Below are 57,671 nucleotides of genomic sequence, written 5' to 3' on the forward strand. Positions count from 1 at the left end.
ACACGAAAAGCTCGCCGAGACCATCGATGCGCGCCTGGATCCTGTCCTTGACGTCGGCCGGCAACGCTTCGTAGCCATTCCCGTCAACCTTATGCTGCCCGTAGTGGATGAATGTCATTTTCAAGCCTGCTTTATCCATGGCCTTGCTGACGTCCAGATGCATGGTGACGACGCCGATCGAGCCAACCCCTCCTGTCCTGGCGACAGTCAGGGTCTTGCACGCCGAGGCGATGGAATAGGCAGCGGAATAGGCGTTCTCAGCCGCAAACGCGTGGATTGGCTTTTGACCGCGAGCCGCGAAGATCTTGTCCGCTAGGTCGAAGTTGCCGGCGACATGACCGCCCGGCGAGTCGACGATCAGCGCGATGCCCTTGACGTTCGGGTCGGCCAGGCCCCGCTCGAGCGCTTTGTCGAGATAGATATAGCCGGTTGCATACTGGCCGATCGCGTAACCCACGCCGAAAAGCAGCACGCCTTTCACCGGAATCATGAGTATCCCGTTCTTGACCGTGTAAGGGCGGTAGGCTGCCAGCCAGCTGTCCGGCGCCGGCCAGAAGTCGTCCTGCATTGTGCTCTTGGTCGTCGCCGCTTCAATCCGCGTGAGATTGACATGCGCCGCATGCAGAAAGGCCTCGAACATGGCTTGCATGCCAGGGTTCACCATGGCCGGCGTGTCTTGAAAGCTCGCAAGGAGAGCGTTGGTTTCCGTCATCATGCTGCTTTCTTCTGCTGGTTCGTGGAGTCGGTCGGGTTTTGAAGGATCTTGTAGAATTCCTTCCACTCCATCTCACGCTTCATCTGACGCATGCGCTTGCGCCAGTCGGCGCCGAGGCGGGCGTTCTCGGTCTCGAGATCGGACAGACCGTTGTTGATGCGCAGGATAGCAGCCTGAGTTTCCTTCAGTTCGTCGACCTGGCCGCGGCTGGCGCCAACCCAATCGCAGGCGGTGTAGGCATCCTTGAACTGCTTCTCGTAAAAGCTCGGCATGTTGCGCCGGACGGACGTGATCTCACCCTTGTTGATCGCCTCTTCCAGCCACAGGGCGTAGACGTGCGATGCAAAGCGGTCGGCGACCATGCGCTTGATCGAGAGCATGGCCTTGTAGGTCTCGGTCATCGCGGCGCGAGCAGACGAATAGTTCGTCTTGCTGTAATCCTTCGACAGCTGCTCGTAGGAAACACCGAGCGCAGCAGCGATGTGACGAAGAAGCGACTGCTCGAACTCACTGCCGAGAGGGCCACCCTGCCCCGGTGCCTGCATCTTGAACTTGGTGCCGGGCGGCAGGTGCGGGATCTTCAGACCGTTGACGTGCAGGTTCTTGGCGCCGGTCATGAACTGGTCGAGCGTGGCGTAGTGGCCGCCCATGTAACCGTTCAATGCGGCCTGGACAGTCTCTGGCGTCATGTTGTCGCCGCCGATCTGCGCGAAGATGGCCTCCGTCGGAAGCTCGGACTCGATCGTCGCGGCATAGCTGGCGTACATGACCGCCTGCTGAAGCACCATCTGACGAAAGTTCTTCGTCATCTTCATTTCCGAGAGCGCGGCAACCATGGCTGAAATACCGCGGCTCTGGTCCGGTCGAAGCTGCTCGAAGATGTGGATCATCTGCAGGCGACCCCACGGCTTGCGAATGTCGATCGCCTTCCACTTGTAGGAGTCGATCGACATCCAGTCGCTCGGATGAGCCATGCGCACATAATAAGTCTGCGGCGCACCATACTGATTACGACGGATACCCCCGCGAACCATCGGATCACCCGCGAACTCGGGAGGTGTGGACAGACGATCGGTGTCGATCATCTGGATCGCCGTATTGAACATGCGTGGCTGGTCGCGCAGCCATTCGACCGAGGCCAATGCCTCTCCGTAGACGGTGTGAGTGTCGACGGCCATGCGGACCAGGCCAGTCAGTGTGTTGGTGCGCGCGGCATCCGGCCAGTTATCAAGCGACTCGGCCCACAGGCCGAATTTTTCCTCGACCTCCTCCTGGTAATCGCTCTCCCACTTGTCGTCTTCCTTGCCGAACAGGATCTTCGACGACGCTTTCGCGTTCAGCATGAAATAGCTGCCGACGATATTATCCTTGCGCAGTGTGGCGCCGCCAGCGACATAGGCGTCATTGCGCGTCGTGTCGCGCGTACGGGCGTCGGCCAGTTGCTTCGCCGGAAGCATGTCGGCATCGGCCGAGCGGATAGCCGGGCTGTAGGAGGCAAGTTCTTTGGAGAAGCGGGACGCGCCGTCGTAGGCATCCGAGGCCATAGCTTTTATGCTAAGACCAAGAAGTTCGGCGCTTTCGGAATCGATGATTGCTGACATAGGGGCTCGATCGATAGAGAGCGCCTATTATGTCAGCTCAGACACCAATGACAATACTAGGTTGAATAGTCAATAGTTTATTCAACTTTTTGTTGAATGTCGGTGATTGCGGCGCCGCGTGAATTAACCTTCAATAAACAATGATGAGTATCATTAGGCGAAGAGACCGATACGCTTTTGAGTAGGTAGGAATCTGTTGCCTACCGCGCTATATCAGCCGTGTTGCAACGCATCATAATGAGTACAGGAGAATGCAATGGTCGATGGTCGCGAGCTCTCGTTCCGCTATACCAACTGGCGGGGGGAGACTGCGCATCGCACTGTTGTTCCAGTGGAAATCTGGTTCGGGAAAACCGAATGGCACCCAAAAGAGCAGTGGTTCTTGAAGGCGCGTGACGTGGAAAAAGGCGAAATTCGTGATTTCGCCTTCCTAGATATTGTTTTCGACCAGGCGTCTTCAGGAGGAGATTAGTGCAACCAGGGGAGCTAACAAGCTGCCAATTTTTACCGCTTTTTCCGTCGCGCCAGCCACTGCTCCGAGGCCATCTTGAACTTTCTTCAGGGCGCCTACGGCGGCGCCCAGCGTGTCCTTGTTGGGATTTTCCTGCGCTTTAGCAACCGCTTTCTTTGCATCATCATTCACCGGCGTCACGTCGATGATGTCTAGTTCGTTCCGGGCCTGGCCTAAAAGAGTTCTCGCCTGCTCAATTTGCCCGAAAGAAAGGGTATTTTGGCTGTTGTTAATGTCGCCTGACTGCGTTGCCTGATTAACCGTGCCGTGGTTGATAAATGTGTTGTTGTTCGTCACCTGCATTCCTCCATTTCCAAAAAGCCCTTCTTCTTCTTGATGGGCCATACGTCTAAAAACTTTGTACATGTCGGTTTGGGCAGCGGCTGCTTCCATTCGCCTTCGCTTCCTCAAGTCGACGGTTGATGCTGCGTATACATCGGTCGCGGAATTTTGATAGCTGCCCGAGTGAGCAGCTTGGGCAACGATATGATCAAGAACGAAATCTCGAACTTCGTCGTCCGGCTCTTCGAAGTGCCAATCCAGTGTGATTGTGTCTAAACCGTCGTACCATGTGTCGCGCAGACCAATTGCCAATCCCAAGCGTGCCTCTACGCTCTCGTCCTTGCTCCCGATTGCGATAATATCGTGCTGTGTGATTGAGTAAGTTTTCTCCGCACCGTACAATCGATAGACGTAAGATCGAACATTGTCAGGCTGCGAATCCAATGTCTTCAGGTTAATGCCCAGATCGCTCGCCGATAAAACCGGGCTCTCAGCTGTCGCCCATGCCGAATATTGTGACACCAACGGTTCATGATGACCCCCCAACACTTTCACGATCTGTGGATTTGTGTACCTCGGGTGAAAAATATGCTCCGGCGATTTGTCCAACCCCACCAAGACAAGAGCTAGTTTAAGTGTCGTCGGGTCCGCGTTCTCTATATCGATACGCAAAGATTTTGTATCCACGTCAGTCGGAGCGCACGTCTGAAGTGCGGACAATGTCACAAGCTCGGGAGGAAGGACAGTTTGGGTCGCTATTAGCGATTGGGCGTTGCCAAGGTCCAATTTGAAAAGCGCGGCAATCGCCGCCGAGACGACTTGCGGCTCTTCCGGATGTCGCGAGATTATGTCAACAATCGCAGTCCAACAGGTCTTCAAGCGGCCCAGATTTGAGAGCGCGCTTAGCGACCACCTGCGAACCTTCTCGTCGGAAGCTCCTGAGTTCAATGCACCGAGTATCGAATTTTCGAAGGCGTTTAGCTCTGAAGGCAGTATAGTGCCGCCGTTTCGATAGATTTTGCATACCATCTGAAGTGCGCGTTTCGCGCGCGAAGGAATTCCACACTCAATTTCGGTTTTTAGAAAATTCGCTTCAGTGGTCGAAATATGCCATCGCCGCCGGATACTTTTATTGAGCATGCGATGTTTCGAATCCAAAATATGCGTTCAAAAGTGTCTTCGACCAAGGGTCAAAATCGTCGATGTTGTTAGGCGGACTAGCAAGATCTAACCAGCTGGCGTCATGAAACGAGAGTTTGTTCACGGGCGGCTCGAACCAATCCGGTGCCGATATTTCCACGAACGCAAGAACCTCAGGCTTCGGCGATTCATTGCACCAAGCCAAGAACCGCACCGAGTGCTGAAACGCCCTACTAGTTGGGGCGTGTTCCGCCAAGGGGATATCTAGGTCAGTGGCGACGGCGAGAAGTCCACTGTCTGCAATGCCAAGGTGAGCAGTGTCGAACAACGTCTGGTCAGTTTCCAAAACCAACGTCGAAAATCCGATCGTTCGCTTGTGCGCAAAGCTATCTCGGTCATCACGATATCGACCCATGCGATAGCACAGGATTTTTCCATTTCTGGTGAGAGCCGAAACGGCCCACAGCAGTGCATGTTGCCCGTCGACCTTCTTGGGGTCGATATAATTGTACCACCCCTCGGAGCGCATTTGCCTAAGAACACCTTCAGCGTCGGCATACGGTGCCGATTCCATGGCGCGTGAAAGCGCGCCGATGTCCACGGATAGTGCTGGCCCACGGAACAGCTCTCGAGTTCGTCGACGAGCGGTCATTTCCCGGCGATATTTTGCCGGCACTGATGCGTCAGTAAGAAACTCTCGTAGGAAAAATTGGCCAGGCATCGTGCGATAGAATGCACTGTGATCTCGCCTGTGAAGGATGTCTTCGCTCAGCCGCGCTTGAAGTGTTTTGTGCTGCGCCTGCCCATACAGATGATCCGGAACAATGCCAGCCAAGAAGGCTTTTCGCATGATCGACCGAGCCGAGAGCGGGCGACGTGCCGTCCTCAAAATCGTTTCTGCAATTTGCAGATACGCGCTCAAGTCTGTCCTCCCGTGTCTTCAGATACCGTTATTTAAAATTACATTGCGAAAATCAAAGTGCGGGTCAACGCACCAAATGGCCGCGATCCGCGATGAAAACTTCCTGTCCACGGTTTAACCGTAAAACGAGTTGCTGTTCAACTCATTAATAAAGCAATGGTTGCGTAGCTATTTTTGATGTTCGGTGATGCCAGCTTAAGGTGTGTCTGATTTCATCAGTCGGCTAGATCATCCGAATGCGGCCGGTAGTCTTCCCCACCTTCCATGTTTTCCGGGCTACAGGCGACTCCTATGAAGACGAACGAGATCGAAAATTGCGCCAGGAAAACGAACGTCTTTGTCACCTCGTCGCCATACCAGTTATAGAAAAACTGGCTACCGATATCCGTGTTCTGGCGCTTCGTCAGGATCCCGTTCGGCAGCATAGGCGCCGCTGTGCGAATTAAGTCATCTGCGCTCTTCTGAATCGCCTGCAACCGGAAAGTCCTGATCATATGGGTCGGCGGCAGTATCTCCCCCATATGCTTGTAGTAGAGCGCGCACGTTAGCCGCCGTTCGAAGGCCTCGAAAGCCTTGCGATTAACGTCAGGAAGTTCGACGATGGGGGCTTTAGCTATCGGCTCGTTTGCAGGATGCGGGAAATTATAAAGCGGTAATGCACGCTTCTTTGCGTTCGCTGACATATCGGTCTTAGGTAGAAACTGTGACGAGTTGTTGCGAACACCCGCTATCAGCTTCTCGAATTGCGAAGTCGGCTTCTCCCCGTCGTGATTACCCATGATCAGGTAGAGCGCAACGACCTGTTCAAGAGGCCCCGCGGCATTGTTGCAGGCTTGGCAGGCGGGAAACTCGTATCCCTCTGGCCAGACGCGATTCCTGAAGCATTCCCTTGATGGAATGTGGTCGATGGTCTCTGAAGCTTTACCGCAAAAGAAACACAGCGGATGGGAATCGAGGAATCGTTGCCTGCGTTTCTTGCTGGCGCCCATATTCTGCACCCACTGCGCTGCACGTCGTCTGAACTAGCCCCTGATTGCATGATGGGCGTCGGAGTCCGCAGATGCTGCGTGATCTTCCCGCGCCCATCTCTTCGCCAGAGCGATAGTCGAGTCGTCGAGGGCCTTTTCTGCCCTTGCGACTGTTTCTTCTCTGGTCAGGCCAGCCCTGACAATAAAGCTGTAAACGATCGAATTGGTTGGCGGCTCTTTAGATGGCACGTCTCGCATTGCAGATCCTCATCAGGCTCGCTTCTGCACAACGGACACTATGCCCGAGTCTACGCACAATGGGACTCGTAAAGTGAAGGATTGCACAAGGGACATTGCACAACGGACACAAATGGTTCCGGGTCTGCACAACGGACAGCGCTAACCGGTCATCTGCACATGCGACACAACTAGGTCGCTTCGGGTCCCATTTTGCGTTACAGTGGACGGGGAGGGGCGCTGAGCCCCGGTCCATAAAAATTTTTTGCCAGAAATTTTCTGGAATATGTCCTTTGTGCATTCAACCTATTTCAGAAATCTATGGCAAGTATGTCAATTTCAAATCTATCTGTGTCACTCTTTTCTCTTTATTTTCAATAAATTGACATAGATACCATAGTTGCCACAGAGAAAATCAATTGCGTATAGGACCGGTCTTTAGCTGCACAATGGACATGGCGATCGTTCAACCGTAAGGCCTCATCTCTTTTTCTATATTATAGTAATTTGCCGTTTCCACGGTGCCATCTGTGGCACGGTCGTCAACCGATTGAAAATGCTTAGTAATTTTCAATTTTTTAGCCGCGGCCATCTGTGGCACCACTCTGCCAACTGTGGCAATGAGATATGAAAGCCCCGAGTGGCTGTAGAGACCTCTCAGCCGCGCAGACGAACCCCTCGCCCACCTGCAGCAGTCTCACCCTCGGACAGGAAGACAATCCCCGCTTCTTCCAAGGCGCCCTGGATGGCACGCAGCGTGGACGCTTTCGGATCGGCCGTTCCACGTTCGATGTTATTCAGACCAGTCGTCGATAAGCCAGCGGCTTTCGCTAGATCGGCTTGAGTTAGCCCGAGCATCGAGCGGGCGGCACGGATTTGATCAGGTTCTATCATACGAACCTTTTACCTTGTGATTGATATTTTATCAAGCGCAGTTGACATATCTTCTGATTGTGGTTAATTCAACTTCACTTGAATAAATATCAATCGCCCCGAAGGAGCAACGCCTCATGAAAACTCTTCCGATTGCAAACCAGACCGAAACTGCAAACACTTGGGCAGAACAGACCCGCCAGGGTCGCCAACTGGCTGATGCCCTCACGCAGCAGATGGCTCGCGATGAGAACCCGCTACTGCTGAGCCGCGTGCTGAGTTCCCTTTTTGCAGCGGCCGAGCCGACCGGCATCAGAACCGGATTCGCTCAGCGGCTTGCCGAGCGTTTGATCGAGGCGCCCATGTCGCCAATCGACACGGGCGATGGCAATGATATTCTCAATCGACTTTTAGCCAAAAAAGCACCTAATGCGAACATCTGACCGCGAGCCATGACATCCCAAAACGACGATCTATCGATAGAGATTGAAGCGGCGCCGGTTGTGCCGCTTCATCACCTCGCCAGCCTTGAGGTACTGTCACACGATGCCAGCGCAGCAGTAAGACAGCTTCAGGCTGAGGAGCGGCAACATCTCCTCGGCGATCATCCATCTAGCGCTTCCGCATTGCTCGATATTGCGAGTAGCCTTATCGAGCACGGGGTGTTCGAGCAGCATGGCACGTTCATCAACGGTTTGATTGCCAAATCCGCTCAGGATTTCTTGCAGACAATCAGAGAGACCTCACGAAGAAAGAAGAAGCGAGATCCATGGGCCTTCTGGACTGTGGCTCGTGATAGGCATCTACTTGAGCTTCATGACAAAGCGGCGAAGGAAGCCGATCCGAAGGATCTTGATAGTCGATCCTTTTATCCTCGGCTCCGCGATCCGTTGGAGATCATCCGAGACTTTCTTAAAACGGAAGATTACCGAAATAAGAAAGGCAAAACGATCAATGATTATATTTCTGACGATCCTCAGAAGCATGCCAAACTCGAAAAGGAGCGCACAGCTTTCAAAGATCTGGCACACAGGGCGGTTGATAGACGCCTACGAGCGCTGCTGTTCACTCGACAATCTCTTGCGCTGACCGACCATTTATTCGGTGACCTCCTCGGAGATTCCCTTGGGCACCTACGACCCGACGTCTGACTTGCGCCGTCAGAAATAACCGGCCTTCTATTTAGGATACGTATTTCTTTGCTTCTGCGTCGTCGATCGGTTCTCATGCTGTCATATTCAGCTTGAGGTTATCCCGATGCCCATCAGTGAGCGCTTTATAGATCCAAGTGATCCGGAATATTTGGCAGGCCAGTTGCGCCCGACGCCGCCTTCCCCCTTGAGGGGGAATTTCAAACCTAACGAGATGCCAACGGCCTACACGCCGGGCGCACCCAAGCACGACTTGCTACCGCTCCGCGCTCGTCGCGAGCAAGATTTGCGTATGTTGGCAAACGTCGATTCTGAGATCGCACAAAACAACGCGAGGATCGACCGCGCATCGTCGACGCTGCAGCGTTCAGCTAACTGGTCTGCCGAAGCTGACGCCTTGGAAGCGAAGATTGAAAAGGTCAATATTCGCGCCTTCCTTGCGGAAACTCAGGCAGCAATGACAGAGGAGCAGGAGCGGCTTTCTCTGCTGCGCAAGGTGATCGCGGACTCTGAGAAAGAATGCCAAACGGCGGTGCGCGTGATCGAGATCCTTGAAGCGAAAAGCGAAGAATTGCAGGCACGGCGTCAAAAGCTGCAGCGAAATCTCGCAAGATCAACAGAAAACTGGTTGCGAGCGAAGCACGCAAATCTAGTTGAGGATTTTCGGCACCGCCTGCACGATCTTCATGATGGACTTGCGGCAATAATTGCCGTGGAAGAGCATGCAGACTTCAACAAGCATGATCCAAGGCACGGCTGGAATCTCCTGACGCGATTTGGGGAAGCCATCCGCTTCGATTCCCCTCTTCGTCCGAGTTGGTTCAATGTGTCGCAAAAGGTCGCGTTTCCAGGATTTGCAGCCGCGACCGCCGCATTGCATGCGGAATTGTTCGACGAGGAAACCGGGCTATGAGCTCGCTATCCCCGGCCTTCAAAAAGTGGCGTGAGACCCGGAAACGCGAGCTAATGCGAAACGGCTTGAACGCCGCCGATGCCCGCATGTGGGCGAACCGCGAAGCGACCAGCCGTCAGGATGCCGAGGCTATTGTCGGCCGAGAAGTCGCGCTCAAGGCCACGCTTATCCGAGACGTTCGGTCTAACGGCACTTACAGCATCTATCTGCACGTGCCGATCTACGAGGTGCCGGTTGCCCTTCGCGAACGTGCGGCGGCTTGGGCAAATTCACCGAATCCGCGCACCGCCGCTTTCGCCCACTAACAACAGATCGCCAGCAAGTTCTTCATTGCGCCTTCTCGCGCCACGGCGAGCCACGTCTTGCCTTCTGCCAATCAACAGAATGTGGAATAGGAAATGAGCGTAGCCCTCCCTGAAAAAATCGAGCGCCTGGCGGAAGCTGGATTCGCTCTCCAATGGCTACATCCAAAGTCAAAAAGGCCGATCGGAAATGATTGGGCTGCCAAACCCGTCGCATCCCTCTCCGACCTGAAGCGAACATATCGCGACGGCAACAACGTCGGCGTCCGCCTCGGAAAATGGTCTGTTGTCTCAGGCCTCTATCTTCACATCATCGATTTTGACATCCGTGTGCCGTCCAAGGTTGACGAAGCGCGCGAAAAACTTCTCGAACTACTGCCGGAACTCGATCTCGATTCGTGCCCGACTGTGATCTCAGGATCAGGCGGCGAGAGCCGGCATTTCTATATCCTCACGGACAAGCCATTCCCGCCGAAGAAGTTCGCCCACAGCGACGGTTTCGCCATGGTGTGGGACGAGAGCAAGCAGCGCGATGTCAAGAAATGGGATTGGGAGCTCCATCTCCTCGGGACCGGTGCGCAAGCAGTCATTCCACCTTCCGTTCACCCCGACACCGGGCAGCCTTATCGCTGGATTCGCGAATTCGATTTCGATCTCCTGGATATGGGCGTTGGCCCGATCCTGCCATCGGAAGCGGTCGCCCGAATCGCGGAAGACAGAGAGGAGGTCGAGGCCAATCCTGAGCGCCAGCAGCCACTCGGGCTCGATGAAGGCGAAATCATTGCCGTCCTCGACGATCTGCCGGCCGATGAGTGGTTCGAGGACCGTGACCAGTGGATGCGTGTCGGCATGGCGTTGCACCATGAGACCGACGGCTCGGATTTCGGGTTCGAGACCTGGTGCAAATATTCCAAGGTCAGTGAGAAATTCGACGAGAAGGATCAAAAGCGCGTCTGGAAATCCTTCAGGAACCGGGCGCAGGCACCTTTCCGCATGGCAAGTCTCGTCGCAGTTGCGCGCGAGGTTCGGGCGGAACGCCAGCTTGATTCGATCGATGACGACTTCGACGAGATCCCCGAGGTCGACGATAGCAGAACAGATATGTTCGACGATCTCCTTGGAGCCGGAAATGGACCTGAGAAGCCTAAAAAGATATCGAAAGCTGAGCTGAAGCTCAAAAAAGCTGAAGTCGAGTTCGAACTTGGCCGCGGCGCACCGCCCAAGATCGCCAGGATGAACAGGATGCATGCCGTCGTCAGGGCGGCTGGCAGGACAATGATCCTCCACCAATTCCCCGGCAAGCCAGTGTCGTTCGGTTCCGTCGGCGATCTGCACAATTACTACGAAAACGATCGCGTGCCGAAGGATGGAACAACCGAACCTGTATCCAAACAGTGGATGCGCTCGAAACATCGTCGATCGTATCCCAGCGGCATCGTTTTCGCGCCGAACCAGAACGAAGAAGGCGCCTTCAATCTCTGGCAGGGTTTCTCAGTTGAGCCAGATGATAGCGGTTCGTGCGCTCTTTTCCTCGATCATCTTCTACGTGTCGTTTGCAACGGCAATGAAGAGCATTTCGATTATGCGCTTAGTTGGCTCGCACACCTGGTGCAGAAACCTGAAGAGAAGCCAGGCGTGGCCTTCGTCGTGAAAGGTCTCAAGGGTGCAGGGAAGGACGTCACTGCAGCCTATGTCGGTAAAATGATAGAAGCGCATTACATTACCGTTTGGCAGAAGGATCAGTTCTTCGGAAAGTTTAATTCCCACCAAGCGAGTTGCCTGCTGCTGCATGTTCAAGAAGGTTTTTGGGCCGGCGATAAGCGAGACGAAGGCAGTCTTAAGGCTCTGATTACAAGTGAAGATGCGATGATCGAGCCAAAGGGAATGAACGCATTCCCTGTTCGATCCATGCTTCGGATCTTTATCTCGTCGAACGAAAAGTGGGTCGTACCCGCCACCGAAGACGAACGCCGCTTCTTCGTGTTGAACGTCTCACCGAAGCGCCGCAACGACCGTGGGTATTTCGACGCGCTGCATTCCGAAATGAACTCTCATGGGCCGGCTGCGCTGCTCAATCTTCTCCTCAATCGCGACATCTCGAATTTTCAGGTGCGCGCGGTGCCGGACACCGAGGCTCTGGCAGAACAGAAGGTCGAGGGCTTGAAGAACTTGGACCGTCATTGGTTCGAGATCCTGGAGTCGGGCAAGATTGAAGGACAAGGCAGCCGATGCGACACATGGCACGAGGAGCCGATCGAGGTTGAGAAAACGGCCTTCCGCGACAACTACTCTCGGTGGCTTCGCAATCGCCGTTACGATGGAATCGAGCTAAGCGAGGTCGCTCTTTCGAAGCGACTGAAAACGCTTGTTCCTTCCCTCGCGACCCGACGATCGCGTTCGACAGACAGGACAGGACACTTTTTTCAATTCCCCACCCTCGATCGCTGCCGCGATGAGTTCGAACGCTACCTAGGCGCCGAAATAAATTGGCCGAACACAGCCATTGATCTCGTCGAAGATTCCCGCAATACTTTTAACAATGACGATCTATTCAACTAAATGTTGAATAGACTACATCAAGGTGACCGAGATGCTTGATCTCTTTACTGCACTTCTTGCGCCGAAAACCAGGGCACTGACCGAGAGCGAGGTGAACGCGATCATCGACGAACTCGGCCCCAGTAACATCGCGGATATCGTTGACGCATATGCGGCACAGGCAGCGGCTACGGGCCTTGATCCCATCGCCGATCATATTGCAGGCCAGGTCTTCGAGCGGTGCGGGCCTGTCATCGACGCCATAGCCGCGATCGGCACTGGCATTGCTCGTGAGAAGATCGCAAAATCCGGCCAACTGTTTCGAATTGCTTGCGCGCATCAAACAGTCCTCGCCACTTTTCCCGGCCGTTCATTAGAAGAAATCCTTCAGCACATTGTCTATCTGGCGGTCGCGAAAGCCCGTGAGACCTCGGTGTTCTCGAGCGGCAGCGATCGGAGGCACTGACGATGGCCGGTAAAGACATCGATCTCGTTATCAGGGCGAAAGACCGGGCTTCCAGCGAACTCGACAAAATCTCGAAGGCGCTGAAGAAGAATGTCATTGACATGGGTGACGTTGCCAAGGGGGCCGGGAAAACCTCGGACGCCCTTGGTAAAATCGCATCCCAGGCTCAGAAATTCGAGGGCGAGCTCAACAGGCTTCAAGCGGCCGGGAAGGTTGCGGCCGAACTCGACAAGGCAACGGCTGCCGTCACACGAATGGAGAGCTCACTGCGCAGCAATGCCGGTGAGCTCGCGAAGCTTGCCCGCGACAGTGATGCGGCGGCACAGGCCGCCACTCGCCTGAAGGCTCAACTGGCAGCCGAGGAAAACTCGCTCGCTTCAAACAAGAACGCACTGGCTGCCAGCCGCAAGGAGTTGACAGAGGTCAACAAGCTTGTTCGGCAGGCTGAGCAGAACCAGGCCCGCTACAATAAGCAACTCGGCACGACCCCTGATCATTTCGTTCGCCCCGCTGCAAAATCGGCCGGTGCGTTCATCTCTGCCGATCTGCCAGCGCAGAAAGCCGCTCAGGCTGAGATCATCAAGCAGATCGATCAGTATCGGGCGGCCGTCAAACAATCTTCCGATGCAGTCAAAAACCTGCGCCCGCAGGTGTCGGCGGCCTCTTCGCTTCAGCATCAACTCGCAAACGAGGTTGCGCGAACAGCAGCTTCTCTTGCGGGTGAACGTGAGGATCTCGGCAAGGCGCGCACCGAACTCGATGCTATCCGCGGTGTTTCCGCCAAGGCCGGTGAGGCACTCGGCAATGTCGCCGTCACGCAAGAGAATGTGAGTGCGGCTGCTCAGCGCATGGCTGCCAATCTCGCAGCAGCCAAGGCACGCATCGAAGGCCTCTCCAACGTCAAGGCGACAAGCGGCGCATCAGATACCGCGACGGCTGCAAGTGGCATCGATGTTCAGGCTCTTGCCACGCAGCGTCGAGCCGTTCTCGAGGCCCGTCGCGAATGGGTCTCAGCTCAAACTGACGTCAAAGCCCTGGCTCAACAGATGCGAGCTGCCGAGGCTCCGACTGAAGAACTCGGTGCAGCTTTCGGCGCAGCCCAAGCGAAGGCTCGGCTCGCCAAACAGGAATACGAATCGCAGAGGCAGGCTCTCGCCAGCCTTGGTGGTTCTGCAAACGCGACTTTCAGGGAATTCAGTCGATCAGCCAGTGCCATCCGGCAGATCGCGCCAGCCGCACAGCAGACCAGCGCGGCAATTGCGAGCGCGTCAGGCCAGACGTCTGCATTCGCACGAGCACTCGCGACCGTGGGCAAGGAAAATGCCCGCACTGTTTCGGTGCTTCAGTCGATCCGAAGCGAGATCCTTGGACTGACCGCCAGCTACGTCGGATTCCAGGCAGCACTCGGACAGGTGTCCGGTGCCGTCGAAGCTTTCCGCCAACTCGAAGCAGTCCAAAGCCGCCTTGGTTCAGTGTTCAATCAGGACACCGGAAAGGTTGCGACCGAAGTCGCCTTCTTGCGTGACCAGGCCGATAGGCTCGGTATCAGCTTCGGCACACTGGCAGACGAGTACGGCAAGTTTGCTGTTGCCGCGCGGGCTGCCAACTTCACCACCGAAGATACCCGTAAGATTTTTATTTCTCTTGCTGAAGCAGCGCGCGTCAATCAGCTGAGCGTTGCCGAAACGTCTGGCGTGTTTCTCGCACTGACGCAGATGATTTCGAAAGGTAAGGTCTCCGCCGAAGAACTCCGCGGCCAGCTTGGCGAGCGTCTGCCGGGCGCCTTTAACATCTTCGCTTCGGCGATCGGTAAATCAACGGCCGAACTCGATCAGATGATGCAGAAGGGTGACATCCTTGCTGATCGCTCCACCCTTCTCAAGTTCGCCGACGAGTTGACACGGCGGTTTGGTCCGCAGCTCGGCGCCTCGCTGCAGAGCTTGACGACAGATCTCGGCCGTTTTCAGAATGATGTCCAATCCTCACAGATTGCTGTCGCAAACGGCTTTGTACCGGCGCTGCAATCCGCCCTTCAATCCTTCCATGCGTTTGCTCAGTCGAGCGACGGCAGAGACGCCTTCACCGCGATCGGCAAAGCGGTTGGCGAGGCAATCAAGATCCTGGCTGAGGTGCCGAAGTATTTCGACCTGATCACCGCTGCTCTAAAGGTGTTTGCCGCGGCGAAAGTTGCTGAGCTCTTCGGTGGCCTGGCCGGCAAAATGCTACAGGCCGTGTCGGCGATACAGGCTTTTAATCGCGAGTTGACTCTCGTCGGCCCTCGAACGCAAGCGGCTTCCAATGCTCAAACGGTGTTCGGCCGCGTCTTGGCACAGAGCGTGAGTTCGCTCGGCAGCTTCCGTCAAAACCTGCTCGCATCGACGAGTCAGAGCGCTCTCGCTCGCACTGGCGTTCTCAGCTTGGCCAGCGCCGCGGGAAGTCTGCAGACAGCTCTTGTCGTGACAGCCACGGGTTTCCGCGCGCTGCTCTCGGCCTTCGGCGGCCCGATCGGTATCGCCTTGACCGCGGTCACCTACGCGGTTGGCACCTGGCTGACCAGCATTGGCAATGCCACCTCGGCTGTTGAGGAGCACAAGCGCCAGATCGATATCGTCGTGGCGGCCTACAACACGGCCGGTGATAAGGCCGGCGATTGGGCGAAAAAAATCAGCGGCGTCACCATGGCTCAGGCCATCGCAAGCGTCGAGGATCTGAAAAAGCAATTTGATAAGACGGCTGCCGCGGCCGAAGCATCGAGCCGCGTTCTGACCTACGCCTTCAGTGATTTTCCGACGGACTCCCCGCAGGTGCGTCAGCTTCAGCAGCTGCAGGAGGCACTCAAAGCCGCTCGCTCAGGCGCAATCACGGTCAAAGAGCTTGAAAGCGCGCTCAACGATATCGCGCTCAATCCGGCCGATGAGCAGCTGAAGCAAGTTGCGCTCGAAATCTTGAACATCGTCAACAACGCAGGTGAAGGCGAGACGAGCCTGAAGGATCTTGGTGATGCTATCGCCAGTGCGGAAGCGCTGGTGCGGCAGATGAATGGTACCGCAACGGAAGCTGACAAGGCGCTCCTAGGCCTCGGAAAATCGGCACAAGAGACATCGCAGAACCTCGACTATCAGGGCAAGGTGACAGCGTTCAACAAGCTATTGCTTGATATGCAGGAGAACATTCCTGGCGTCGGCGAAGAGTTGAAAAAGCTCGAGGCGCTCAAAGGTCTCGAGAAACAATACAAGGATGCGCTGAATCTCGCGACCACGATGGGGCAGGTTTTCGACGCTACGAAGGCGTATGGTGACGCAGTCGCCGGCATCAACAACGAGTTCATGCAGAAGCAGTTCGACTCTCTGCCCGACACACGCAAAGGCGTCGTTGACCGCATCATCTACGTGGAAGGTGGCAAAACCCCTGGTACGGATACGAACAAGCCGGGCTCATCGGCTCAGGGGATCGGTCAGTTTACCGAACGCACTTGGCTGCCGATCTTCAATCGCCTGTTCCCGGCACTGTCGCAGTTGACCGATGCGCAGAAACTTCAGTACCGCTACAATGAAGCCTATGCCCGGCCGATCCTGGAAGAGCTCACCAAGCAAAACCAGATGCAGCTCGCCAATTCAGGCGTTGCTCCAACCGACACCAACACCTATCTCGCCCATTTTCTCGGTGCTGGTGATGCGATCAAAGTCGTCCTCGCCAATCCGGACGAACTGGCAAAGAACATTGTCAACGCCGACTCTGTCGCAGCCAATCCGACGGTCATCAAGGATGATACGACCGCACGCGATCTGATTGCATGGGCTTCTCAGAAAATGGGCGGCGGCTCGCCGATCATGGCTGGCGGCCAGACCAAGCAGGAGGCTTTCGACGAAGACATTTCCAGCCGCGTAAAAGGATGGAAGGAAGAGGCTGACGCCCGCAAGGAGTCGAATCGCGAGGGTGCGATCGCGAAAGCCCTCGCCGAAGCTGAAAACGAAGCAATCAAGCAAGGTGTGACTCTCAGTCAGGCACAGCGAGACGCCATTCGCGAAGGTGCCGCGGCGAAATACGATTCCGCACATGCCGACGAGCAGCTTAAGGCCAATCAGCAAGAAGCTCGCGAGCAGCTGAACGATATTATCGGCCTCGACCAGCAGCGCAAGAACCTGTTGCAAGAGATCAACATGGCCCAGAACGCCGGTGACAGCGGACGCACTCAGGAACTGGTAACGCAACTTCAAGGAGTCAACGACCAGCTGAGCGCAGCTGTTCCCAAGGCATTGGAGCTCGCGCGAGCCCTCGGCGACGAGAAAATGGTCGCGCAGCTTCAGAAGGTGCAGCTGAACACCGCTAAGGTTGGCAGCGGCCTGACCGCGTTCGGTCTCTCAGCATCGAACGTGCAGGAACTGGTCGGATCTTTCGCCAATGGTCTCGTCGGCGCCTTCGACAATTTCGCGCAGTCGGTTGCCAATGGCGCCAACGCCGTCCAGGCGCTCGGCCAGGCCTTCTTGCAGTTTGCCGCCGATTTCCTGCGCCAAATTGCGACGATGATCCTGCAGCAGATGATCCTCAATGCCCTGGCCGGTTTCGGGGGGCCAATTGGTCAAGCCGCTCAGGGTCTCGGCGGTGTTGCTAAAGTCATCACTGGACATACCGGAGGCCTGGTCGGATCGGCAGCGATCGGCGGCGGCAACATGTCGCGGCAACTCAGCTTCGATTGGGTCGGGAACATCATGCGTTATCACTCGGGCGGCATTGCGGGCTTGCGCCCTGATGAAGTGCCGGCCGTGTTGAAGAAGAATGAAGAGGTCCTAACGGAACAGGATCCACGTCATCGCTTCAATTCCGGCAAAGAAAAGCCATCAGAATCGAAGGGTGGCCAGCCGATTAAGCAGGTCTTGGTTCTCAACGAACGCGATCTTTCGAATGCTGTTGCGAGTTCGCACGGTGAGAAGGTGGTCATCACGCACATTAAGAACAATGCGCAGACCATTCGAAAAATGTTGGGGGTCTGATCATGAATCCCGTCGGCGATATTTACACTCTCCAAGAAGCTGCCGAACGCTTACGCATGACAACGCGAGCTGTTGCCAAGGTTGCCAGGACAAACGGATTGTGCACCATTGTCGGCAGAGACTTCCTTTTCTCCGAAACTGACATCCTCGCCATTTGGAATGTTTTGCGATGCCCCTCAAACTCATCCAGCGTCAAGGCTCCGAAAACTTCTACATCCGTGGCACGATCAGAGGACAGAGCGTTTTCGAATCTACTGGCACTAGCGACCGCAAGACAGCCGAAGAAATCCGGATCCAGACAGAAGCGCGTCTCCTGAAGGAGAGCGTGCACGGCAAGAAGGCGCTTATCAGCTTCACCGAAGGAGCTGAAAGCTATGTTGCCTCGGGCGGTTCGCCGAAATATTTGGTCAAGAAAAACAAGAAGACCGGCAAAGTGACAGGCGTTGTTACCCAACTGCGCGGCAAGTTGCTGAAGGACATCACGCAGAGCGACCTAGATCAGGGCGCGGCGGCTTTGTATCCCACCGCCAACACCGACACGAAGAACCGACAATTTTTCACGCCCTTTATTGCCGTCTGGAACCATTGCGTGCTCAACCAGTGGGCAGAGCCTCGCCAATGGCGCCGGCCGCGAAAGCCAAAGGGCACTAACGTTGCCGTGCTGAAGCGCAAGCGCGCCGGAACTACCCCAACGAGCTACGACCGCGCCGCGACCTTCGTGGCGGAAATGTCGCCTGCAGCAGCCCAGATCATGACCGCGCTTTTCTATACCGGCATGCGGCCGATCGAGATGTTTACGCTGGAGGCGTCACAGGTCGATATTGCCGGCCGCTGGATAACTCTTGATGCATCAAAGACCGGCGAGCCGCGCGGCGTGCCGATGCATGAATTCCTTGTGCCGCTATTCACCTCACTGCTCGAGAAGCGCAAGGGCATCCTGTTCCTATCCCATAAGGGCGAACCTTACCCGCCATCCGACGACTTCGGTGGTCAGATCTCTGGCGCTATCGAGGGAGCACGCAAGCGCCTCGCCAAGCGTAAGATCGATATCGTTGACATCGCGGCTTATACCGGCCGCCATAGCGCGTCGACACAGCTCGTCGTCAACGGCGTTCATCCTTACGTGAAAGATCAGATCCTCGGTCATGCTGCCGACGACATGAGCCGTCACTATACGAATGTGCCCCAGCCCGCTCTCATCGAGGCCATCAATACCCTGCCCATACCGCAGGCTTGGCGCGATCTGTGGTGGTGGGAAGATCCCGCTTATTGGTCGCGCCGTCTCATCCCCGCAAAGAAAAAAGTTGTCGCCGCCAGCAAATCGGCTTAGGCAAAACCGTGCAAAATCCGTGCACTACAATCCACAGAAAGCAGAAAATGACGTTATATCAGGGCGATACAGATACTCACATGTACCCTTGGTAAGGGTGAGGTCGGTGGTTCAATCCCACTCGGCAGCACCAGTTTCTCCTCCAAAGTCGCTATCCACCGCGCCAATTGGTGCCATTGCTGCCGGCAAAAATCTCGCTAGAATATTGGCATCCTGAAGTCTTTGCGGAGGGAACCCCGAGGCTTCATTCAATGTTTCTATCGACACATGCTGGAGGAGCATCGATGGCGACTGAGCGATGGAATAGTCCGATCAAGGTGGGTTTCGACGAGGCGGGAGCGCGCACGGTTAACGGACCGTTCGATGCCCTGGCATGCCTCAGCGACCTGTGGCCTGCCGCACGCGGATTGAAATATCTGAAGGCACGCAGCGCCTGCCGCGCAGCACTCGACGGCCGAAAGAGCGTCGAGGAAGCCCGCGCGGAGTTCATGGCGGCGGCCGAGGAGGCAAAGCTTAAAGTGCATTAATCTTTTGGCGGCGATATCGGGCCATAAACGTCCGATCCGTTCCGAAACGGAGCAATGCTTAATTTTCACTTAACCCTGCACGCAGCCCGCGCAGGGCTTTGTCCCGAAAAGCATTGCGCCGATCGTCCGTTCATCAATAGAACGACGCCAGCCATCATGATGATGGTTAGAGGCTCGTCACCCTCTGCGGGAGACTGCGGACGAGCCTCGTTCGAAAGAATTTTCAGACATGCGCTCAGCAGTCCGAAGTATTCTCATCCTCGACCTGAATATATCCCACACCGATGATTGTGCCGTCCGCAGTGCGGATGAAGGACGGCAGGTAATGCGGTTCGGCCGGCTTGCAGACGGAGGCGCCGGAATATTCGTTCAGGGCGATTTCGTCCTTCGGCAGCGCCGAGTAGTTCATGCCGGCTTCGAGCGAGGCATAGGCGGAACCGGCAAAGGCGCCGCAGCCGAGAAGAAGGCCGGCGGCCCACAGGCGGATAAGCGTTTGCATTATTGTCTCCAGCATTGAAATCAGCTTTTCAACACGCAAGACGCAGAGTTGGTTCCCTGGAAATTCCCCGGTTTCCGGGAATTATCTCACCAGAATGCGGCAATGCACGTAGCCGCTTCCGACGATCGCCTCGGCAATTGCCAGCGCCCGCTCGCTGTCGCTCCATCGCGGCACGAACCCTTCGAGAACGACGTAGGGACCGATTGCGGAAACGGTGATCTCGGCGGCATCGAGATCGGCTGCCGCATGCAGGGCGCTTTCGACGGACGCGCGCATGGCGGCCGCATTGTGACCCTTCATCCAGGCTTCCTCCTGGATCGGCGAACCGTGGAACCGCAGCACCATGACCGTTCCTGACATTGGCTAATAGGGATTTAACGCAGGAAGACGACGTTTTGTTGCGATGCGCGGGCGGCAGGATGCAAAGTCGCCGCAATGATGATACTCCGATATCGCAACCTTGCCGGAGGCGGCCCGCTGCCGCAGATGGATTGCGGCCGGAGGAGACGACGATGAAAACGCTGGTGCCTGCCCTTCTTGCCGCGACCCTTCTGGCTGCGCCGCTGCTCGCCGGCTGCTCGGCCGCGGACGCGCCGGCGCTCGAGCCCGGCAGCATCACCTATGGCGGACAGCCGCGCACGAAACTGACGAAATCGCCGATCGGCAGCGCCGTCTACAACGACTTTTACAACCAGCGGGGCGAGCACGTCTACGAAACCTATATCCTGCAGCCCGACCGCAGCCTGAAACTGGTGCGCCGCCAGATCGTGCCGGACTTCCCGCAATAGTGCATGACGGCCAGCGCCTGCTTGACAGCGACGCCAATCGAGAACATCCAAGGAACATCTGATCTTGTTCGCGGTGCTGATTCTTCCGCGGAGCCCAACCGGACGGCTGGATGTATCTCGAAAGACTCAATCCCCAGCAGCGCATGGCCGTGGAACACGGCACGCTCACGGACGGCAGCCATGTGGCCGGGCCGCTGCTGGTCATCGCCGGCGCCGGTTCCGGCAAGACGAATACGCTTGCCCATCGCGTTGCCCATCTCATCCTCAAGGGTGCGGATCCGCGCCGCATCCTGCTGATGACCTTTTCCCGGCGGGCCGCCGCCGAAATGGGGCGGCGGGTCGAACGCATCTGCGGCGAGGTTCTCGGCAAGAATTCCGGCATCATGGCGGATGCGCTTGCCTGGAGCGGGACGTTCCACGGCATCGGTGCGCGGCTGTTGCGCGACTACGCCGAACAGATCGGCATAGACCCGGCCTTTTCCATCCACGACCGGGAAGACAGTGCCGACCTGATGAACCTCGTGCGCCACGATCTCGGTTTCTCGAAGACCGAGAGCCGGTTTCCGACGAAAGGCACCTGCCTTGCGATCTATTCGCGCGCGGTGAATTCCGAGACCGAATTGCCGCTGGTGCTGCGCGACGCCTTTCCCTGGTGCGCCACCTGGGAAAAGCAGCTGCGCGAGCTTTTTGCCTGTTACGTCGAGTCAAAACAGAGCCAGAACGTGCTCGATTACGACGACCTCCTGCTCTACTGGGCGCAGATGGTGGCCGAGCCCATGATTGCGGAGGATATCGGCAGCCGCTTCGACCATGTGCTGGTCGACGAATATCAGGACACCAACAAGCTGCAGTCCTCGATCCTGCTGGCCCTGAAACCGACCGGCCAGGGGCTGACCGTCGTCGGCGACGATGCGCAGTCGATCTATTCCTTCCGCGCGGCGACGGTGCGCAACATCCTCGATTTCCCCGCCTCCTTCAGCCCGGCCGCCAATATCGTCACGCTCGACCGCAACTACCGATCGACACAGCCGATCCTTGCCGCCGCCAACGCGGTCATCGACCTTGCCTCCGAGCGCTTCACCAAGAACCTCTGGACGGAACGGGAATCGCCGGAGCGGCCGCGGCTGGTGACGGTGCGCGACGAGAACGACCAGGCGCGTTACGTGGCCGACAAGGTTCTCGACAATCGCGAAGAGGGCGTGAAGCTGAAAAGCCAGGCCGTGCTCTTCCGCGCCTCGCACCATAGCGGCCCGCTGGAAGTGGAGCTGACGCGCCGCAACATTCCCTTCGTGAAGTTCGGCGGGCTGAAATTCCTCGACAGCGCGCATGTGAAGGACATGCTGGCGGCGCTGCGTTTTGCCCAGAACCCGCGCGACCGGGTGGCAGGCTTCCGGCTGATGCAGATCCTGCCGGGCATCGGGCCTTCCACGGCACAGAAGGTGCTGGACCATATGGCCGAGGATGCGAGCCCGATGACGGCGCTTGCCGCCATGCCCGCCCCGCCGCGTTCGGGCGAGGACTGGACCTCCTTCGTCTCGACCATGCAGGATCTGAAGACCGGCAAGGCCGGCTGGCCGGCGGAGATCGAGCTGGTGCGGCAATGGTACGAGCCGCATCTGGAACGGCTGCATGAGGATGCGAGCACAAGGCTCGCCGATCTCATCCAGCTCGAACAGATCGCCGGCGGTTATGCCTCGCGCGAGCGCTTCCTGACGGAGCTGACCCTCGATCCGCCCGATGCGACCTCGGATCAGGCCGGCGTGCCGCTGCTCGACGAGGACTATCTCATCCTTTCGACCATCCATTCGGCCAAGGGGCAGGAATGGACCAAGGTCTTCATGCTGAACGTCATCGACGGCTGCATTCCCTCCGATCTCGCTGTCGGCACGACGGCTGAAATCGAGGAGGAGCGGCGGCTGCTCTATGTGGCGATGACGCGCGCCAAGGACAGTCTCGACCTTGTCGTGCCGCAGCGCTTCTTCACCTATGGGCAGAATTCGCAGGGCGACCGGCATGTCTACGCATCGCGCAGCCGTTTCATTCCAGCCACCCTGCTGCAATTCTTCGAAGTCTGCGGCTGGCCGCAGGCGAAGGCCGAGACGGCGGCGGCCCAGCAGGCCCGGCAGGTGCGCATCGATGTCGGCGCGCGCATGCGCGGCATGTGGCGTTGACGCCGACCAAGCGGCCGGTCAGAGCGCAAGCGGCGGTTTGGCCGGCTCGAAGAAGCGGCCGATCATTTCATCGTTGACGAGCGCGATCGTCGGCGGCGACCATTTCGGATTGCGGTCCTTGTCGATGACCGCTGCGCGGACCCCCTCGTAGAAATCCGCACCAAGCAGGATATGCATGCAGGCGCCGAGTTCGCGGGCCAGGCATTCGGCAAGCGTGCGGCTCTGGCGCCCGGCCCTCAAGAGCCGCAAAGCGAGCTTGAGGCTGGTTGGCGAACGCGTCAGCATCACGCGGCGGGTCTCGGCGGCGAACTCGCCCTCCTCCCGGGCAAGGGCCGATACGATGTCCTCGACGCTGTTGAAGTGGAAAGCACGGTCGATCATCGCAGCGTTGGCCTGCAGCCTGCCCTCGCCCGGCTGCTGCGAGAGTTGGCGCAGGGCCGCGTCCACATCATCGGACGAACTGCCTGCAGGCAGATCGGCGACTTGCCGGACGGCCTCTTCGAGACGCGCGGACGGAATATAGAAATCCGCAAGTCCGGCATGGATTGCATCGGCGGCATTGATGTCGAGCCCGGTCAGGGCCATCCATGTGCCGCTTTCGCCCGGCATGTGGGGCAGCAGCCACGTGGCGCCGATATCGGGAAAATAGCCGATGCCGGTTTCGGGCATGGCAAGGCGGGTGCGCTCGGTGACGATGCGATGGCGCCCGTGGCTGGAAAGCCCGACGCCGCCGCCCATCGTGATGCCGTCCATCAGCGCGACATAGGGCTTCGGATAGTTGGCGATCCTGTGGTTGAGGCGGAATTCCTCGCGCCAGAAGGTTTCGGCAAGGCCGTCGCCGGCGCGCCCGCTCATGTGAATGGCACGGATATCGCCGCCGGCGCAGAAGCCGCGCTCGCCCTCGCCCATGATGACGACGCTCGCCACGGACGGGTCGGCGACGAACTCGTCAAGGGCGGCGGCAATCGCGCGCACCATCGGGATCGTCAGGCTGTTCAGGGCCTTTGGGCGGTTCAGCCGGATGATGCCCGCCGTACCGCGCCGTTCAACGATGACTTCGCTTTGATTGCCGTTGTCCATGATCCCACCTCGCTCCGGTATTAGGAATAAACGCGGTCGGGCCAAGGTTCCAGTGGCTGGCTATCCAATCAGGCCGAGATGGATCGCGAAACGGCGACATCGCGCCTGGAGACGTAGTCTATCGCCAGTTCCAGCGGCAACGGCCGGGAAAAATAGTAGCCCTGCGCCAGCCGGACGCCGAGAGCCTTCAGCGATTCCGCCACATCCTCGCTTTCGACACCTTCGGCCACGGAAGCAATGCCGAGGTTCTGGCAGAGGCTGGCGACGGAGCGGGTAATGTTCATGCAGCGCGCGTCGCGATCGAAATTCATCACGAAGGCCTTGTCGATCTTCAGCTTGTCGAAGGCCAGGCGGTGGATGTGGCTCAAGCTCGAATAGCCGGTGCCGAAATCGTCGAGCGCGATCGAGATGCCGGCGGCGCGCAGCACGCCGATCACCTGATCGGCGGTGTCGAAGTCCGACAGAAGCGCCGTCTCGGTGATCTCGAATTCGATGCGCCCGGGATCGACGCCGGAACGCGTGATCATGGCAAGCAGCGCCATCGAGGTTTCGTGGTCGCATATGTCGCGGGCCGACAGGTTGAAGGAGACGCGCAGGTGCGGCGGCATGATTTTCAGGGCGTCCAGCGCCTGGCTGAAGAGGATGCGCGTCACGCGACCGATGACGGCGGTGCGTTCGGCGGCGGGGATGAAGGCATCCGGGCTGATACGGCCGAAGCGCGCGCTGTCCCAGCGGGCGAGCGCCTCGAAGCCGACGACGCGGCCGCTGCGCAGTTCGACGATCGGCTGGTATTCGAGCTTCAATTCCCGGGCGAAATTCTCCGCCTGCAGCTCCAGCTCGATCAGGTAGCGCTGCGTCAGGATCTTCTCATGCTCGGGCGAGAAGAGCTCGACGCCGCCGGTGCGCTTGCTCTTCATCTGATAGAGGGCAAAATCCGCCTTCTCGTAGAGATCCTCGGCACTGTATTCACCCGCGTCCGGATAGACGATGCCGCAGGAACCGGAGACACGCACCGAGCCGTCGGGAATTTCATAGGGTTCGCGAACGGCCGCGCACAGGCCTATGCCGAGATCGGAGACGGCCCTCAGCGTCATGTCGCGAGGAAAGATGATGCCGAATTCATCGCCGCCGAGGCGCGAGACGACGCCCTGGTCGCCGACCAGCGAGACGAAGCGGCGCGCCGTTTCCTTCAGCACGATATCGCCGGCGGCATGGCCGAAAACGTCGTTGACCGGCTTGAAGCCGTCGAGATCGATGATGCCGATGACGGGCGGCGAAGCCGGGTCCGCCTGCAGCACCCTTTCGAGCGACAGGAAGAAGCTGCGGCGGTTGGCAAGCCCGGTCAGTTGGTCCTGCAGGGCATTGCGGCTGTTGACAAGGTTCAGTTCCTCGGCTTCGGCCTGCTTCTGCTTGAGTTCTTCCGCAAGCCGCACCAGATGGGCGAAATTCTGGAAGTAGCTGTTGATGACGCGCAGGAAGGGCAGCACCAGGAAAAGGCCGCTGACGGCGGTGGCGACGAAAACCGGGTTGCCGGAAAAGAGGAAGGTCACGACCATGGCCGTGAAGGTGATGACCGTGGTGATTGCCGCGGCGAGCGGCAGGTGCATCAGGCAGAAGACGCAGGATATGCCGGTCACGACGAGGAAATAGGCGATCTGCCCCTGCTGCGATGCATCGCCATATTGATAGAGCGCAATCGCCCAGCCGCCGAAGCCGACCGTCAGGAGTGCGGCGCCGACCAGCGTCACCTTCATCAGGCGCAGCGCCCGCTCGGGCGTGACGTTTTCCTTGCCCGAAATCTCCCACCAGCAGAGGCGGAAGACACAGACGATGCTGAGGCCGACGGGAATGTAGAGAGACAGCCAGAGCGGCGCCGACTTGATGTGGGTGATGGCCACGGCCAGCGCGTTGATGACGAGAAGAACGTATAGAATCGGGATCTGCGACGACAGAGCCTTGAACTGTGCCACCAGAAACTTCGGATTGTCCTTTTGCAGCCGCAGCGAGGCTAAGAAGTTCTTCATGATCCCTTTTCCCTTGGCGCAAACGAGCCAGAGAAAGCTTGATTGTTCCTTATTCACGTAACGTCAGGCAGCCCGCCTTCCGGCGGCGATGGTAAATATCCGGTTGCGGCCGACCGCATCTCAGAAGGATGCCGCAGCCAGGGCGCGATGGATGCTGTGCAGGTCGTCGACGCTCCTGTTCATCAGGAAGATCTCCCAATCGAGCGAGCTTCGGACGATGGTTTCGAGCGAATCGTATTGCGGCACCCAGTCCAACACGCGGCGGGCAAGCGTTGCGTCGGCAACGACGCTTGCGGCATCGCCCGGCCGGCGCGGCGCCATCTGGATCTTGAAGGAATGGCCGTTCAGGCGCGTGACCATGTTCAGCACGTCGAGCACCGAATAGCCGTTGCCGTAGCCGCAATTGGCGACGAGCGACCCCTTGCCCTTGCGCAGATGCTGCAGCGCCTTCAGATGCGCCGCCGTCAGGTCGCTCACATGGATGTAGTCGCGCACGCCGGTGCCGTCATGGGTCGGGTAGTCGATGCCGTAGACGGAAATGCTGTCGCGCTTGCCGAGTGCGGCCTCGCAGGCGACCTTGATGAGGTGGGTCGCGCCCGCGGTGGACTGGCCGGTGCGCAGCTGCGGATCGGCGCCGGCGACGTTGAAATAACGCAGCGCCACATAGTCGAAATCATAGGCGGCGGCGGCATCGCGCAGCATCGTCTCGGTCATCAGCTTGGACTGGCCGTAGGGATTTTCCGGGTTGAGCGGCGCCGTCTCCTTGACCGGAGCGGACCCTTTCTGCTGACCGTAGACGGCTGCGGTCGAGGAGAAGACGAAGTTGCGGACGTGCGCCTTGATGGCCGCGCTCAGGAGCGCGCGCGTCTTGCCGGAATTATTGTCGTAGTAGGAGAGCGGGTCGGAGACCGAGGCCGGCACGACGGCGGAGCCGGCGAAATGGATGATCGCCTCGATATCGTTCTCGATGAAGATCTTTTTCAAGACGTCCGGATCGGCGACATCGCCGAGATAGAAGCGCGCGGCCGGAGCCACGGCCCAGCGAAAGCCGGTGGAGAGCCGGTCGAGCACGACGACGTCTTCACCGGCATCCAGCAGCGTCCAAACCATGTGGCTGCCGATATATCCAGCCCCACCTGTAACCAGAACCGCCATGTCTGCATTCCCTGTTTTATCTTTTTCGGGAGCATCAGAACGGGGTTTTCCTTTCCGATTTTGTTATCAAACCGCCTCGGAAAGCCTTTGCGGCCAGTATGTTTCGACATGTGGTTAGAGGCCCATTTCGGGCTTTGCTACAATTTTATCGGACAGCCGGTTTTGAGACGAAAACCTCTCGCAACCTCTCGTTTTCGCCTCGTTGACATCAGGCACGCCGCGGGGCAGATTGGCGGCATGAACAAGTTCGCGTTCCAGGCCATGACGATGGGCATGACGACCACCCTTTGCGGTGGGGGCGTCGGCTTGTGACCTGAAACTGTTCATTTCACCCGACCCAACCCCGCCGGACACGCGCGGGGTTTTCTGTTTCAGGCCCCGATGTCCGCCCCATGCAAAGGACTTCTCGTGGCACCAAACCGTTCAAGACCCGCCTGCAACCTGCCCCTCCGGAACCGGGAGGGCCAACAATGAGGCTCTACCTGTCATCCTACCGGCTCGGCGCCAGCGCCTTCCGGCTCCGAAAGCTTCTCAACGGCGGGCGTCGCGCCGCCGTCATCCAGAACGCCTTGGACTTCGTTCCCTCCGGGGCGCGCCGTGCCTATGCGGCCAATATCTACGATCCCAGGGAAGAGCTTGCCGATTGGGGCATCGAGGCGGAAGAACTCGACCTGCGGGACTATTTCGGACAGCCGCAAGCGCTCGAAAAAACGCTCGCCGGTGTCGATCTCGTCTGGGCCGTCGGCGGCAATGCCTTTCTTCTCCGGCGGGCCATGCGGCAGAGCGGCTTCGATCGCGTCATCGGGGAATTGCTGCGCGCGGATGCGCTCGTCTATGGCGGCTTCAGCGCCGGGGCGGTCGTGGCGACGCCCTCGCTCAAGGGCATCGACATCATGGACGATCCGCATCTGCTCGCGCCGGGCTACGACGCGGGCATCCTCTGGGACGGGCTTGGCCTCGTCGATTTCTCCATCGTCCCGCATTATCGCTCGGCGCATGACGAGGCCGAAGCTGCCGAAAGGGCGGCCGGCTTCCTGGAGGAGGCCGATATACCCTTCCAGCCGCTGCGGGACGGCGAAGTCATCATTGTCGAAGGCCGCAACGTGACGCTGCTTCCGGTGCTGCCGGAAGCGATGCGCCGTTCCGCTTAAAGCTTGAGAATATAGTCGCAGAGCCGTTCGGCCGCGACCGTGACCTGCGCCGGGTCGCGCAGGAAACAGGCGCGCAGGAAGAGCGCGCCGCCGGGACCGAAAGCAGTGCCGGGGGCAAGGCCGACGCCGGTCTTGTCGACGATGTCGATCGCGGCCCTCCGGCTGTCGGTGACGCCGTCGATCTTCAGGAAAGCGTAGAGCGCGCCATCCGGCTTCAGCGTTTCGACGCGGTTGGTGGCGATCAGCGCATCGCAGAGGATATCGCGCGCGCGGGTCGCCTTGTCGATATTCGACTGCACGAAGGCGTCACCCTCGTTGAGGGCCGCGACCGCGCCCTTCTGCATGAACTGCGCCACGCCGGAGGTCGAATACTGGATGAGGTTTTCCAGCACCTGGCCGGTTTCGGGCGGGGCGACGATCCAGCCGACGCGCCAGCCGGTCATCGACCAGTTCTTGGAGAAGGAGTTGACGAAAATGATCTTGTCGGCCGGTTCCATGACGTCGAGGAAGGAGGGCGCGCGGCCGCCGGCATAGAAATAACGCGCATAGATCTCGTCCGCCATGATCCAGAGATCGTGCCTGCGCGCGAGCGCCAGGATATCGGCCAGATCCTTCCTAGTCGCCGTCCAGCCGGTTGGGTTCGACGGCGTATTGACGAAGAGGCCGCGGGTCTTCGGCGTGATCGCCGCTTCGATACGGTCAAGGTCGACGGCCCAGGTGCCGCCTTCGAACTGCAGCGTCACACCGACCGAGCGGGCGCCGGCGATTTCGAGGGCGGCGGCGATGTTGGGCCAGGCGGGTGTCAGGTAGACGAACTCGTCGCCGGGCGAGGTCAGCGCCTGGACGGCGATCTGGATCGCCTGCATGCCGGAGCCGGTGACGTAGAAATGCTCCACCGGCAGGCGGATGCCGAAATGCCTGACATAGTAGTCAGACAGCGCCTGGCGCAGTTCGGGGATGCCGCGCTGCCAGGTATAGAAGGTTTCACCGGCGGCGAGCGCCTGCATGGCGGCCTGATTGATGAAATCGGGGGTGGGAAGGTCGCCCTCGCCGACCCAGAGCGGCAGCAGGCCTTCACGGCCGCGGGCATAGTTGACGACTTCGACGATCCCGCTTTCTGGCGCGGCGACGGCGCGCGGGCTGAGGCTGCTTATAATCGACATGCATATCTCCGGTTCACGCCTTCATAGCGGATTTGCATGCGCAAATCCCATGACAATGCGTGATGGCATATCGATTTTCGTGATGGATGAGCCCGGCCGGAGCGGAAGCGCTCCCGGCCGGATCAGACCGCCAGATCAGACCGCCGGGCGCCGGGCGAGAAGGTCGCGGATTTCCGTCAGCAGCGCGACATCGGCCGGCGGCGGCGGAACCTCTGCCGGCGCTTCCTTTTCCTTGCGCTCGACCTGCTCGCGCAGCGTGTTCACCGCCTTGACCATGAGGAAGATGATCCAGGCGAGGATCAGGAAATTGATGAGGACGGTGATGAAGTTGCCGTAGGCGAAAACGGCACCCTGGCCACGGGCCTCCGCGAGGCTTACCGCAGTGACCTTGGAGGACAGCGGAATGAAGTAGTTGGAGAAGTCGAAACCGCCGAAGATCGCGCCGACGATCGGCATGATGATATCTTCGACCAGAGATCTGACGATGCCGCCGAAGGCGCCGCCGATGATGACGCCGACCGCGAGGTCCATGACATTGCCGCGGGCGATGAAAGCTTTGAACTCGTTGAGCATCCGATCCGTCTCCCCTTGATGCATTTTCAAAGACATGCCGTTGATTTATTAGCTACACCTCCATTTCAATTAATCAATCGGCAATTGGAAATATTCGGCCCCCGTCCCCATCCGCGTAGAACTTAAGACCAAGAGCGCGGGAATTTCCAAACCTGCTGAATTGCCCTAATCTTGGATATGTTCCGGGAGGATGGCGGACAATCCGCCGGCGGAGGGTCGATGCTTCCAGGCTGGGTCATATTTGCGTTTGCCTTGGCTTACCTTCTGCTGCTTTTCGCAGTGGCAAGCTACGGCGACCGCCGCAGCCGCAAGTTCGGCGTGCCGGAAGGCGGCCGGCCCGTGGTCTATGCGCTCAGCCTGGCGATCTACTGCACGTCCTGGACCTATTTCGGCGGCGTGGGCCTGGCTGCCCATCACGGGCTGGAATTTGCCGGCATCTATATCGGGCCGATCCTCGTCTTCACGCTCGGCATGCCGCTCCTGAGGCGCATCATCGAGCTTGCCAAGGCCGAAAAGCTGACATCCGTCGCCGATTTCATCGCCGCGCGCTACGGCAAGAATTCCACCGTCGCGACCATCGTGGCGCTGATCTGCCTCATCGGCACCATTCCCTATATCGCGCTGCAGCTGAAATCCATTTCCGCGACGGTCACGGCCATGGTCAACCCGTCCGACTACGGCATCGGCAGCGGCAACCTCTATTTCCTCGACCTGCCGCTCATCGTCACGCTGGTGCTCGCCTGCTTCGCCATCATGTTCGGCACCCGCCACACCGACGCGACGGAACATCAGGACGGGCTCATCCTTGCGGTATCGATGGAATCGATGGTGAAGCTCGTCGCCTTCCTGACGGCGGGCGTCTGCGTCATCTGGTTCCTGTTCGACGGGCCGGGCGACCTGTGGCGGAAGGGGTCGGAGAACGCGCTGGTCACGGCCGCGCTCGACTATCAGACGCCGCTCAGCCGGTGGATCACGCTAACGCTGCTTTCGGCCTTTGCCATCATCATGCTGCCGCGCCAGTTCCATGTGACCGTCGTCGAGAACCGCACGGCAAAGCAGCTGCGGCTCGCGGGCTTTCTCTTTCCGCTTTACCTGATCGCCATCAACCTCTTCGTGCTGCCGGTCGCGATCGGCGGGCTGCTGACCTTCGGCGGCAACGGCAATGGCGACCTGTACATGCTCTCGCTGCCGCTGACGGGGCAGATGCCGGTCGTCTCGCTGATTACCTTCATCGGCGGCTTTTCGGCGGCGACCGCGATGGTGATCGTCGATTCCGTGGCGCTTTCCATCATGGTGTCGAACGACATCGTCATGCCGTTCTTCCTGCGCCGCAAGCTCGCGGGGCTTGCAAGCCAGCGCGACGATTTCGCAAAGAGCCTGCTCAACATCCGCCGCAGCGCCATTTTCGCCGTGCTGCTGCTCGGCTACGCCTATTACCGCTCGACCGACAGCACGGCGGGGCTCGCCTCGATCGGCCTGCTTTCCTTTGCCGCCATCGCGCAGATTGCGCCCGCCCTGTTCGGCGGCATGATCTGGCGGCGGGCGAACGCGCGCGGCGCCATTCTCGGCCTGACCTCCGGTTTCATCGTCTGGCTCTACCTCCTGTTCCTGCCTTCGTTCGGCGGCCCGGACTATTCCTATGTGGCAAGCGGCTTCCTCGGCTTCATCCTTCCGGGCACGACGCTCTTTACCGGCCCGGATGCCGATCCGCTGGTCAACGCGACGGCGATGAGCCTGCTCATCAACAGCGCCGCCTTCATCGTCGGCTCGCTGACGCGCAACGCCAAACCGCTGGAGCGCATCCAGGCCGGCATCTTCGTGAAGCGCCATTCGCGCTCGCAATTTGCCACGCGCGGCTGGAAGACCCGCGTCAGCGTCGGCGACCTGAAAACGGCGATCGCCCGCTATCTCGGCGAGGAGCGCATGCAGCGCTCGCTTGCGACCTACGAGCAGACCTCCGGGCGCAAGCTGGAGGACGACCAGCCGGCCGATATGGCGCTCATCCATTTCACCGAACAGCTTCTCGGCAGCGCCATCGGCTCGTCTTCCGCGCGGCTCGTGCTTTCGCTCATCCTGCAGAAGATCGAGGATGCGTCTTCCGATACGGCCTGGCTGCTCGACCAGGCGAGCGAGGCGGTGCAGTACAATCAGGATATGCTGCAGACCGCACTGTCACAGATGGACCAGGGCATTGCCGTGTTCGACAGTTCCAATCGGCTGACGATCTGGAACCGCCGCTTCCGGCAATTGCTGGACCTGCCTGAAAATGCCGGCCAGGTCGGATTTCCGCTGTCGGAGATCGTCAATATCCTCAGCCGGCGCGGCGATATCGCCCCCGGCGACCAGGGCCAGGCGGTGCGGCATTTCCTGACGCTCGACAAGCCGTTCCCGCTCGTGCTCGGCGGCGGCGAGCGCATCATCGAAGTGCGTTCCAACGCCATGCCGGACAAGGGCATCGTCGCAACCTTCACCGACATCACCCAGCGCGTGGCCGCCGACCGGGCGCTGAAACAGGCCAACGAGACGCTGGAACAGCGTGTGGCCGAGCGCACCGCGGAACTGACCCGCGTCAACCGGGAGCTTGCCGAAGCGCGGGCGGCGGCGGACGAGGCCAATATCGGCAAGACCCGCTTCTTTGCCGCTGCCGGCCACGACATCCTGCAGCCGCTCAATGCCGCCCGGCTCTATTCCTCGGCGCTTGTCGAGCGCATGGCGCAAACGGAAAACGGCCCGATCGTGCGCAATATCGATTCCGCGCTGGAATCGGTCGAGTCCATCCTCGGGGCCGTGCTCGACATTTCCCGGCTCGATACCGGCGCCATGCGGCCACGGCTGGCATCCGTGCCGCTTTTCGACCTTCTGGAGCGTATCGAAACCGATTTTGCGCCGATTGCCCGCGAAAAGAAGCTGAAGCTCGTGGTGATGCCGACCTCGCTGCGGGTCCGCTCCGATCCCAACCTGCTGCGCCGGCTGGTGCAGAACCTCGTTTCCAATGCCATCAAATACACGGTCAGCGGCAAGGTGCTGGTCGGGGTCCGGAGATACGGCAACCAGGTGATGATCCAGGTGATCGATTCCGGCATCGGCATTCCGCCTTCGAAATTCCGCACCGTGTTCAAGGAATTCGCGCGGCTGGACGAGGGCGCCAGGACCGCGTCGGGCCTCGGGCTCGGGCTCTCCATCGTCGACCGCATCGCCCGCGTGCTCGGCCACAAGGTCGAGCTGCATTCGACGCATGGCAAGGGTACGGAATTTCGCATCCTCATGCCGCTCGACGTCTCCAGGAGTGCGCAGGCGACGGCCGCCACCCCTCCCGCCGACCGGCCGGCCCAGCCGCTGAAGGGCTTGCGCATCCTCTGCATCGACAACGAAACGAAGATCCTCGAAGGCATGCGGCTTCTGATCGACGGATGGGGCTGCGACACGCAGGCCGTGGATTCGCTTGCCGCCGTCCAGAGGCTTTCGGGCCGGCAGCCGCCGGATCTCGTCATCGCCGACTATCATCTCGCCGACGGAACCGGGGTCGAGGCGATCCTGCATCTCAGGCAGCATTTCGGCGCGGACATTCCCGCCCTGCTCATCACCGCCGACAGGACGCCGGAAGTGCGGGCCGAGGCGGAGAAACACGGCATCGCCGTTCAGCACAAGCCGGTGCGGCCGGCCGCGCTGCGCGCCTATATCACGCAGGTTTCCGGCCTGAAGCGCACCGCGGCGGAGTGAAGGTCAGGCGGCCTTGCGGCGGCCGAAGAGATGGCCGACAAGCTCCCGGACGCGGGCGGCGCTCGGGGCGTCGCCGAACAGGATACGGTACATGATGGGGGCGACCACACGGTCCATCACCGCATCGATATCGGGAAAGGCCTCCCCCCTCGCCTTCGCCCGGCCGGCGATCGCCTCGATCTGCTGACGGGTGAAGTTGCAGCACTTGCTGGCATTGTCGCAGGTCTGGGCGGCGAGCACGTCGCGCACATATTCCCGTCCCGGGCCGGAGGACATTTCCTCCGCATATTGCTCGGCCCAGGCTTCCAGATCACCAGCGCCGGTTCCGGTATCGACCGGCTCCATATCGGGGCGGAGACGTTCGACGGCGACATCGGCCAGCAATTCCTGCAGGTCGCCCCAGCGGCGATAGATGGTGGACGGGGTCACGCCCGCCCGCGCCGCGATCAACGGAACGGTGATCTCCGGCCGGCTCATCTCCGCAAGAAGCGCACGCACGGCGGCATGCACGGAAGCCTGGACACGCGCACTTCTGCCGCCCGGACGGACATTCTCTTTCACTGCCATTCCAAACCCAACTTTCTTCACCTGACGCAGGCCGCGTTCTCTCAGATTCGCGCGCCGCATTTTAGGCTTTTGTCCTTACATGTCGTTATCGCAAAAGCGCTGCGCATTTTCGCTGAAACGGCTCCGGCACAAACAGTTCAGAAACTTTCATCGATCCATTAACGCAAATTATTTGCTTTTAAGCTTCACCTCGCCTAGATGGGGCTAACGCAACGAATTAGCCTTAAGGAGCTTACATGGCCGGCGCTCGCGAATCTATCCGGAATTCGTCTCCCATGGGCTTCCATGCGCTGACGCTTGCCATCTTCTTCGGCGCCTCGGCGGCGCCGACGCCGCTCTACCGCATCTATCAGGAAACATTCGCCCTCTCGCCCATCCTCATCACGGTGATCTTCGCCGTCTACGCCTTCGCGCTGCTGGCGGCCCTCCTGATTGCCGGCTCGATCTCCGATCACCTCGGGCGGCGGCCCGTCATTTTCGGCGCGCTGGTGCTCGAAATCACCGCCATGGCGCTGTTTTGCCTCGCCAGCGGGCCGCAATGGCTGATCGCGGCGCGCATCGTGCAGGGGCTTGCGACAGGCATTGCCGGCGCCTCGCTCGGTGCGGCCCTTGTCGATATCGACCGGGCAAAGGGGCAGATCGTCAACTCGCTCGCGCCGCTCTCCGGCATGGCGATCGGCGCCATCGGCACCAGCGCGCTGATCCAGTACGGACCCGAGCCGCTGCATCTCGTCTATGCGCTGCTGCTGGCCGCCTTTGCCGTGCAGGCCTTTGCGCTGTGGCTGACGCGCGAAACCGGCGGCACGCGGCCCGGCATCTTCAACGCGCTGAAGCCTGCGGTTTTCATTCCGCCGCAGGTGCGCAAGCCGCTGTCGCTGGTGACGCCGATCAATATCGCCAACTGGACGCTCGGCGGCTTCTACCTGTCGCTCGTGCCCTCGCTGGTTGCCTCCACCACCGGCAGCCGGGCGCCGCTGACAGGCGGGGCTGTCGTCGCAGCGCTGATGCTGTCCGGGGCAATCGCCGTTTTCCTGCGGCGCAGCCGCAGCCCGAAGGCCAATCTCGTCTTCGGCGTTGCCTCCCAGACAGCCGGCATCGCGACGGTGGTCGGCGGCGTGCATCTTGCCAGCGTGCCGCTGCTGCTGGTCGGCACGCTTTTGACCGGCGCCGGTTTCGGCACCAACTTCCTCGGCTCGATCGGCACGATCATGCCGCTTGCCAGGCCGGAGGAGCGCGCCGGCCTGCTTTCGGCCTTCTATGTCCAGAGCTACCTAGCCTTCAGCCTGCCGGCGATCCTTGCCGGCTTCCTGGTCAAATCGATCGGCTACGGCCTGACCACCGATATCTACGCCACGGCAATCGTGCTCGTCAGCCTTGCCGGACTGATGGCCTTGCGCGCAGCAAAGCAGACGGCGACGGCATAGGACCGTCGCCCGAGACGATCACCGCCAGCCGAGCGCCGGGGCGACATATTTCAGGATCGATTCGATGACGTGGGCATTGTATTCCACGCCGAGCTGGTTGGGGACGGTCAGCAGCAGGGTATCGGCCTCGGCGATCGCTTCGTCCCTTTTCAGCTCCTCGACGAGGGCGTCGGGCTCGGCGGCATAGGAGCGGCCGAAGATCGCTCTCGTGTTCTCGTCGATGAAGCCGATCTTGTCCTGGCCCTCATTGCCATAGCCGAAATAGGAGCGGTCGCGATCGTTGACCAGCGCGAAGATGCTGCGGCTGACGGAAACGCGCGGCTCGCGCTGATGGCCGGCCTCCTTCCAGGCCGCGCGATAGGCGCGGATCTGCTTGGCCTGCTGGATATGGAAGGCTTCGCCGGTCTCGTCGTCCTTCAGCGTCGAGCTCTGCAGGTTCATGCCGAGCCTGGCGGCCCAGACGGCCGTGGCATTCGAGCCGGCACCCCACCAGATGCGCTCGCGCAGGCCGGCCGAATGCGGCTCGAGGCGCAGGAGGCCGGGCGGATTGGGAAACATCGGCCGCGGATTGGGCTCGGCGAAACCTTCGCCCTTCAGCACTTCGAGGAAGACTTCGGCATGGCGGCGGCCCATATCGGCATCGCTCTGGCCCTGCGGCGGGTTGTAGCCGAAATAGCGCCAGCCATCGATGACCTGCTCCGGCGAGCCGCGGCTGATGCCGAGCTGCAGGCGCCCGCGCGCAATCAGATCGGCCGCACCGGCATCTTCGGCCATGTAGAGCGGGTTCTCGTAGCGCATGTCGATGACCGCCGTACCGATTTCGATGCGGCTGGTGCGCGCGCCGACGGCGGCCAGCAGCGGGAAGGGCGAGGCAAGCTGGCGGGCGAAATGATGGACGCGGAAATAGGCGCCATCCGCGCCCAGTTCCTCGGCAGCGACGGCAAGATCGATCGACTGCAGCAGCGTATCGCCTGCCGATCGCGTCTGGGATTGCGGCGAGGGCGTCCAATGCCCGAAGGAGAGAAAACCGATCTTTTTCATGATTCCATCGCTTAAACTGAAGGGTGCCCTGCACGCCTTTTGTCATGATTCCAGACAGGCATATAGGCGCCCGGCGAGAGATTTGTGAGGCAGGCGAGAATGCGGTGTGCGATCCCTTGCCATTTCCCGCCGGCAGCCAGCCATGGAAATGGCGATTTCCGGTTTCACCGTCGCGATGATCTCGCGGAGGAGCGCTCATGAAAATCGTCATCGGCCTTGCGGCCTTTCTTGTCCTTGCCGTTGCGGGCACGGCTTTCGCCTATCCCGCCGTCGCGGCTGTCGCCTGCCCTTACTGCTATGGGTTCACGGGGCTCGGCAACGGCATCTATGTGGAAAAGACCATGAGCGTCGGGGAACGCGAGCAGGCGCAAGCCGTCGTTGCGGCCGCGCGCGAACGCGTGGCGGATTTTTACGGTGCGCTTGACGGCAGGCCTCGCATCCTGATCTGCAAGAGCGAGGATTGTTATCAGCCGATCGGTGGCGGCTCGCGCGGGCAGGCGATCCTCGACTGGGCGCTGTTTCTTTCGCCGCGCGGCACGAGCGACGTGATCGCCGCCCACGAACTCTCGCATATCGAGCTGCACAGCCGGCTGGGGCTGGTGAAGACCTGGAACAGGGCCATTCCGCAATGGTTCGACGAAGGCCTTGCCGCGGACATCTCCGCCGACCCGCGCTATCTGCGGCAGGCCGGCAATGGCGACCGCTGCCTGATCGAACCCGGCGGCGACATGCCGACGACGCGCAGCGCCTGGGTGGAGACGGCACGCACGCAGGAACTCTACGCGCGGGCGGCCTGCCGCGTGGACCGCTGGATTGCCGCCCATGGCGGGCCGGCCGCCGTTGCGCGGCTCGCCCAAAACGTTTCGGGCGGAGAAAGCTTCGAAGCGGCCGCGCAATAGGGCAAGGGCAAGATATGGCCGCCCAGCCATCCACCGGTTTCACCAACTGTTCAGAGAACGTGCCCCAACGATCGTGCGAGCCTAATTCTTCATGCGTGATGGGCGTTGAGGCGGTGGAACTTCCGGTATGTCGATCAATCAGACCGAGCCCGACACAGTGAAACGACTGCCTGCATGCGCAGGTTTGCCCTTAAATGCGACCTACGCAATTGTAGCTGCTTCAGAGTGCCACTGTCCGACAATCCTCGATCTTTGCATTTAAGCCCCAGACAAGCAAAACGTGTACAAGATCGCAATCAACAACGCTGAAATACAATTGGCTGGAGGCGACCTTGATCGAAAACAAGCTGTCTGTGAATGCACTTACAAAGCAGGAATACGCACTCAAACTTTTGCAAACGCCGGCGGATGAAAAGGGCGAGACAAAGACCATATCCGCTACAGCCACGCTCAGTTTCGCACCAGATACCGGTAACGAAACGAAATCGCGACTCCTGGAAGTCCTGCTCGATGCAATGGGCAATGCCACCGTGAAGGTCGAGGCCGAAGACGGTCAGGCAGGGGTTGGGACTGGCGACGGCAACGATACCGTCTCGATATCGGCCGCCCAAGCGGGTGCCAGCACCGGCGCCGGCAACGACACCATCAACATCAGAACGTCAGGCGCCTATTTCTACTATGGTGACGTAATGATGACCTCGGTCGATCTCGTGTCGGCGGGAGATGGGGATGATCTGATCACCATTGATAGCCACGGCAATGTCGATCGCACCTATGGCGGAGCGGGCAATGACAAGATCATCATTAACAGCTCGTCTGGATCACGGGACGAAAACTACATTGCGGGGGTAGACCGAACCTATGGCGGAGACGGAGATGATGAGATTGGCATCACGAGCGCTACTGATGTGTGGGTTGCCGACGGCGGCGGCGGAAACGACATTATTTCGATAACGGCCAAAGGCCGCGTCGACGGCGCAACTGGAGGTGCCGGCAATGACAAGATCACGGTTGACGCCGACAGTGCCAATGCTGGCGGCGGCGACGGCGACGACGAGATTACCGTCCACGGGGGAACCTATGCAGGAGCCGGAGGCGGTGCAGGCAATGACAAGATCACGGCCATCGGAAAAACCGCCGAAGTATCTGGGGGAACGGGCGACGACAACCTAGCCTTTCAGGTCGAAGAGCGGGCTATTATGTCCTTTAACAAGGGCGATGGCCACGATAGCGTCGAGACCAACAAGCCTTTGGAAATCCGCCGCAATTTCAGCGGCGGAGCCGAAGGAGCGCGAGATAATACGGTTGTCAGCCGCAACGATGATGGCAGCCTGACAGTTTCTTTCAAAGACAGCGACGATACGATTACGGTGAAATTTACGGGCGAGTTCGCGAACTCCACCGATGTCAGCGTCGAATTCTTCAATGGCAGAATGACGATTTCGCCGACTCAAAGCGCCGCATAAGATTCTATTCGTTGACATGGAACTCCCGCGGACCGAGCGACCCGCGCGACCGCCCCAGCCTCGTGCCGATGGCATGAAGCGTCGGTATTCGAGGGCGAGCTGCCGGCTCGCCATGTTTCGCGATTAGTCCTCCCGGAAGACGCGGCTCGCGTGGTCCCGGATCGGCTTGATAAAATAGGACAGCACCGTGCGGTCCCCTGTTCGGATGAACGTTTCCACGGGCATGCCGGATACGAGTGCAAGGCCGCGCAATTTCTGAACTTCGGCATCAGGGATAGTCACGGCCGCGCGGTAGTAACCTGCGCCTGTCTTCTGATCGATTTCCAGATCCGCAGAAACGCGCGCCAACGAACCCACCAGCTGCGGCGTGGTGTTTCTGCTAAAAGCGGTCAATCGCAAGGTAGCAGGTTGGCCGACCATAAGCTGGTCGATGTTCCGGGGCGCTATCCGGGCCTCCACCGTCAACGCGGTGCGATTAGGAACGATCTCCATCAGCGTCTCCGCAGCAGAGACGACGACGCCCACCGTATGGACCGAAAGTTGGTGAACCGCGCCGCCAATAGGCGCCCTGATTTCGATGTGTTTCAGCTGATCTGCGGCCGCGACTTCCTTCTCGACGAGCTCGGCCTGCTTGTTCTCGACATCGCGAAGTTCCGCTGCAGCATCCGCCCGGGTCACGCTAACCCTCTCCCCGCAGAGGCAAAGAGACATAGTAGCGGATGCCGTTGACGACGCAGAAACGACACTGCATACCCTTTTCTCCCCTGAGAGTCAGAGGATGGATCGAGCCTCATGGCTCCGCCCAGGTCGAGTGGTTGGTGGAGGGCTCCGTGCCCTCCGTTTGCGGACTGTCTATGCCGCCTTGCCGGCAGCCGGATAGGGGTCGAAGCGGCCGTAGAAGGTTTCGTCCCTGGCGGCCATGTCCTTCAGGAGCGGTGTCGGCTTGAAGTGGTCGCCATAGGCAGCGGCCAGCTTTTCGGCAAGGTCCACGAAGGCCTTCACGCCCATGCCGTCGATATAGCTCAGCGCACCGCCGGTATAGGGCGCGAAACCGAAGCCGAGGATGGAGCCGACATCGGCCTCGCGCGGGTCGGTGACGATGCCCTCCTCCATGGTGCGGGCGGCCTCGAGCGCGATCGTCACCAGGAAGCGCTGCTTCAGGATCTCGACGTCGATCTCGGCGGCCGGCTTCTGCGCATAGAGGGTCTTCAGCTCGGGCCAGAGGAATTTTTTGGCGGGCTTGGCCGGGTATTCGTAGAAGCCCTTGCCGTTCTTGCGGCCGCGGCGGTCGAGTTCGTCCACCAGCCGGTTGATGAGGGCAAGGTGGCGTTCGTCGACGGCTTTCGGGCCGAGATCGGCAACAGTCGCCTTGAGGATCTTCTGCGACAGATCGATCGCCACCTCGTCGTTCAGCGAGAGCGGGCCGACCGGCATGCCGGCCATCTTGGCGGCATTCTCGATCATCGCCGCCGGCACGCCTTCGATCAGCATGTCGTAGGCTTCGTGGATATAGCGGAAGACGCAGCGGTTGACGAAGAAGCCTCTGGTATCGTTGACGACGATGGGGGTTTTCCTGATCGCGGCGACATAATCCAGGGCGACGGCGAGCGCTTTGTCGCCCGTCTTTCTGCCGAGAATGACTTCCGTCAGCATCATCTTCTCGACCGGCGAGAAGAAATGCACGCCGATGAACTGGTCGGGCCGCTTCGAATTTTCGGCAAGGCCCGTGATCGGCAGGGTCGAGGTATTGGAGGCGAAGATGGTGGTTTGCGGGATGACGGCTTCCACCTGTTCGATGACCGCCTTCTTGACGGCACGGTCTTCGAAGACCGCTTCGATGACGAGATCGGCATCCTTCAAATCGCCGTAGTCGGCAGAGGGCGTGATGCGGGAGAGAAGCGCGGCACCCTCCTCCTGGGTAAGACGACCCTTACCAATGGAATCCTTGACGAGGCCTTCGCCGACGCCCCTGCCCTTGGTGGCGGCTTCGATATCGCGGTCGATGAGGGTGACATCGAAACCGGCGGCAGCCGTGACATAGGCGATCGAGGCGCCCATGAAGCCGGCGCCGACGACGCCGACCTTCTTCAGCTCGCTCTTCGGCACGCCGGCCGGGCGGCGGGCGCCCTTGCCGAGTTCCTGCATGGAAATGAAGAGCGAGCGGATCATCGAGAAGGCTTCGGTGGTCCGCAGCACCTGGGTGAAATAACGCTGCTCGATCTTCAGCGCCGTATCGAAGGGCAGCTGCAGGCCCTCGTAGACGCATTTCAGGATGGCGAGCGCGGCGGGATAGTTGCCGGCCGTCTCGCGGCGCAGGATGGCGGGCGCGGCCGGCCAGAGCTGGGCCGCGGCCGGCGTCCAGATGCCGCCGCCGGGCACCTTGAAGCCCTTCTCGTCCCAGGGGGCGACAGGCTTCAGGCCATCCTTGATCATCTGCTTGGCGGCCGGGATCAGCTGATCCGGCTCGACCACCTGATGAACGAGGTTCATGGCCTTGGCGCGCGAGGCGTTCAGCGACTGGCCCGTCGTCATCATCTGCAGGGCGGACTGGGCATCGGTCAGGCGCGCGACGCGCTGTGTGCCGCCCGCACCGGGGAAGAGGCCGACCTTGACTTCCGGCAGGCCGATCTTGACGCTCTTCGCGTTGGAGGCGACGCGGCCGTGGCAGGCGAGCGACATTTCGAAGGCGCCGCCCATGCAGGTGCCATTGATGGCCGAGACCCAGGGTTTGCCGCAGGTTTCGAGCTTGCGGTAGAGACCGGTCATGCGGCCGACGAGATCGAAGAGTTTTTGCGCGGCGCCCGCGGGATCGGCGGTCTTCTCCTGATGGTAGAAGGAGAACATCGCCTTGATCATCGAGAGATCGGCGCCGCCCGAGAAGGAGGATTTGCCCGAGGTGATGACGACGCCCTTGACGGCGCTGTCGGCGACGGTCACATCGACGATGGCGTCGAGCTCGTCCATCACCTCCTGGGTGAAGAGGTTCATCGACCTGCCGGGCATGTCCCAGGTGACAAGGGCGATACCGTCGGCATCGGTCTCGACGGTGAAATTGGTGTAGCTCATCGTCTCTCTCCCTTAGACGCGTTCGATGACGGTTGCCGTGCCCATGCCGGCGCCGATGCAGAGGGTGACAAGCGCGGTGTTGAGGTCGCGGCGCTCCAGTTCGTCCAGCACGGTGCCGAGGATCATGGCGCCGGTCGCGCCGAGCGGATGGCCCATGGCGATCGCGCCGCCGTTGACGTTGATCCGGTCATGCCCGATCTCGAAGGCCTGCATGTAGCGCAGCACGACGGCGGCGAAGGCCTCGTTGAGTTCGAAAAGGTCGATATCGGCAAGCGTCATGCCCGTGCGCTTCAAGAGCTTTTCGGTGACATCGACGGGGCCGGTCAGCATCAGGGCAGGATCCGAGCCGATATTGGCGAAGGCCTTGACGCGGGCGCGCGGCTTCAGGCCCATGCTTGCTCCCCCGGCCTTCGAGCCGAGCAGGACGGCAGCGGCGCCGTCGACGATGCCGGAGGAATTGCCGGCATGGTGGACATAGTTGACGCGCTCGACCTCCGGATGGGCCTGGATGGCGACGGCTTCGAAGCCGCCCATTTCGCCGGGCATCTGGAAGGAGGGATTGAGCGAGGCGAGCGCCTGCATGTCGGTGCCGGGGCGCATGTGCTCGTCATGGGCCAGGATGGTCAGGCCGTTCTGGTCCTTGACCGGGATGACGGAATTCTTGAACCAGCCGTTGTTCCAGGCATTGGCCGCCCGCTTCTGGCTTTCGACGGCATAGGCATCGACATCGTCGCGCGAGAAGCCGTATTTGGTGGCGATGAGATCGGCCGAGACGCCCTGCGGCATGAAATAGGCCGGGAAATTCACCGAAGGGTCCATGAACCACGCGCCGCCGGACATGCCGAGGCCGACGCGCGACATGCTTTCGACGCCGCCGGCAATGACGATATCGTCTGCCCCTTGCGCGATCTTGCCGGCAGCGAAATTGACGGCATCGAGGCCGGAGGCGCAGAAGCGGGAGATCTGCATGCCGGGCGCCCTGGTGGAATAACCGGCCTCAAACGCGGCGGCCTTGGGGATGACGGCGCCGGCATCCATGACCGGATCGACGCAGCCCATGATGATGTCGTCGACCGTTTCGGTGTTCAGCCCGTTGCGGTCGCGGATCGCCTCCAGCGTCCTGGCCGCAAGGCGCACGGACGGCACTTCATGGAGTGAGCCATCCTTCTTGCCGCGGCCGCGGGGCGTGCGGACGTGATCGTAAATGAAAACCTCGGTCATTGTCTCATCTCCCTGGCGGCGCGGACGCGCCGGTGAATTTCTTTCTTCGGCCGGCAGAAACCGGAGACGACTGCGCTTGCGGCCCCCTCATCCGGCCCTTCGGGCCACCTTCTCCCCTGCGTGGAGAAGGGGCTCCCATCAGAAGGCTTCGGCGGCCAGTTCCATCATCGTGTCGGCGCCGGTTTCGATGCGGGCCTTGCGCAAGGCGGTCTCGGGCATGATGCGCTCCATGAAGAATTTCGCCGTGATCAGCTTGTTCCTCAGATAATCCTCGCGTGCGTCGCCGGCGGCAAGGCGTTCGTTGGCGGCTTTGGCCATGCGCGCCCACATGTAGCCGAGAACGACGAGGCCGAAGAGGTGCATGTAATCGGTCGAACCGGCACCGGCATTGTCGGGCTTGGCCATGGCGTTCTGCATGAACCACATGGTCGCGCCCTGCACGTCGTTCAAGCCCTTCTTCAGGTGCCTGGTGAAGAAGCTCAGCTGCTCGTCAGCACGGTTTTCCTCGCAGAAATCGCCGATCTCCTTGAAGAGCGCCATGGCGGCGCGGCCGCCGTTCAGCGCCAGCTTGCGGCCGACGAGATCGAGCGCCTGGATGCCGTTCGCTCCTTCATAGATCATGGCGATGCGGGCATCGCGCACATACTGGCTCATGCCGTTTTCTTCGATATAGCCGTGGCCGCCGAAGACCTGCTGGGCCATGACGGCATGGTCGAAGCCCCTGTCGGTCATCACGCCCTTGAGGATCGGCGTGACGAGGCCGAGAATATCGTCGGCCGTCCGGCGTTCCTTCTCGTCGCTGGCGCGGTGGGCGATATCCGATTTCAGCGCCGTCCAGAGCAGGAAGGCGCGGCCGGCCTCGTTGAAGGACCGGATCGTCATCAGCGCGCGACGGATATCCGGGTGGACGATGATCGGGTCGGCCTTCCTGTCCGGCGCCTTGGGACCGGAGAGCGAGCGGCCCTGGATGCGCTCGCGGGCGTAGTTTGCGGCATTCTGATAGGCGATTTCGGCAACGGCAATGCCCTGCAGGCCGACCATCAGCCGGGCCTCGTTCATCATCACGAACATGGCGTTGAGGCCGCGGTTTTCGGCGCCGATCAGGAAACCGGTCGCCCCGTCGTAGTTCATGACGCAGGTGGCGTTGGCGTGAATGCCCATCTTGTGCTCGATCGCGCCACAGCTGACGCCATTGCGGGCGCCCAGGCTGCCGTCCGCGTTGACGAGGAATTTCGGCACGATGAAGAGCGAGATGCCCTTGGTGCCCTCAGGCGCGCCTTCGATGCGGGCGAGCACGAGATGGACGATGTTGTCGGTCAGGTCATGCTCGCCGGCGGAGATGAAGATCTTTTGGCCCGAAATCCTGTAGCTGCCGTCGGGCTGCGGCACCGCCCTGGTGCGCAGCATGCCGAGATCGGTGCCGCAATGCGGCTCGGTGAGGTTCATGGTGCCGGACCAGGAGCCGTCCACCATCTTCGGCAGGTAGGTGCTCTTCTGCTCGTCGGTGCCGTGGACGAGGATGGCGGCAATCGCGCCCTGCGTCAGGCCCGGATACATCATCAGCGACATGTTGGCGGCCGAGGTATATTCGCCGACGGCGGCATGAAGCGTATAGGGCAGGCCCTGGCCGCCGAATTCCTCCGGCACGGCAAGACCGATCCAGCCGCCTTCGCGATAGGCCCGATAGGCCTCCTTGAACCCCTTCGGCGTCGAGATCGTGCCGTCGCCATGACGCTGGCAACCTTGCTGATCGCCGGAATAGTTCAGAGGAAACAGTGCCTCCTCGGCCACCTTGGCCGCCTCGCCCAGAATGGCCTCCACCATGTCAGGCGTGGCATCGGCAAAGCCCGGGAGATTGTTGTAGCGTTCGAGACCCAGCACGTCGTTGAGCACGAAAAGCGTGTCGTTCACCGGGGCCTTGTAGACTGGCATCGTTCGAATTCCTCCAATTCGCCGACCGGATCGCTCCGGCCTTGAGACTCTCTTACAAAATATTGACGTTTGCGTAAACGTCAAATTCCGCATGCGTGCAATTTTGTGAGAGGCGAAACGAGCCGCGGCAAACGGCATGCTGCCCGTTTCCTTCTCCGGCTAAGCGCGCTACATTCCATCAGACCTGCAGAAAGAGCCTGGGAGGAGCGATTTCATGAGAAGGACGTGGCCTGCGGAGTTCAATTCCATTTTCGATGCGGCGGAGGAAGTGACGATCGAACCTGTTGCGGTCGAGCCGGTCAACGGCGAAAGGCTGGCAGTCCATGACGAGCCGCCGGCTCCGCGCAAGGCGCTTCGGGTGCGCATTCCGATGGAAACCTACGAACGCATCTGGCCGCTTGCCGAAATGCGCTTCCGGCCGGCCGAAGGTCCCTATGCCGGCAAGGCGGTGACGCTGATCGTCACCAATCCGCACTATCACCCCTGGCATCCCGCCGACGGCGGCTCGGAGGAGAAGGTCGGCGACAGCGGGCGGCACTACAGGACCGATTACCTCGTCGTGCATTTCCTGCTCGACGACGTGCGCGAACCTGTCGCCGCCTGAGCACCGGTCGCGCGGCTTGAAGATCGGGCCGCTCCCGGAATAGGCTTGCACCAGCAACGTTATCCGGGAGCCGAGCCTTGAGCGATTTCGACACTATCCGCAAGCGCGCCGAGCAGAGAAAAGGCGGTGCCGACGCGCTGAAGGCGATGCTGCCCGCCCAGCCGGACCATGATGCGCTGCGCGCGCTGCCCGACGACCGCATTCTTTCGCAGATGACGCGGCGGATCTTCTACAGCGGCTTCGTACACAAGGTCATCGACAATAAATGGCCGGGCTTCGAAGAGGCTTTCGAAGGCTTCGATCCTGCCGCCCTCAACATCGCTCCCGACGAGTTCTGGCACGACCTGACCAGCGACGACCGCATCGTCAAAAACGGCGCGAAGATCATGTCGGTGCGCGCCAACGCCGCCTTCGTGCGCGAACTGGCGAACGAGGCCGGCAGCGCCGGCGCCTTTTTCGCGGACTGGCCGCGCGAGGATCATATCGGCCTGCTCGAGGTGCTCAGCAAACGCGGCAACCGGCTCGGCGGGGCGACAGGACAATATTTCCTGCGCGGCATCGGCCGCGACGGCTTCATCATGACGACGGACGTGCTGGCCTGCCTCAGGGATGCGGGCGTGCCGCTTTCGGCGTCCGGGACCGGCAAGAAGGACCAGCAACTGATCCAGCAGACGTTCAACCGCTGGGCCGGGGAAACGGGGCTGCCGCTCGCGCACCTCTCACGCATCTGCGGGCTTTCGATCGACGCGCCGCAAGCGTGAAAAATTTGCGGCGGGCGGTTTTTTGAGCCACCGCGACTGCCTACCTCTCCGGAAGGTTCATCCCAAGGAGAAGATCATGGCCGAGTTTCCCTATCGCAGCGCGCTCATCGTCGGCGCCGGTTCCGGCATCAGCGGCTCGCTTGCCCGCGCGCTTTCGGAACGCGGCGTGAAGGTCGGGCTTGCGGCGCGCAATATCGGCAAGCTCGGGCCGCTGCTCGACGAGACCGGGGCCAGGGCCTTTGCCACCGACGCCGCGCAGCCGGCGGCGGTCTCGGCCCTGTTCGAGCGTGTCGATGCCGAAATCGGCGAGCCCGACGTGGTGATCTACAATGCCAGCGGACGGTTGCGCGGACCGATTGCCGAGCTTGACCCCGCGGAGGTTCAGCAGGCGATCGCCACGAGCGCCTTCGGCGGCTTCCTCGTTGCGCAGCAGGCGGCAAGGCGGATGATCCCGCATGGGCGCGGCGCGATCCTGCTGACGGGGGCGACGGCCAGCGTCAAGGGTTTTGCGCAGTCGGCACCCTTCGCGATGGGCAAATTCGCGCTGCGCGGCCTGGCGCAGAGTGCGGCCCGCGAGTTGGGGCCGCTCGGCATCCATGTGGCGCATTTCATCATCGACGGCGCCGTGCGGTCGACGACCAGACCCGACCGGGAAGACAGGCCCGACGGCACGCTTTCGCCCGACGCAATCGCCCAATCCTATATCGACGTTCTGCTGCAGCACCGCAGCGCCTGGTCGCAGGAAGTGGAATTGCGGCCCTGGACCGAGAATTTCTGATCCCCCGATACTGCGCATGGCGCCGCAGATCCGCTTTCGCGAGCGCAGCCGAAGCGATTGGATCGATGTCGCCCCGACAGATTGGCAGGGGACGATGCCGCGCCTGGACCGGATGAAGGTCGAGTTTCGCGCGCAAAACCGGCCCGAAATAGCAAAAGTTAAAAATTTCTCATCCGGGTTAACGAGTTCTTTACCACGTTTCGTAAAAGGTGCGCGGTGAGCATTGGCGATCTGCGTTCCTTTTTTCCTGTCTCGCGTTTCAGGAGTGCCGCCAACAGTCCGTCCAGATTGAGGAAAGTCTAATTGATTATTTCCTTATGTACGGCGCTCTCCGACGTGTACCCCGGTGCGCTTCGGACGAAGGCAATGATCTGGCCCGGACCGGGCAATCGAAGCGAGCAAGAACATGAACGGATCGCGATCACATTCTTCCCGGCATTCCGACAGGACCTCGCTCGACGCGTTGAACCGCACGATCGAAGGGCTGGAAGCGCGGATCGAAGGCCTGATGGGCAGCGGGCGCGAACAGCGGCCGCGCAATCCGGTGCCGGACCGTGATCCCTACGCCGGTTCCTATAGCCCGCGCGCAGCCGATCCGCTTGCGGAAATCCGCCAGCGCCAGCGCGCGCTCGACGCCGGCAGAGACAATCGCGAGCGCGCCTATACGCGCGAACCGGCCCGCACGCCCGCCCCGCAGCACGCCGCGGCACCGCAGCCGGCCGCTGCCGCTTTCCGTGGCTCCGACGACACGATGACCGAAATCGCCCAGGCGCTCGTCAACCTGCGGCAGGACCTGAAGCGCGACATTTCCGAAGGCGTCACGCGCGAAATGAATGCGCTGCGCAGCGAATTGCGCGAGATCAAGGCGAGCGCGCAGGACCGGCATTTCGCCGACGACATCCGCGCCGATATGGGCCGCCTGTCGCAGAGCATCGCGCAGCTTACCAGCCGCTCCGCCGGACCGGAGGCGAGCGGCCTGCGCGACGAATTCGAGGAGTTGCGCTCGCTGATGGACGGGCTGGCGCGCGAGGATTCGATGCGCCACCTGGAGCGGCGCTGGGACAGCGTGGAAAACCGCCTGGCGGACCTCGACACGGCCGGCCTGCAGGAAGAGCTGGTCTCGCTCGCCTACCGGCTCGACGACATCAAGCGGCATCTCGGCGGCATGGGCGAAAGCCCGGCCGTGCAGGCGCTGGAAGACAAGCTCATCACCATCGCCTCCGCCGTCGAGCAGTTCGGCAACCTGATCCAGCCGCACGACCGGATCATGTCCGAGCAGTTCGCCGCCATGGATATCAGGCTCGACGAGATCAGCCGCGCGATCGCCGCCAGCGGACGGACCTCCGGCGGCACCGACCCGGCGCTGATACAGCGGCTGGAGAGCCGCCTTTCCGCGCTCGGCGACCAGATCGAGCTGATGGGGCGGGCTGCCTCGAGCCGGCCCAACCCGGCAGACGAAATGGCAGGCCGGCTGGAAGCGCTGACGGCGCGCGTCGAAGACCTCGCCAAGGCGGAAGCGACCTCACGGCTGGACGAGCGGCTGGAACATCTTTCCTACCTGCTCGAGCGCACGCAGAGGGCGGCGCCGCAGCCGGACCTGACCGGTGCGCTTTCCGACATTTCCCGCAAGATCGATGCGCTCGAAAGCGGCTCGGTCAACGATGCCCTCGCCAAGCGGCTCGACTATCTCGCACGCCGCATCGACGAGATGGAAATCCGCCCGGCGCCCGCGCCGGTCATCGACGACGGCGCCTTTCAGCGTCTCGAAGGCCGGCTCAGCGACATCGCCGCGCGGCTGGAAGAAAGCACGGCGGCACCGCCGACCGATACGCGCGCGCTGAAGAACCTCGAAGACCAGATCGCCAATCTCTCCGAACTCCTGAACGCGCCGCGCGAAAATGCGGAAGTATCCGCCGATCTCGACCGCCGCATGGGCGCGATCGAAGATTATATCGCCACCAACGACGAATATATTATCGAGGCGGCGCGACAGGCGGCGGAAGCCGTGGTCGACGCCTATTCCCGCAACGGCGCGGCACAGGGCGCGGCACCGGCCGCCGCCGACATGTCGGCCCTCGTCGCGCTTGCGGAAGACCTGCGCCATCTCGAGGATCTGAGCCGCGACAGCGAAGAGCGCACCCACAAGACTTTCCAGGCCCTGCACGAGACGCTGGTGCATATTGCCGACCGGCTGGACACGATGGAGGAGCGGGTGCGTCCCGCTGCCCGGATGCCGGCGGCCGATGTCGATTTCAACGTCGATCCCTATGCGCTGGTGGATGCCGGCCGGGAACCGGCCAAGGCAGCCGTGATGCAGGCCCCCAAGGCTTCGCCAGTGCTGCGCACGGCCGATATCGCCGAGGAAGCGCCGGCCCGCATGCCGGAGCCGGCACTGACGGACAGCACCAGCGCGATCGCCATCGAAGCCACCAGCCAGCCGGACAAGCCGGTCGTTCCCGCCAGGGGCAGTCTGCTCGCCAGCCTTGGCCGCAAGCTGATGCCGTCGCGCAAGGCGGAAGAAAAGAAGGCCGCCGCCGAGCGCCCGGTCATCGATCCCGCCCCCTCGATCGATCCCGTCGACGTGGTGCCGGCCGAGGCCGCAAACGAGCTCCTGGAACCGGGTTCGGGCGCGCCCGACGTGAAGAAGATCCTGGAGCGCGTGCGCGCCAGCCAGAACGCCCAGCGCGCCAAGGCGGCCACAGAGAACGACCGGGCGGACTATATCGCCGCCGCGCGCCGGGCCGCGCAGGCCGCCGCGATGGAAATCGACAGCAACGCCAAGCCCGCGACGCGCGCCGAACGCCGTGCCGCCAAGCCCGAGAAGGCCGCCGGCAAGGGCAGTGCCTTTTCGCGCTTCCGCCGGCCGATCCTGCTTGCCGTCGGCGCCGTACTGCTTGCCATCATGGCTTTCCCGCTTGCCCGCACGCTGACATCGGGACAGAAAGCGCCGCCGCCGGCCGAGGTTTCTGCCCTGACGGGAGCCACGGAAACGCCGCAGGCCAATATGGCAGCGCCGGCTCCGGTCGCACCGGTCGCACCGGTCGCATCCGCACCGGAGACGGCCGCCGAGGCACCGGCAAGCGCGCCGGCGCCAACGGCTCCCGCCGCGACCGACCACCTGACCGATGCCGCGCCGCTCGACGGCGAAGGCGCGGAAGGCTTCGCCCAGGCACCGGTGCAGGATGCCTCCGGCTTCGTTCCGAGCACGCCTGCCGAACCGGCGGTGACGCCGGCTGCCTCGACGACCGCCGCGATCATCGTTCCCGACACGATCCAGCCGCTGCCGCTCGCCGACGCGGCGCGCAACGGTGATGCGCTGGCGCTCTTCGAGATCGGCGCCCGTTATACCGAAGGCCGCAACGGCCTTGCCGCCGACCAGAAACAGGCGGCAAGCTGGTACCAGCTTTCGGCCGACAAGGGTTTTGCGCCGGCGCAGTACCGCCTCGGCAGCATGTACGAGAAGGGCAACGGCGTCGAGCGCGACGTGCAGAAGGCCAAGGGCCTCTACGAACAGGCCGCCGGCCAGGGCAATGCCAGCGCGATGCACAATCTCGCCGTGCTCTACGCGTCCGGCGCGCTCGGCCAGCAGGATTATGCGACGGCGGCCTCCTGGTTCCAGAAGGCGGCGGATCTCGGCATTACCGACAGCCAGTTCAACCTTGCCATCCTGTGCGCCCGCGGCAACGGCGTGCCGGCCGATCTGGAAGAATCCTACAAGTGGTTTGCGATCGCCGCCAAATCCGGCGACAAGGATGCCGCCCAGAAGCGCGACGAAGTGGCGAACGCCATGAAGCCGGACCAGCTGGAGCGCGCCCGCGCCAAGGCCGACCTCTGGAAGCCGCAGCCGCTCGACAACAAGGCGAACGGCGTCGAGATCCCCGACGCATGGGCAAGCGGCGCCGCGCCGAAGACGGCGACCGTGGACATGAAGAAGGCGATCCGCAACATCCAGGCGATCCTCAACAACAACGGCTTCGACGCCGGCCCGCCGGATGGGGAAATGGGCGCCAAGACCGTGACCGCCATCAAGAACTTCCAGAAATCGATCGGCCAGGAGCCGACCGGCAAGGTCAACGACGAGACGGTCAAGGCGCTGCTGGAGCGCAACAAGCCGGGCGCCAAGGCCATCTGATTTCGCCTGGCGGCCCCTGCCGCCGGGCTTTCGGCCTTTTCGGGCCGCGTGTCACAAAACCTGAAAAAAGCCGGATTATGCGGGACATATCGGAGCCTGCATCCGGCTGATCGCGCTTTTTCCTTCGAAAGCCTCTGGCAACGATTTCACAGTAGGATGCGCCATTCGAACGGGGACGTGAGACGGGCCGCCGCGGCGGGCGCGGCGATAATCGGGGTCGGCTGTGACAATCTATCTGCCCATCGCAGAATTGTCGGTGAACATCTTCATCATCCTCGGCATGGGGGCTGCCGTCGGCTTCCTGTCCGGCATGTTCGGCGTCGGCGGCGGCTTCCTGATCACGCCGCTCCTGATCTTCTACAATATTCCTCCGGTCGTTGCCGTGGCGACCGGCGCCAACCAGGTGGTGGCTTCCTCGATATCGGGGGCGATCACGCATTTCCGGCGCGGCACGCTGGATGTGAAGCTCGGTTCGGTGCTGCTGGTCGGCGGCCTTTCGGGCGCGACGGTCGGTATCTGGATCTTCTCGCTGCTGCGCTCCATCGGCCAGCTCGACCTGTTCATCTCGCTGCTTTACGTCGTCTTCCTTGGCACTGTCGGCGGGCTGATGCTGTGGGAGAGCGTCAACGCCATGCGCCGCGCGGCCCGCAACGAAGCGCCCGCCCCGCGCCGGCCCGGCCATCAGCACTGGGTCCACAAGCTGCCGCTCAAAATGCGGTTCAAGAAATCGAAGATCTTTCTGTCGGTCATCCCCATCGTGGCGCTCGGCTTTGCCATCGGCATCCTGACCTCGGTCATGGGCGTGGGCGGCGGTTTCATCATGGTGCCGGCGATGATCTACCTGCTGCGCATCCCGACCAACGTGGTCGTCGGAACCTCGCTCTTCCAGATCATCTTCGTGACCGCCTATACGACGATCGTGCAGGCGGCGACCAACTATTCCGTCGATATCGTGCTTGCCTTCTTCCTGATGCTCGCCGGCGTCATCGGCGCACAATACGGCGTGCGCGTCGGCCAGCGGCTGCGCGGCGAGCAGCTGCGCGCCCTCCTCGGCCTGCTGGTCCTTGCCGTCGGCCTGCGCCTTGCCGTCGCGCTGGTGGTGACGCCGGAGGATATCTATTCGGTGGTGATGGGAGTGGGGAACTGATGTTTCGGCTCCTGCTGATCCTTGCCCTTCTCATGCCTGCCGCCGCCGCGGGCCAGGTGCTGCTGCCCGGACAGGGAACGACGCAGGCCGAGCGCGAGGGGCTGGAAATCGGCACGTCCACCAGCGAGATCGCCATCACATCCGATTTTCGCGGCGCGGACCTGACGATTTTCGGGGCCGTGACCAATACGGACGACCTTCTGCTTGCCATCGGCCAGTATGACGTCGTCGTGGTTCTGGAAGGTCCGCGCGTGGACGCCACTGTGCGCAGGAAGGAACGGGTCTTCGGCATCTGGATCAATACCACGTCGATGACCTTTGCCGAGGTACCGCATTCCTATTCGATGTCGAGTTCGCGTTCCATCGACGACATCACGACGCCGCTCGACCTGACCGGAGAGGGTATCGGCATCGACCATATTCCGCTGCGACCGATCGATTTTACCGGCAACTTCAACAGTCTCAACGAATTCCGCGCCTCCTTCCGGCGCATACAGCAGTCAGGCGGGCTCTACGAGCGCGATCCGAGCGGCGTTCGCTTCGTCTCCTCCAACCTGTTCAAGGCAAGCCTGCGGCTGCCCGCCAATATTCCGAACGGCGTGCATACGGTGCGCGCCTATCTCTTCAAGAGCGGCAAGTTCGTGACCCAGAAATCGCAGCCGCTGCGCGTCATCAAGACCGGCATCGAGCAGACGATCACCGATGCGGCGCATGAGCAGCCGATTTTCTACGGCTTTTTCGCCGTGCTGCTGGCCGTGCTGACCGGATGGGGCGCCAGCCTGATCTTCCGCAAGGATTGATCATTTCGCCTTCCTCATCGCCGCGGCGACAAGCGTTGCGGCCGCTTCTCCGGCCGTTTCCATATAGGTCGGATCGCGATGCAGGAGCACGGCGGCAAAGCAGCCGTCAAGCAGCAGGACGATCTGGCGGGCGAGCTTTGCCGGCTCGGCGAAATGTTTTTCCTCGAAGAGAGATGCCAGCCACTTTTCGACATTTTTCTTGTGCGCGGCACCGACCTTGATGGCGGGATGGCCGGGCATGTTGGCAAGTTCGGCCGATGTTCTGAGATATCCGCAGCCCTTCCATTTCGGATGCCGGGCCGAGCGGGCCAGTTGATCGAAAATGCCCTTCACCTTCACCGGCAGGTCGCCATCCGTCTCGGCAAACCAGCGGCGGTAGACCGCAAGATTGGGCTGGTCGCGGGTCTCCAGATAGGCGGCGATCAGATCGTCCTTGCTGTCGAAATGATAGTAGAGGGTGCGCTTGGTGACATCGGCCTTCTCGGCCACGGCATCGACGCTGACGGCACGGATGCCCTCGCTGTAGAAGAGCTTGGCGGCGGCGGCGACGATGCGCTCGCGCGTGTCGGATGCGTTTCTTGCCATGACGGCAATGTATACCGACTAGTGAGTGTCATCAACGCGCAATGCCGCCTACCGTGCTTGTCAAACCAGAACAAAGGAAGCAGCCATGCCGGCAGGCAGCAAAGGCAGGAAGAGCGATCTTGGGCGGGAAGCGGATGCTGTCGTGATCGGCTGTCGTGACGGCGTGGCGCTTGGCGGCCACCTCTGGAGTGCCGTCGGACCGAGCAGCGGCAGCGTGGTCATCAACCCGGCGACCGGGGTCGCGGCCCGCTACTACCACTACTATGCGCGCTTTCTCGCCGAGCACGGCTTCGACGTGCTGACCTACGATTACAGAGGTATCGGCCAGTCGCGCCCGGAACGGCTGCGCGGCTGCGGTTATCGCTGGCGCGACTGGGGCGAGCGGGACTTCGATGCGGCGCTGCTGTTCATGGAGGCTCTAAGGCCCGGCCAAGAGCTTCTTGTCGTCGGCCACAGTATCGGCGGCTTCCTGCCCGGCCTTTCAGCGCATGCCGGCCGTGTTGCCCGGATGCTGGCGGTCGGCGCGCAATATGGGAACTGGCGGGACTACGCCCCGGCGCATCGCCGGCGGCTGTTCGTAAAATGGCACCTGCTCATGCCGGCGATGACCTTGCTGACAGGCTACTTTCCCGGACGGTCTCTCGGCTGGCTTGAGGACCTGCCGAAGGGCGTGGCGCTGGACTGGGCATTGCAGCGGCGATGGAACGGTCCTCGTTCGGCAGCAAAAACGGATGCCTCAAGATCCTTCGAGACTTTTCATGCGCCGATCCTCAGCCTCACCGTCACCGATGACGGGATTGCGACCGTGCGGGCCGTTCGCCGCGGCCTTTCCCACTATCGCAACGCCCAGGTGGAGGAGGTGCTGCTTGCGCCAGACGATCTCGGATTTGCGCGGATCGGGCATTTCGATCTCTTTCACGCGCGCCATGCCGCCGGCTTCTGGCTCGACAGTTTGCTCTGGCTCAGGGACGGGGCGAATCCCTGGCCTCACAAAAAACCGTCGGAACATCTCGCATTCGCATAAAAACCGCTCTTTAACGTTTACGAGTTAGTAATCTCTCGGAAACGAGAGGTTTGTATCATGCGTACTCGTACCGTGCTTGCGGTCGTCGGGCTGGCCCTGCTTGCGGGCTGCGCGACAGCGCCGCGCCAGACGCGCAATATCTGCGCCGTGTTCGACCAGAAGGATGGTCTCTTCACCAGCTGGCAGGGAGCTGCCGAGCGCACGGAAAAGAAATACGGCGTGCCGGTGCCGATCCTGATGGCGACCATGTATGTCGAATCCGGCTTCCAGCCCTATGCGCGCCCGCCGCGCACCAAACTCTTCGGCTTCATTCCGTGGACGCGACCCTCGACCGCCTATGGTTATTCGCAGGCGCTGAACGGAACCTGGGATCACTACCAGTCCGAAACCGGCAACTGGTCGGCAAGCCGCACCAATTTTGCCGACGCGATCGATTTCATCGGCTGGTACCATTACAGCAACGCCCAGGCGACCGGCATTCCGCTCAACGACGCCTACAATCTCTACCTCGCCTATTATTCCGGCCCGACCGGCTACAAGCGCGGCGACTGGCGCAGCAACGGCCAGCTGCAGCAGACGGCGCAGAAGTTTGCCCGCATGGCCGGCACCTATCAGCAGCAGTTGCAGGGATGTAACTAGCCGCGCAGATTGCCGTAACGAACGGAGTAAATCCGGTCGCGGCCGAGCAGATGGGCAACCAGCGAGGCCTTGTCGAACAGGCCTTTCATCGCCGTGTGGCCGAGGTCGAGACCGCCGCTCATGACGCCGAAGGCCGGCATCAGCAGGCGGGCGCCGTCGGTGGCAAAGCACGGACGGCGGACGGATTTTTCGCGACGGCGGACGGTGGCGGCCGGATGCAGATGGCCGGCGATCTCGCCCTTCTGCAGCCCGTCGCGCGGCTCGTGGCGGAAGGTCAGGCCGGCATGGAAGAGTTCGTCCGAGCAGGTGCCGGGCAGGTCGACCGTGCCGTCGGGATCGTGATTGCCGTTGATCCAGATCCATTCGCGGCCGCGGGCCATTTCGACGATCAGCGTGCGGAAGGCTTCCGGCAGATGTTCGGAGCCGACGCGGTCGTGGAAATTGTCACCAAGCGATATGACGATCCTCGGATCGTAGCGGGAGACGACGGCGGCGAGCACGGTCAGTGTCGCCAGCGTGTCGTAAGGCGGCAGCATCATGCCGCGGCGGGCGTAGGCCGCGCCCTTTTCCAGATGCAGGTCGGAAACGACGAGAATGCCGGCATCCGGCAGGTAGAGGGCGCCGAGCGGATCGCAGACGGCGGCGACACCGTGAACGGCGGTTTCGACGCCCGGTATTGCGGCAAGGCTGGTCATGTCGCGCGCGAGCGCCAGGCGGTTCATCACTCTCGTATTCCCAATAGATTCAGGCCATCGCCTCGGCGATCAGGTCGTCGGCGGCCTCGGCCAGCAGCGCGTCATGGGCCTGACCCGGCACCGATTCCTTGCCGATTTCCAGCATGACCGGCACGGCGAGCGGTGAAATATGATCCAGCGCCCGGTGGGTGATGTGGCCCCTGATTCGTCTCAGCATATCGCCAAGGCGGGAAATATCCAAAAGACCGGTCGCGGCATCCTGCCGTGTCGCCTGCAGCAGGATATGGTCTGGCTCGTGGGTGCGCAGCACGTCATAGATCAGGTCGGCTGACACGGTGACCTGGCGGCCGGTCTTTTCCTTGCCCGGATGGCGCCGCTCGATCAAGCCGGCAATGACGGCGCAATTGCGGAAGGTGCGCTTCAGGAGGAAGGATTCGTTCAGCCAGGATTCCAGATCGTCGCCGAGCATGTCCTCGTCGAAGAGATCGGAAAGGCTTAAGCCGCCATTGGCGATCATCAGGCCGAGATCCTCCAGACCCCAGATGGCGAGCGAATAATCGGTGGCGACGAAGCCCAGCGGTTTGGCCCCTGCCCTGTCCAGCCGGCGGGTGAGCAGCATGCCGAGCGTCTGGTGCGCAAGCCGGCCCTCGAAGGGATAGATGACCATGTAGCCGCGGCTGCCGCGCGGGAATGTCTCGATCAGCAGCTCGTCGCGCTTCGGCAGCAGCGACTTTTCCTTCTGCAGCGACAGCCAGTCGCGCACCTGGTCCGGCAGGCGATGCCAGCGGTCGGGATCATCAAGCATCGAGCGCACCTGATCGGCGAGATAGGTCGAGAGCGGGAACTTGCCGCCGGCATAGGAGGGGATTTTCGGATCGAAGGAATAGGCCTGGCTGACCAGCGCCTCGTTTTCCCTGATGCCTTCGAAGCGCAGCACCTTGCCGGAGAAGATGAATGTGTCGCCCGGAGCGAGCTGTTCGAGGAAATATTCCTCGACCTTGCCGAGTACAGCGCCGGGACGGCCGAGCCTGCCGCCCTCGCCGCGCTTGGCCATGCGGATGTTCAGCATCGGGTCTTCGACGATCGTGCCGAGGTTGAG

Annotated in this window: 48 protein-coding genes (2 of these 48 only partly in view); 26 read left to right on the plus strand and 22 right to left on the minus strand. The window is 61.0% G+C overall.

The features are described 5' to 3' along the window. Positions 1–715: the 5' portion of a S49 family peptidase gene (locus tag ACU8HS_RS06285; RefSeq protein ID WP_447015601.1), read on the minus strand. 638 nt of this gene lie to the left of the window's left edge; only the first 715 of its 1,353 coding nucleotides appear in the window; its start codon is at positions 713–715; its stop codon lies beyond the left edge, outside the window. Continuing rightward, complete coding sequence (locus tag ACU8HS_RS06290; protein WP_447015602.1) at positions 712–2,259, minus strand: phage portal protein; 1,548 nt, start codon at positions 2,257–2,259, stop codon at positions 712–714. The genes ACU8HS_RS06285 and ACU8HS_RS06290 overlap by 4 nt, the downstream gene beginning before the upstream one ends. Before the next feature lie 313 nt (positions 2,260–2,572). Between ACU8HS_RS06290 and ACU8HS_RS06295 the strand changes: the two genes are divergently transcribed. Continuing rightward, positions 2,573–2,788, plus strand: a complete 216-nt coding sequence (locus ACU8HS_RS06295) for a WYL domain-containing protein (protein ID WP_447015603.1) — start codon at positions 2,573–2,575, stop codon at positions 2,786–2,788. Here the strand turns inward: ACU8HS_RS06295 and ACU8HS_RS06300 are convergent. The 4 genes from ACU8HS_RS06300 to ACU8HS_RS06315 all read right to left on the minus strand — a co-directional run bounded on the left by ACU8HS_RS06300 (position 2,774) and on the right by ACU8HS_RS06315 (position 7,270). Next, positions 2,774–4,249 carry a hypothetical protein gene (locus ACU8HS_RS06300; RefSeq protein WP_447015604.1) on the minus strand — a complete coding sequence of 492 codons (1,476 nt, stop codon included), beginning with the start codon at positions 4,247–4,249 and terminating at the stop codon, positions 2,774–2,776. The two genes, ACU8HS_RS06295 and ACU8HS_RS06300, sit on opposite strands and share 15 nt — an antisense overlap. After that, on the minus strand, positions 4,239–5,171 hold the full coding sequence (locus ACU8HS_RS06305) for a hypothetical protein (protein ID WP_447015605.1): 933 nt from the start codon (positions 5,169–5,171) through the stop codon (positions 4,239–4,241). The genes ACU8HS_RS06300 and ACU8HS_RS06305 overlap by 11 nt, the downstream gene beginning before the upstream one ends. Positions 5,172–5,386: 215 nt before the next feature. Then, on the minus strand, positions 5,387–6,160 hold the full coding sequence (locus ACU8HS_RS06310; RefSeq protein WP_447015606.1) for a hypothetical protein: 774 nt from the start codon (positions 6,158–6,160) through the stop codon (positions 5,387–5,389). An 873-nt stretch (positions 6,161–7,033) separates the two neighbouring features. Beyond that, entirely contained in the window at positions 7,034–7,270 is a 237-nt protein-coding gene (locus ACU8HS_RS06315) for a helix-turn-helix domain-containing protein (RefSeq protein ID WP_447015607.1), read from the minus strand. A gap of 116 nt (positions 7,271–7,386) precedes the next feature. On the opposite strand from ACU8HS_RS06315, the gene ACU8HS_RS06320 reads away from it, so the two are divergent. The 9 genes from ACU8HS_RS06320 to ACU8HS_RS06360 all read left to right on the plus strand — a co-directional run bounded on the left by ACU8HS_RS06320 (position 7,387) and on the right by ACU8HS_RS06360 (position 19,467). Beyond that, positions 7,387–7,692, plus strand: coding sequence for a hypothetical protein (locus ACU8HS_RS06320; protein ID WP_447015608.1), 306 nt, complete (start codon positions 7,387–7,389; stop codon positions 7,690–7,692). Positions 7,693–7,701: 9 nt separating this feature from the next. Beyond that, complete coding sequence (locus tag ACU8HS_RS06325; RefSeq protein ID WP_447015609.1) at positions 7,702–8,400, plus strand: hypothetical protein; 699 nt, start codon at positions 7,702–7,704, stop codon at positions 8,398–8,400. Positions 8,401–8,506: 106 nt separating this feature from the next. Then, complete coding sequence (locus tag ACU8HS_RS06330; RefSeq protein ID WP_447015610.1) at positions 8,507–9,313, plus strand: hypothetical protein; 807 nt, start codon at positions 8,507–8,509, stop codon at positions 9,311–9,313. Continuing rightward, the gene (locus ACU8HS_RS06335) at positions 9,310–9,618 is read left to right on the plus strand and encodes a hypothetical protein (protein WP_447015611.1); all 309 of its coding nucleotides are present in this window, start codon (positions 9,310–9,312) and stop codon (positions 9,616–9,618) included. Before ACU8HS_RS06330 ends, ACU8HS_RS06335 begins: the two co-directional genes overlap by 4 nt. 93 nt (positions 9,619–9,711) lie before the next feature. After that, positions 9,712–12,174: a DUF5906 domain-containing protein gene (locus ACU8HS_RS06340; RefSeq protein ID WP_447015612.1), complete on the plus strand. Its 2,463-nt coding sequence runs from the start codon at positions 9,712–9,714 to the stop codon at positions 12,172–12,174. Positions 12,175–12,205: 31 nt separating this feature from the next. After that, a complete protein-coding gene (locus tag ACU8HS_RS06345; RefSeq protein WP_447015613.1) occupies positions 12,206–12,619 on the plus strand; it encodes a hypothetical protein in 414 nt (137 codons plus the stop codon). Positions 12,620–12,621: 2 nt separating this feature from the next. Continuing rightward, positions 12,622–17,610: a tape measure protein gene (locus tag ACU8HS_RS06350; RefSeq protein ID WP_447015614.1), complete on the plus strand. Its 4,989-nt coding sequence runs from the start codon at positions 12,622–12,624 to the stop codon at positions 17,608–17,610. Between the two features lie 169 nt (positions 17,611–17,779). Continuing rightward, positions 17,780–18,940: a site-specific integrase gene (locus ACU8HS_RS06355; protein WP_447015615.1), complete on the plus strand. Its 1,161-nt coding sequence runs from the start codon at positions 17,780–17,782 to the stop codon at positions 18,938–18,940. 284 nt (positions 18,941–19,224) lie between these two features. Next, positions 19,225–19,467 (plus strand): DUF982 domain-containing protein, encoded by a 243-nt coding sequence (locus ACU8HS_RS06360; protein WP_112566962.1) that lies wholly within the window; start codon positions 19,225–19,227, stop codon positions 19,465–19,467. A gap of 235 nt (positions 19,468–19,702) precedes the next feature. Here ACU8HS_RS06360 and ACU8HS_RS06365 read toward each other — a convergent pair whose 3' ends face one another. Both ACU8HS_RS06365 and ACU8HS_RS06370 read right to left on the minus strand, forming a co-directional pair. Continuing rightward, the gene (locus tag ACU8HS_RS06365; RefSeq protein ID WP_112754730.1) at positions 19,703–19,966 is read right to left on the minus strand and encodes a hypothetical protein; all 264 of its coding nucleotides are present in this window, start codon (positions 19,964–19,966) and stop codon (positions 19,703–19,705) included. Positions 19,967–20,047: 81 nt separating this feature from the next. After that, complete coding sequence (locus ACU8HS_RS06370) at positions 20,048–20,311, minus strand: BON domain-containing protein (RefSeq protein ID WP_113413069.1); 264 nt, start codon at positions 20,309–20,311, stop codon at positions 20,048–20,050. A 167-nt stretch (positions 20,312–20,478) separates the two neighbouring features. Between ACU8HS_RS06370 and ACU8HS_RS06375 the strand changes: the two genes are divergently transcribed. Both ACU8HS_RS06375 and ACU8HS_RS06380 read left to right on the plus strand, forming a co-directional pair. Beyond that, positions 20,479–20,754: a hypothetical protein gene (locus ACU8HS_RS06375; protein WP_447015616.1), complete on the plus strand. Its 276-nt coding sequence runs from the start codon at positions 20,479–20,481 to the stop codon at positions 20,752–20,754. A 110-nt stretch (positions 20,755–20,864) separates the two neighbouring features. Then, a complete protein-coding gene (locus ACU8HS_RS06380; protein ID WP_112566974.1) occupies positions 20,865–22,925 on the plus strand; it encodes an ATP-dependent helicase in 2,061 nt (686 codons plus the stop codon). A gap of 18 nt (positions 22,926–22,943) precedes the next feature. Here ACU8HS_RS06380 and ACU8HS_RS06385 read toward each other — a convergent pair whose 3' ends face one another. The 3 genes from ACU8HS_RS06385 to galE all read right to left on the minus strand — a co-directional run bounded on the left by ACU8HS_RS06385 (position 22,944) and on the right by galE (position 27,184). Further along, a complete protein-coding gene (locus tag ACU8HS_RS06385) occupies positions 22,944–24,005 on the minus strand; it encodes an enoyl-CoA hydratase/isomerase family protein (RefSeq protein WP_447015617.1) in 1,062 nt (353 codons plus the stop codon). Between the two features lie 68 nt (positions 24,006–24,073). Next, complete coding sequence (locus ACU8HS_RS06390; protein ID WP_447015618.1) at positions 24,074–26,029, minus strand: putative bifunctional diguanylate cyclase/phosphodiesterase; 1,956 nt, start codon at positions 26,027–26,029, stop codon at positions 24,074–24,076. A gap of 120 nt (positions 26,030–26,149) precedes the next feature. After that, a complete protein-coding gene (gene galE, locus ACU8HS_RS06395) occupies positions 26,150–27,184 on the minus strand; it encodes a UDP-glucose 4-epimerase GalE (protein ID WP_112566983.1) in 1,035 nt (344 codons plus the stop codon). A gap of 470 nt (positions 27,185–27,654) precedes the next feature. Here galE and ACU8HS_RS06400 point away from each other — a divergent pair, with 470 nt between their 5' ends. Next, a complete protein-coding gene (locus ACU8HS_RS06400) occupies positions 27,655–28,335 on the plus strand; it encodes a Type 1 glutamine amidotransferase-like domain-containing protein (protein WP_112566988.1) in 681 nt (226 codons plus the stop codon). On the opposite strand, the gene ACU8HS_RS06405 is transcribed toward ACU8HS_RS06400, so the two are convergent. Then, positions 28,332–29,498 (minus strand): pyridoxal phosphate-dependent aminotransferase, encoded by a 1,167-nt coding sequence (locus tag ACU8HS_RS06405; RefSeq protein WP_112566992.1) that lies wholly within the window; start codon positions 29,496–29,498, stop codon positions 28,332–28,334. The genes ACU8HS_RS06400 and ACU8HS_RS06405 overlap by 4 nt on opposite strands. 135 nt (positions 29,499–29,633) lie before the next feature. Further along, positions 29,634–30,071 carry a large conductance mechanosensitive channel protein MscL gene (gene mscL / locus ACU8HS_RS06410; RefSeq protein ID WP_112566994.1) on the minus strand — a complete coding sequence of 146 codons (438 nt, stop codon included), beginning with the start codon at positions 30,069–30,071 and terminating at the stop codon, positions 29,634–29,636. A gap of 219 nt (positions 30,072–30,290) precedes the next feature. Between mscL and ACU8HS_RS06415 the strand changes: the two genes are divergently transcribed. Beyond that, positions 30,291–33,791: a PAS domain-containing hybrid sensor histidine kinase/response regulator gene (locus ACU8HS_RS06415; RefSeq protein ID WP_447015619.1), complete on the plus strand. Its 3,501-nt coding sequence runs from the start codon at positions 30,291–30,293 to the stop codon at positions 33,789–33,791. 3 nt (positions 33,792–33,794) lie between these two features. Here ACU8HS_RS06415 and ACU8HS_RS06420 read toward each other — a convergent pair whose 3' ends face one another. Further along, a complete protein-coding gene (locus ACU8HS_RS06420) occupies positions 33,795–34,358 on the minus strand; it encodes a TetR/AcrR family transcriptional regulator (RefSeq protein WP_112704553.1) in 564 nt (187 codons plus the stop codon). 236 nt (positions 34,359–34,594) lie between these two features. Here ACU8HS_RS06420 and ACU8HS_RS06425 point away from each other — a divergent pair, with 236 nt between their 5' ends. Then, on the plus strand, positions 34,595–35,782 hold the full coding sequence (locus ACU8HS_RS06425; protein ID WP_447015620.1) for an MFS transporter: 1,188 nt from the start codon (positions 34,595–34,597) through the stop codon (positions 35,780–35,782). An 18-nt stretch (positions 35,783–35,800) separates the two neighbouring features. Here the strand turns inward: ACU8HS_RS06425 and ACU8HS_RS06430 are convergent, their stop codons facing one another. After that, positions 35,801–36,823, minus strand: coding sequence for an LLM class flavin-dependent oxidoreductase (locus ACU8HS_RS06430; RefSeq protein WP_447015621.1), 1,023 nt, complete (start codon positions 36,821–36,823; stop codon positions 35,801–35,803). Positions 36,824–37,020: 197 nt separating this feature from the next. On the opposite strand from ACU8HS_RS06430, the gene ACU8HS_RS06435 reads away from it, so the two are divergent. Continuing rightward, the gene (locus ACU8HS_RS06435; RefSeq protein WP_447015622.1) at positions 37,021–37,722 is read left to right on the plus strand and encodes a hypothetical protein; all 702 of its coding nucleotides are present in this window, start codon (positions 37,021–37,023) and stop codon (positions 37,720–37,722) included. Between the two features lie 332 nt (positions 37,723–38,054). After that, entirely contained in the window at positions 38,055–39,188 is a 1,134-nt protein-coding gene (locus ACU8HS_RS06440; RefSeq protein ID WP_447015623.1) for a calcium-binding protein, read from the plus strand. Positions 39,189–39,311: 123 nt separating this feature from the next. Here the strand turns inward: ACU8HS_RS06440 and ACU8HS_RS06445 are convergent, their stop codons facing one another. From ACU8HS_RS06445 to ACU8HS_RS06460, 4 genes are all read right to left on the minus strand, one after another. Then, a complete protein-coding gene (locus tag ACU8HS_RS06445) occupies positions 39,312–39,866 on the minus strand; it encodes an HlyD family efflux transporter periplasmic adaptor subunit (protein WP_447015624.1) in 555 nt (184 codons plus the stop codon). Between the two features lie 174 nt (positions 39,867–40,040). Further along, positions 40,041–42,254 (minus strand): FAD-dependent oxidoreductase, encoded by a 2,214-nt coding sequence (locus tag ACU8HS_RS06450; RefSeq protein ID WP_447015625.1) that lies wholly within the window; start codon positions 42,252–42,254, stop codon positions 40,041–40,043. 12 nt (positions 42,255–42,266) lie between these two features. After that, the gene (locus tag ACU8HS_RS06455) at positions 42,267–43,475 is read right to left on the minus strand and encodes an acetyl-CoA C-acetyltransferase (protein WP_377313454.1); all 1,209 of its coding nucleotides are present in this window, start codon (positions 43,473–43,475) and stop codon (positions 42,267–42,269) included. A 138-nt stretch (positions 43,476–43,613) separates the two neighbouring features. Then, positions 43,614–45,407: an acyl-CoA dehydrogenase C-terminal domain-containing protein gene (locus ACU8HS_RS06460; protein ID WP_447015626.1), complete on the minus strand. Its 1,794-nt coding sequence runs from the start codon at positions 45,405–45,407 to the stop codon at positions 43,614–43,616. Between the two features lie 214 nt (positions 45,408–45,621). On the opposite strand from ACU8HS_RS06460, the gene ACU8HS_RS06465 reads away from it, so the two are divergent. From ACU8HS_RS06465 to ACU8HS_RS06495, 7 genes are all read left to right on the plus strand, one after another. Further along, positions 45,622–46,011 (plus strand): hypothetical protein, encoded by a 390-nt coding sequence (locus ACU8HS_RS06465; RefSeq protein WP_112567029.1) that lies wholly within the window; start codon positions 45,622–45,624, stop codon positions 46,009–46,011. A gap of 77 nt (positions 46,012–46,088) precedes the next feature. Then, positions 46,089–46,772 carry a DNA-3-methyladenine glycosylase I gene (locus ACU8HS_RS06470; protein WP_447015627.1) on the plus strand — a complete coding sequence of 228 codons (684 nt, stop codon included), beginning with the start codon at positions 46,089–46,091 and terminating at the stop codon, positions 46,770–46,772. Positions 46,773–46,848: 76 nt separating this feature from the next. Then, complete coding sequence (locus tag ACU8HS_RS06475; protein WP_113499266.1) at positions 46,849–47,550, plus strand: SDR family NAD(P)-dependent oxidoreductase; 702 nt, start codon at positions 46,849–46,851, stop codon at positions 47,548–47,550. Positions 47,551–47,566: 16 nt separating this feature from the next. Next, a complete protein-coding gene (locus ACU8HS_RS06480; protein WP_447015628.1) occupies positions 47,567–47,770 on the plus strand; it encodes a hypothetical protein in 204 nt (67 codons plus the stop codon). Between the two features lie 186 nt (positions 47,771–47,956). Next, positions 47,957–51,682 carry a peptidoglycan-binding protein gene (locus ACU8HS_RS06485; protein ID WP_447015629.1) on the plus strand — a complete coding sequence of 1,242 codons (3,726 nt, stop codon included), beginning with the start codon at positions 47,957–47,959 and terminating at the stop codon, positions 51,680–51,682. A 223-nt stretch (positions 51,683–51,905) separates the two neighbouring features. Further along, positions 51,906–52,829: a sulfite exporter TauE/SafE family protein gene (locus ACU8HS_RS06490; RefSeq protein ID WP_112567041.1), complete on the plus strand. Its 924-nt coding sequence runs from the start codon at positions 51,906–51,908 to the stop codon at positions 52,827–52,829. Next, entirely contained in the window at positions 52,829–53,629 is an 801-nt protein-coding gene (locus ACU8HS_RS06495) for a TIGR02186 family protein (RefSeq protein WP_112704541.1), read from the plus strand. Before ACU8HS_RS06490 ends, ACU8HS_RS06495 begins: the two co-directional genes overlap by 1 nt. Here the strand turns inward: ACU8HS_RS06495 and ACU8HS_RS06500 are convergent, their stop codons facing one another. Continuing rightward, positions 53,630–54,214, minus strand: coding sequence for a TetR/AcrR family transcriptional regulator (locus tag ACU8HS_RS06500; RefSeq protein WP_447015630.1), 585 nt, complete (start codon positions 54,212–54,214; stop codon positions 53,630–53,632). 85 nt (positions 54,215–54,299) lie between these two features. On the opposite strand from ACU8HS_RS06500, the gene ACU8HS_RS06505 reads away from it, so the two are divergent. Continuing rightward, on the plus strand, positions 54,300–55,238 hold the full coding sequence (locus ACU8HS_RS06505) for an alpha/beta hydrolase family protein (protein ID WP_447015631.1): 939 nt from the start codon (positions 54,300–54,302) through the stop codon (positions 55,236–55,238). Between the two features lie 57 nt (positions 55,239–55,295). Further along, positions 55,296–55,877 carry a transglycosylase SLT domain-containing protein gene (locus tag ACU8HS_RS06510; RefSeq protein ID WP_112754686.1) on the plus strand — a complete coding sequence of 194 codons (582 nt, stop codon included), beginning with the start codon at positions 55,296–55,298 and terminating at the stop codon, positions 55,875–55,877. Here ACU8HS_RS06510 and pdeM read toward each other — a convergent pair. Then, positions 55,874–56,599 (minus strand): ligase-associated DNA damage response endonuclease PdeM, encoded by a 726-nt coding sequence (gene pdeM, locus ACU8HS_RS06515; RefSeq protein ID WP_112567055.1) that lies wholly within the window; start codon positions 56,597–56,599, stop codon positions 55,874–55,876. The genes ACU8HS_RS06510 and pdeM overlap by 4 nt on opposite strands. 22 nt (positions 56,600–56,621) lie before the next feature. Then, positions 56,622–57,671, minus strand: the final stretch of a protein-coding gene (locus ACU8HS_RS06520; protein WP_113413052.1) for a ligase-associated DNA damage response DEXH box helicase. It continues 1,461 nt past the right edge of the window; 1,050 of the gene's 2,511 nt are visible here — the last part of the coding sequence; the start codon falls outside the window, past its right edge — the gene reads right to left on this strand; the stop codon is at positions 56,622–56,624.

It is taken from the genome of Rhizobium sp. KDH_Rht_773_N (assembly GCF_052946295.1).

Coding starts and splice junctions, on each gene's coding strand:
- ACU8HS_RS06290 (WP_447015602.1), bottom strand. CDS start 2,259: ATGGCCTCGGATGCCTACGACGGCGCGTCCCGCTTCTCCAAAGAACTT.
- ACU8HS_RS06295 (WP_447015603.1), top strand. CDS start 2,573: ATGGTCGATGGTCGCGAGCTCTCGTTCCGCTATACCAACTGGCGGGGG.
- ACU8HS_RS06300 (WP_447015604.1), bottom strand. CDS start 4,249: ATGCTCAATAAAAGTATCCGGCGGCGATGGCATATTTCGACCACTGAA.
- ACU8HS_RS06310 (WP_447015606.1), bottom strand. CDS start 6,160: ATGGGCGCCAGCAAGAAACGCAGGCAACGATTCCTCGATTCCCATCCG.
- ACU8HS_RS06315 (WP_447015607.1), bottom strand. CDS start 7,270: ATGATAGAACCTGATCAAATCCGTGCCGCCCGCTCGATGCTCGGGCTA.
- ACU8HS_RS06320 (WP_447015608.1), top strand. CDS start 7,387: ATGAAAACTCTTCCGATTGCAAACCAGACCGAAACTGCAAACACTTGG.
- ACU8HS_RS06325 (WP_447015609.1), top strand. CDS start 7,702: ATGACATCCCAAAACGACGATCTATCGATAGAGATTGAAGCGGCGCCG.
- ACU8HS_RS06330 (WP_447015610.1), top strand. CDS start 8,507: ATGCCCATCAGTGAGCGCTTTATAGATCCAAGTGATCCGGAATATTTG.
- ACU8HS_RS06335 (WP_447015611.1), top strand. CDS start 9,310: ATGAGCTCGCTATCCCCGGCCTTCAAAAAGTGGCGTGAGACCCGGAAA.
- ACU8HS_RS06340 (WP_447015612.1), top strand. CDS start 9,712: ATGAGCGTAGCCCTCCCTGAAAAAATCGAGCGCCTGGCGGAAGCTGGA.
- ACU8HS_RS06345 (WP_447015613.1), top strand. CDS start 12,206: ATGCTTGATCTCTTTACTGCACTTCTTGCGCCGAAAACCAGGGCACTG.
- ACU8HS_RS06350 (WP_447015614.1), top strand. CDS start 12,622: ATGGCCGGTAAAGACATCGATCTCGTTATCAGGGCGAAAGACCGGGCT.
- ACU8HS_RS06355 (WP_447015615.1), top strand. CDS start 17,780: ATGCCCCTCAAACTCATCCAGCGTCAAGGCTCCGAAAACTTCTACATC.
- ACU8HS_RS06360 (WP_112566962.1), top strand. CDS start 19,225: ATGGCGACTGAGCGATGGAATAGTCCGATCAAGGTGGGTTTCGACGAG.
- ACU8HS_RS06365 (WP_112754730.1), bottom strand. CDS start 19,966: ATGCAAACGCTTATCCGCCTGTGGGCCGCCGGCCTTCTTCTCGGCTGC.
- ACU8HS_RS06370 (WP_113413069.1), bottom strand. CDS start 20,311: ATGGTGCTGCGGTTCCACGGTTCGCCGATCCAGGAGGAAGCCTGGATG.
- ACU8HS_RS06375 (WP_447015616.1), top strand. CDS start 20,479: ATGAAAACGCTGGTGCCTGCCCTTCTTGCCGCGACCCTTCTGGCTGCG.
- ACU8HS_RS06380 (WP_112566974.1), top strand. CDS start 20,865: ATGTATCTCGAAAGACTCAATCCCCAGCAGCGCATGGCCGTGGAACAC.
- ACU8HS_RS06385 (WP_447015617.1), bottom strand. CDS start 24,005: ATGGACAACGGCAATCAAAGCGAAGTCATCGTTGAACGGCGCGGTACG.
- ACU8HS_RS06390 (WP_447015618.1), bottom strand. CDS start 26,029: ATGAAGAACTTCTTAGCCTCGCTGCGGCTGCAAAAGGACAATCCGAAG.
- galE (WP_112566983.1), bottom strand. CDS start 27,184: ATGGCGGTTCTGGTTACAGGTGGGGCTGGATATATCGGCAGCCACATG.
- ACU8HS_RS06400 (WP_112566988.1), top strand. CDS start 27,655: ATGAGGCTCTACCTGTCATCCTACCGGCTCGGCGCCAGCGCCTTCCGG.
- ACU8HS_RS06405 (WP_112566992.1), bottom strand. CDS start 29,498: ATGTCGATTATAAGCAGCCTCAGCCCGCGCGCCGTCGCCGCGCCAGAA.
- mscL (WP_112566994.1), bottom strand. CDS start 30,071: ATGCTCAACGAGTTCAAAGCTTTCATCGCCCGCGGCAATGTCATGGAC.
- ACU8HS_RS06415 (WP_447015619.1), top strand. CDS start 30,291: ATGCTTCCAGGCTGGGTCATATTTGCGTTTGCCTTGGCTTACCTTCTG.
- ACU8HS_RS06420 (WP_112704553.1), bottom strand. CDS start 34,358: ATGGCAGTGAAAGAGAATGTCCGTCCGGGCGGCAGAAGTGCGCGTGTC.
- ACU8HS_RS06425 (WP_447015620.1), top strand. CDS start 34,595: ATGGCCGGCGCTCGCGAATCTATCCGGAATTCGTCTCCCATGGGCTTC.
- ACU8HS_RS06430 (WP_447015621.1), bottom strand. CDS start 36,823: ATGAAAAAGATCGGTTTTCTCTCCTTCGGGCATTGGACGCCCTCGCCG.
- ACU8HS_RS06435 (WP_447015622.1), top strand. CDS start 37,021: ATGAAAATCGTCATCGGCCTTGCGGCCTTTCTTGTCCTTGCCGTTGCG.
- ACU8HS_RS06450 (WP_447015625.1), bottom strand. CDS start 42,254: ATGAGCTACACCAATTTCACCGTCGAGACCGATGCCGACGGTATCGCC.
- ACU8HS_RS06455 (WP_377313454.1), bottom strand. CDS start 43,475: ATGACCGAGGTTTTCATTTACGATCACGTCCGCACGCCCCGCGGCCGC.
- ACU8HS_RS06460 (WP_447015626.1), bottom strand. CDS start 45,407: ATGCCAGTCTACAAGGCCCCGGTGAACGACACGCTTTTCGTGCTCAAC.
- ACU8HS_RS06465 (WP_112567029.1), top strand. CDS start 45,622: ATGAGAAGGACGTGGCCTGCGGAGTTCAATTCCATTTTCGATGCGGCG.
- ACU8HS_RS06475 (WP_113499266.1), top strand. CDS start 46,849: ATGGCCGAGTTTCCCTATCGCAGCGCGCTCATCGTCGGCGCCGGTTCC.
- ACU8HS_RS06480 (WP_447015628.1), top strand. CDS start 47,567: ATGGCGCCGCAGATCCGCTTTCGCGAGCGCAGCCGAAGCGATTGGATC.
- ACU8HS_RS06485 (WP_447015629.1), top strand. CDS start 47,957: ATGAACGGATCGCGATCACATTCTTCCCGGCATTCCGACAGGACCTCG.
- ACU8HS_RS06495 (WP_112704541.1), top strand. CDS start 52,829: ATGTTTCGGCTCCTGCTGATCCTTGCCCTTCTCATGCCTGCCGCCGCC.
- ACU8HS_RS06500 (WP_447015630.1), bottom strand. CDS start 54,214: ATGGCAAGAAACGCATCCGACACGCGCGAGCGCATCGTCGCCGCCGCC.
- ACU8HS_RS06505 (WP_447015631.1), top strand. CDS start 54,300: ATGCCGGCAGGCAGCAAAGGCAGGAAGAGCGATCTTGGGCGGGAAGCG.
- ACU8HS_RS06510 (WP_112754686.1), top strand. CDS start 55,296: ATGCGTACTCGTACCGTGCTTGCGGTCGTCGGGCTGGCCCTGCTTGCG.
- pdeM (WP_112567055.1), bottom strand. CDS start 56,599: ATGAACCGCCTGGCGCTCGCGCGCGACATGACCAGCCTTGCCGCAATA.